The organism is Geodermatophilus saharensis, assembly GCF_900188205.1.
GTDB lineage: Bacteria > Actinomycetota > Actinomycetes > Mycobacteriales > Geodermatophilaceae > Geodermatophilus > Geodermatophilus saharensis.
Genome location: NZ_FZOH01000004.1, coordinates 341451 through 396427, shown reverse-complemented (window position 1 = coordinate 396427; position 54977 = coordinate 341451). Strand labels below are relative to the sequence as shown.

At 75.3% G+C, this 54977-nt stretch carries 61 protein-coding genes and 2 pseudogenes (2 of these 63 cut by a window edge); 34 read left to right on the top strand and 29 right to left on the bottom strand.

Annotation, left to right across the window (positions count from 1 at the left end; translation table 11 throughout):
• From CHC04_RS13220 to CHC04_RS13190, 7 genes are all read left to right on the top strand, one after another.
• Positions 1-585 carry the 3' portion of an acyl-CoA dehydrogenase family protein gene (locus CHC04_RS13220; RefSeq protein ID WP_089404372.1) on the top strand. The gene continues 561 nt to the left of window position 1, outside the view, so 585 of the gene's 1146 nt are visible here — the last part of the coding sequence; its start codon lies off the left edge, out of view; the stop codon is at positions 583-585.
• Positions 586-592: 7 nt separating this feature from the next.
• A complete protein-coding gene (locus CHC04_RS13215; protein WP_089404371.1) occupies positions 593-1840 on the top strand; it encodes an MFS transporter in 1248 nt (415 codons plus the stop codon).
• A 170-nt stretch (positions 1841-2010) separates the two neighbouring features.
• Positions 2011-2478 (top strand): MarR family winged helix-turn-helix transcriptional regulator, encoded by a 468-nt coding sequence (locus tag CHC04_RS13210; protein WP_089404370.1) that lies wholly within the window; start codon positions 2011-2013, stop codon positions 2476-2478.
• Positions 2475-3122 carry a hypothetical protein gene (locus CHC04_RS13205; RefSeq protein WP_089404369.1) on the top strand — a complete coding sequence of 216 codons (648 nt, stop codon included), beginning with the start codon at positions 2475-2477 and terminating at the stop codon, positions 3120-3122. Before CHC04_RS13210 ends, CHC04_RS13205 begins: the two co-directional genes overlap by 4 nt.
• Before the next feature lie 10 nt (positions 3123-3132).
• Positions 3133-3327 carry a DUF3046 domain-containing protein gene (locus CHC04_RS13200; protein WP_089404368.1) on the top strand — a complete coding sequence of 65 codons (195 nt, stop codon included), beginning with the start codon at positions 3133-3135 and terminating at the stop codon, positions 3325-3327.
• A gap of 192 nt (positions 3328-3519) precedes the next feature.
• Positions 3520-4551, top strand: a complete 1032-nt coding sequence (gene recA / locus CHC04_RS13195) for a recombinase RecA (protein WP_089404367.1) — start codon at positions 3520-3522, stop codon at positions 4549-4551.
• Between the two features lie 227 nt (positions 4552-4778).
• On the top strand, positions 4779-5300 hold the full coding sequence (locus CHC04_RS13190; protein WP_245817169.1) for a regulatory protein RecX: 522 nt from the start codon (positions 4779-4781) through the stop codon (positions 5298-5300).
• A 43-nt stretch (positions 5301-5343) separates the two neighbouring features.
• Here the strand turns inward: CHC04_RS13190 and CHC04_RS13185 are convergent, their stop codons facing one another.
• From CHC04_RS13185 to CHC04_RS13165, 5 genes are all read right to left on the bottom strand, one after another.
• Positions 5344-5832, bottom strand: coding sequence for a hypothetical protein (locus CHC04_RS13185; RefSeq protein ID WP_176449990.1), 489 nt, complete (start codon positions 5830-5832; stop codon positions 5344-5346).
• Positions 5833-5867: 35 nt separating this feature from the next.
• Positions 5868-6782: an amino acid ABC transporter permease gene (locus CHC04_RS13180; RefSeq protein ID WP_089404366.1), complete on the bottom strand. Its 915-nt coding sequence runs from the start codon at positions 6780-6782 to the stop codon at positions 5868-5870.
• On the bottom strand, positions 6779-7429 hold the full coding sequence (locus CHC04_RS13175) for an amino acid ABC transporter permease (protein WP_089404365.1): 651 nt from the start codon (positions 7427-7429) through the stop codon (positions 6779-6781). The genes CHC04_RS13180 and CHC04_RS13175 overlap by 4 nt, the downstream gene beginning before the upstream one ends.
• Positions 7430-7514: 85 nt before the next feature.
• A complete protein-coding gene (locus tag CHC04_RS13170) occupies positions 7515-8405 on the bottom strand; it encodes a glutamate ABC transporter substrate-binding protein (protein ID WP_089404364.1) in 891 nt (296 codons plus the stop codon).
• 20 nt (positions 8406-8425) lie between these two features.
• Complete coding sequence (locus CHC04_RS13165; protein ID WP_089404363.1) at positions 8426-9181, bottom strand: amino acid ABC transporter ATP-binding protein; 756 nt, start codon at positions 9179-9181, stop codon at positions 8426-8428.
• A 135-nt stretch (positions 9182-9316) separates the two neighbouring features.
• Here CHC04_RS13165 and miaB point away from each other — a divergent pair, with 135 nt between their 5' ends.
• Complete coding sequence (gene miaB / locus CHC04_RS13160; protein ID WP_089404441.1) at positions 9317-10768, top strand: tRNA (N6-isopentenyl adenosine(37)-C2)-methylthiotransferase MiaB; 1452 nt, start codon at positions 9317-9319, stop codon at positions 10766-10768.
• Positions 10769-10840: 72 nt separating this feature from the next.
• Here miaB and CHC04_RS13155 read toward each other — a convergent pair whose 3' ends face one another.
• Positions 10841-12394 carry a DUF349 domain-containing protein gene (locus CHC04_RS13155; RefSeq protein WP_089404362.1) on the bottom strand — a complete coding sequence of 518 codons (1554 nt, stop codon included), beginning with the start codon at positions 12392-12394 and terminating at the stop codon, positions 10841-10843.
• A 40-nt stretch (positions 12395-12434) separates the two neighbouring features.
• On the opposite strand from CHC04_RS13155, the gene CHC04_RS13150 reads away from it, so the two are divergent.
• Genes CHC04_RS13150 through dapF form a run of 3 tightly spaced genes read left to right on the top strand, consistent with a single transcriptional unit; the run spans position 12435 to position 14943 of the window.
• Positions 12435-13130, top strand: a complete 696-nt coding sequence (locus tag CHC04_RS13150) for a class III extradiol ring-cleavage dioxygenase family protein (protein WP_089404361.1) — start codon at positions 12435-12437, stop codon at positions 13128-13130.
• A complete protein-coding gene (gene miaA, locus CHC04_RS13145) occupies positions 13127-14047 on the top strand; it encodes a tRNA (adenosine(37)-N6)-dimethylallyltransferase MiaA (protein ID WP_089404440.1) in 921 nt (306 codons plus the stop codon). Before CHC04_RS13150 ends, miaA begins: the two co-directional genes overlap by 4 nt.
• Entirely contained in the window at positions 14044-14943 is a 900-nt protein-coding gene (dapF, locus tag CHC04_RS13140) for a diaminopimelate epimerase (RefSeq protein WP_089404360.1), read from the top strand. Before miaA ends, dapF begins: the two co-directional genes overlap by 4 nt.
• Here dapF and CHC04_RS13135 read toward each other — a convergent pair.
• Positions 14940-15143, bottom strand: coding sequence for a hypothetical protein (locus CHC04_RS13135; RefSeq protein ID WP_089404359.1), 204 nt, complete (start codon positions 15141-15143; stop codon positions 14940-14942). The genes dapF and CHC04_RS13135 overlap by 4 nt on opposite strands.
• A gap of 155 nt (positions 15144-15298) precedes the next feature.
• On the opposite strand from CHC04_RS13135, the gene hflX reads away from it, so the two are divergent.
• From hflX to CHC04_RS13120, 3 genes are all read left to right on the top strand, one after another.
• Complete coding sequence (hflX, locus tag CHC04_RS13130) at positions 15299-16762, top strand: GTPase HflX (protein ID WP_089404439.1); 1464 nt, start codon at positions 15299-15301, stop codon at positions 16760-16762.
• A gap of 114 nt (positions 16763-16876) precedes the next feature.
• A complete protein-coding gene (locus CHC04_RS13125) occupies positions 16877-17620 on the top strand; it encodes a phosphatase PAP2 family protein (protein ID WP_245817168.1) in 744 nt (247 codons plus the stop codon).
• Positions 17592-18674, top strand: a complete 1083-nt coding sequence (locus tag CHC04_RS13120; protein WP_089404358.1) for an NHL repeat-containing protein — start codon at positions 17592-17594, stop codon at positions 18672-18674. The genes CHC04_RS13125 and CHC04_RS13120 overlap by 29 nt, the downstream gene beginning before the upstream one ends.
• Before the next feature lie 52 nt (positions 18675-18726).
• On the opposite strand, the gene lexA is transcribed toward CHC04_RS13120, so the two are convergent.
• Positions 18727-19518: a transcriptional repressor LexA gene (gene lexA / locus CHC04_RS13115; RefSeq protein WP_089404357.1), complete on the bottom strand. Its 792-nt coding sequence runs from the start codon at positions 19516-19518 to the stop codon at positions 18727-18729.
• 287 nt (positions 19519-19805) lie between these two features.
• On the opposite strand from lexA, the gene CHC04_RS13110 reads away from it, so the two are divergent.
• From CHC04_RS13110 to CHC04_RS13095, 4 genes are all read left to right on the top strand, one after another.
• Positions 19806-20459 carry a LysM peptidoglycan-binding domain-containing protein gene (locus CHC04_RS13110; RefSeq protein ID WP_089404356.1) on the top strand — a complete coding sequence of 218 codons (654 nt, stop codon included), beginning with the start codon at positions 19806-19808 and terminating at the stop codon, positions 20457-20459.
• Positions 20460-20591: 132 nt separating this feature from the next.
• Entirely contained in the window at positions 20592-21311 is a 720-nt protein-coding gene (locus CHC04_RS13105) for a hypothetical protein (RefSeq protein ID WP_141233796.1), read from the top strand.
• 529 nt (positions 21312-21840) lie between these two features.
• Positions 21841-22389: a transcriptional regulator NrdR gene (gene nrdR, locus CHC04_RS13100; RefSeq protein WP_089404354.1), complete on the top strand. Its 549-nt coding sequence runs from the start codon at positions 21841-21843 to the stop codon at positions 22387-22389.
• 148 nt (positions 22390-22537) lie between these two features.
• A complete protein-coding gene (locus CHC04_RS13095; protein ID WP_089404353.1) occupies positions 22538-25396 on the top strand; it encodes a vitamin B12-dependent ribonucleotide reductase in 2859 nt (952 codons plus the stop codon).
• Between the two features lie 84 nt (positions 25397-25480).
• Here CHC04_RS13095 and CHC04_RS13090 read toward each other — a convergent pair whose 3' ends face one another.
• Both CHC04_RS13090 and CHC04_RS13085 read right to left on the bottom strand, forming a co-directional pair.
• Entirely contained in the window at positions 25481-25957 is a 477-nt protein-coding gene (locus CHC04_RS13090) for a hypothetical protein (protein ID WP_089404352.1), read from the bottom strand.
• A 151-nt stretch (positions 25958-26108) separates the two neighbouring features.
• Entirely contained in the window at positions 26109-27452 is a 1344-nt protein-coding gene (locus CHC04_RS13085; RefSeq protein ID WP_176449989.1) for a cation:proton antiporter, read from the bottom strand.
• Positions 27453-27723: 271 nt separating this feature from the next.
• On the opposite strand from CHC04_RS13085, the gene CHC04_RS13080 reads away from it, so the two are divergent.
• From CHC04_RS13080 to CHC04_RS13070, 3 genes are all read left to right on the top strand, one after another.
• Entirely contained in the window at positions 27724-28698 is a 975-nt protein-coding gene (locus CHC04_RS13080; protein WP_217897346.1) for an alpha/beta hydrolase, read from the top strand.
• Between the two features lie 94 nt (positions 28699-28792).
• A complete protein-coding gene (locus CHC04_RS13075; protein WP_089404350.1) occupies positions 28793-29329 on the top strand; it encodes an NAD(P)H-binding protein in 537 nt (178 codons plus the stop codon).
• On the top strand, positions 29326-30018 hold the full coding sequence (locus tag CHC04_RS13070) for an SDR family NAD(P)-dependent oxidoreductase (protein WP_089404349.1): 693 nt from the start codon (positions 29326-29328) through the stop codon (positions 30016-30018). Before CHC04_RS13075 ends, CHC04_RS13070 begins: the two co-directional genes overlap by 4 nt.
• A gap of 34 nt (positions 30019-30052) precedes the next feature.
• Here the strand turns inward: CHC04_RS13070 and CHC04_RS13065 are convergent, their stop codons facing one another.
• Positions 30053-31003 (bottom strand): LysR family transcriptional regulator, encoded by a 951-nt coding sequence (locus tag CHC04_RS13065; protein WP_089404348.1) that lies wholly within the window; start codon positions 31001-31003, stop codon positions 30053-30055.
• A gap of 102 nt (positions 31004-31105) precedes the next feature.
• Here CHC04_RS13065 and CHC04_RS13060 point away from each other — a divergent pair, with 102 nt between their 5' ends.
• From CHC04_RS13060 to CHC04_RS13050, 3 genes and pseudogenes are all read left to right on the top strand, one after another.
• Entirely contained in the window at positions 31106-31867 is a 762-nt protein-coding gene (locus tag CHC04_RS13060; protein WP_217897345.1) for an SDR family NAD(P)-dependent oxidoreductase, read from the top strand.
• A gap of 126 nt (positions 31868-31993) precedes the next feature.
• A pseudogene (locus tag CHC04_RS25430) lies at positions 31994-32598 on the top strand (ClpP family protease).
• 42 nt (positions 32599-32640) lie between these two features.
• On the top strand, positions 32641-33618 hold the full coding sequence (locus CHC04_RS13050) for an NAD-dependent epimerase/dehydratase family protein (RefSeq protein WP_089404346.1): 978 nt from the start codon (positions 32641-32643) through the stop codon (positions 33616-33618).
• Between the two features lie 24 nt (positions 33619-33642).
• On the opposite strand, the gene CHC04_RS13045 is transcribed toward CHC04_RS13050, so the two are convergent.
• Positions 33643-34368 (bottom strand): zinc metalloprotease, encoded by a 726-nt coding sequence (locus CHC04_RS13045; protein ID WP_141233795.1) that lies wholly within the window; start codon positions 34366-34368, stop codon positions 33643-33645.
• 166 nt (positions 34369-34534) lie between these two features.
• On the opposite strand from CHC04_RS13045, the gene CHC04_RS13040 reads away from it, so the two are divergent.
• The 3 genes from CHC04_RS13040 to CHC04_RS13030 are packed head-to-tail and all read left to right on the top strand — an operon-like array spanning position 34535 to position 37524.
• Positions 34535-35101, top strand: coding sequence for an isochorismatase family protein (locus tag CHC04_RS13040; RefSeq protein WP_089404344.1), 567 nt, complete (start codon positions 34535-34537; stop codon positions 35099-35101).
• On the top strand, positions 35098-35979 hold the full coding sequence (locus CHC04_RS13035; RefSeq protein ID WP_089404343.1) for an alpha/beta hydrolase fold domain-containing protein: 882 nt from the start codon (positions 35098-35100) through the stop codon (positions 35977-35979). The genes CHC04_RS13040 and CHC04_RS13035 overlap by 4 nt, the downstream gene beginning before the upstream one ends.
• Positions 35980-36018: 39 nt before the next feature.
• Positions 36019-37524 carry an HNH endonuclease signature motif containing protein gene (locus CHC04_RS13030; protein WP_089404342.1) on the top strand — a complete coding sequence of 502 codons (1506 nt, stop codon included), beginning with the start codon at positions 36019-36021 and terminating at the stop codon, positions 37522-37524.
• 55 nt (positions 37525-37579) lie between these two features.
• Here the strand turns inward: CHC04_RS13030 and CHC04_RS13025 are convergent, their stop codons facing one another.
• The 4 genes and pseudogenes from CHC04_RS13025 to CHC04_RS13010 form a co-directional block, all read right to left on the bottom strand.
• Complete coding sequence (locus CHC04_RS13025; RefSeq protein WP_425432454.1) at positions 37580-38500, bottom strand: SMP-30/gluconolactonase/LRE family protein; 921 nt, start codon at positions 38498-38500, stop codon at positions 37580-37582.
• Positions 38501-38885: 385 nt separating this feature from the next.
• Positions 38886-39680 (bottom strand): annotated as a pseudogene (locus CHC04_RS13020) (phosphotransferase family protein); the annotation flags it as partial.
• 23 nt (positions 39681-39703) lie between these two features.
• On the bottom strand, positions 39704-40489 hold the full coding sequence (locus CHC04_RS13015; protein ID WP_245817166.1) for an SDR family oxidoreductase: 786 nt from the start codon (positions 40487-40489) through the stop codon (positions 39704-39706).
• 50 nt (positions 40490-40539) lie between these two features.
• Positions 40540-41355: an alpha/beta fold hydrolase gene (locus tag CHC04_RS13010; protein ID WP_176449988.1), complete on the bottom strand. Its 816-nt coding sequence runs from the start codon at positions 41353-41355 to the stop codon at positions 40540-40542.
• Between the two features lie 100 nt (positions 41356-41455).
• Between CHC04_RS13010 and mgrA the strand changes: the two genes are divergently transcribed.
• Positions 41456-42487, top strand: a complete 1032-nt coding sequence (mgrA, locus tag CHC04_RS13005; RefSeq protein WP_089404339.1) for an L-glyceraldehyde 3-phosphate reductase — start codon at positions 41456-41458, stop codon at positions 42485-42487.
• Between the two features lie 52 nt (positions 42488-42539).
• On the opposite strand, the gene CHC04_RS13000 is transcribed toward mgrA, so the two are convergent.
• From CHC04_RS13000 to CHC04_RS24590, 3 genes are read right to left on the bottom strand one after another with little or no spacing between them, the layout of a single operon-like run.
• A complete protein-coding gene (locus CHC04_RS13000; RefSeq protein WP_089404338.1) occupies positions 42540-42968 on the bottom strand; it encodes a hypothetical protein in 429 nt (142 codons plus the stop codon).
• Positions 42965-43222, bottom strand: a complete 258-nt coding sequence (locus CHC04_RS12995; protein WP_217897343.1) for a hypothetical protein — start codon at positions 43220-43222, stop codon at positions 42965-42967. The genes CHC04_RS13000 and CHC04_RS12995 overlap by 4 nt, the downstream gene beginning before the upstream one ends.
• A gap of 43 nt (positions 43223-43265) precedes the next feature.
• A complete protein-coding gene (locus CHC04_RS24590) occupies positions 43266-43481 on the bottom strand; it encodes a hypothetical protein (RefSeq protein WP_217897342.1) in 216 nt (71 codons plus the stop codon).
• A 24-nt stretch (positions 43482-43505) separates the two neighbouring features.
• On the opposite strand from CHC04_RS24590, the gene CHC04_RS24585 reads away from it, so the two are divergent.
• Positions 43506-43706 carry a putative glycolipid-binding domain-containing protein gene (locus CHC04_RS24585; RefSeq protein WP_281252233.1) on the top strand — a complete coding sequence of 67 codons (201 nt, stop codon included), beginning with the start codon at positions 43506-43508 and terminating at the stop codon, positions 43704-43706.
• Positions 43707-43710: 4 nt separating this feature from the next.
• Here CHC04_RS24585 and CHC04_RS12985 read toward each other — a convergent pair whose 3' ends face one another.
• Positions 43711-44208, bottom strand: a complete 498-nt coding sequence (locus tag CHC04_RS12985) for a MarR family winged helix-turn-helix transcriptional regulator (RefSeq protein ID WP_245817165.1) — start codon at positions 44206-44208, stop codon at positions 43711-43713.
• A gap of 86 nt (positions 44209-44294) precedes the next feature.
• Between CHC04_RS12985 and CHC04_RS12980 the strand changes: the two genes are divergently transcribed.
• Positions 44295-44972 carry a GTP cyclohydrolase II gene (locus tag CHC04_RS12980; protein ID WP_089404336.1) on the top strand — a complete coding sequence of 226 codons (678 nt, stop codon included), beginning with the start codon at positions 44295-44297 and terminating at the stop codon, positions 44970-44972.
• Positions 44973-45148: 176 nt separating this feature from the next.
• Positions 45149-45853, top strand: a complete 705-nt coding sequence (locus tag CHC04_RS12975) for a dioxygenase family protein (RefSeq protein WP_217897340.1) — start codon at positions 45149-45151, stop codon at positions 45851-45853.
• 53 nt (positions 45854-45906) lie between these two features.
• Here CHC04_RS12975 and CHC04_RS12970 read toward each other — a convergent pair whose 3' ends face one another.
• From CHC04_RS12970 to CHC04_RS12940, 7 genes are read right to left on the bottom strand one after another with little or no spacing between them, the layout of a single operon-like run.
• Positions 45907-46302: a VOC family protein gene (locus CHC04_RS12970; RefSeq protein WP_245817178.1), complete on the bottom strand. Its 396-nt coding sequence runs from the start codon at positions 46300-46302 to the stop codon at positions 45907-45909.
• A 2-nt stretch (positions 46303-46304) separates the two neighbouring features.
• Positions 46305-47495, bottom strand: coding sequence for an alpha/beta hydrolase family protein (locus tag CHC04_RS12965; protein ID WP_089404334.1), 1191 nt, complete (start codon positions 47493-47495; stop codon positions 46305-46307).
• 11 nt (positions 47496-47506) lie between these two features.
• Complete coding sequence (locus CHC04_RS12960) at positions 47507-48256, bottom strand: SDR family NAD(P)-dependent oxidoreductase (protein ID WP_089404333.1); 750 nt, start codon at positions 48254-48256, stop codon at positions 47507-47509.
• A complete protein-coding gene (locus CHC04_RS12955; RefSeq protein WP_089404332.1) occupies positions 48253-49221 on the bottom strand; it encodes a fumarylacetoacetate hydrolase family protein in 969 nt (322 codons plus the stop codon). The genes CHC04_RS12960 and CHC04_RS12955 overlap by 4 nt, the downstream gene beginning before the upstream one ends.
• Positions 49221-50159, bottom strand: a complete 939-nt coding sequence (locus CHC04_RS12950) for a VOC family protein (RefSeq protein ID WP_089404331.1) — start codon at positions 50157-50159, stop codon at positions 49221-49223. The genes CHC04_RS12955 and CHC04_RS12950 overlap by 1 nt, the downstream gene beginning before the upstream one ends.
• A gap of 40 nt (positions 50160-50199) precedes the next feature.
• Entirely contained in the window at positions 50200-51330 is a 1131-nt protein-coding gene (locus CHC04_RS12945; RefSeq protein ID WP_089404330.1) for an FAD-dependent oxidoreductase, read from the bottom strand.
• 10 nt (positions 51331-51340) lie between these two features.
• Positions 51341-52363 (bottom strand): cyclase family protein, encoded by a 1023-nt coding sequence (locus tag CHC04_RS12940; protein WP_245817164.1) that lies wholly within the window; start codon positions 52361-52363, stop codon positions 51341-51343.
• A 105-nt stretch (positions 52364-52468) separates the two neighbouring features.
• Here CHC04_RS12940 and CHC04_RS12935 point away from each other — a divergent pair, with 105 nt between their 5' ends.
• A complete protein-coding gene (locus tag CHC04_RS12935) occupies positions 52469-53431 on the top strand; it encodes a LysR family transcriptional regulator (protein ID WP_089404328.1) in 963 nt (320 codons plus the stop codon).
• A gap of 40 nt (positions 53432-53471) precedes the next feature.
• On the top strand, positions 53472-53993 hold the full coding sequence (locus CHC04_RS12930) for an MFS transporter (protein ID WP_245817163.1): 522 nt from the start codon (positions 53472-53474) through the stop codon (positions 53991-53993).
• 51 nt (positions 53994-54044) lie between these two features.
• Here the strand turns inward: CHC04_RS12930 and CHC04_RS24180 are convergent, their stop codons facing one another.
• The gene (locus CHC04_RS24180) at positions 54045-54200 is read right to left on the bottom strand and encodes a hypothetical protein (RefSeq protein WP_176449958.1); all 156 of its coding nucleotides are present in this window, start codon (positions 54198-54200) and stop codon (positions 54045-54047) included.
• Between the two features lie 94 nt (positions 54201-54294).
• On the bottom strand, positions 54295-54738 hold the full coding sequence (locus CHC04_RS12925) for an arsenate reductase/protein-tyrosine-phosphatase family protein (RefSeq protein ID WP_245817162.1): 444 nt from the start codon (positions 54736-54738) through the stop codon (positions 54295-54297).
• A 185-nt stretch (positions 54739-54923) separates the two neighbouring features.
• Between CHC04_RS12925 and CHC04_RS23580 the strand changes: the two genes are divergently transcribed.
• Positions 54924-54977 carry the 5' portion of a hypothetical protein gene (locus CHC04_RS23580; RefSeq protein ID WP_141233794.1) on the top strand. 927 nt of this gene lie beyond the right edge of the window, so 54 of the gene's 981 nt are visible here — the first part of the coding sequence; it begins with the start codon at positions 54924-54926; its stop codon lies off the right edge, out of view.

Here is a 54977-nt window from a genome sequence, read left to right as displayed (position 1 = left end):
GTCGAGCGGGGGATGCCCGGCTTCACCCGCGGCCGCAACCTCGAGAAGGTGGGTCTCAAGGCGCAGGACACCGCCGAGCTGTTCTTCGACGAGGTGCGCGTGCCCGCGGAGAACCTGCTCGGCGCCGAGAACCGCGGCTTCGCCCACCTCATGGAGAACCTGCCGCAGGAGCGGCTGTCGATCGCCGTCGGGGCGGTGGCCGCCTGCGAGACGGTGCTCGCGCAGACCCGCGAGTACGTGGGCAGCCGCACCGCGTTCGGCCGGCCGGTGGGCAGCTTCCAGCACAGCCGGTTCGTCCTCGCCGAGCTGCACACCGAGACGACGATCGCCCGCACGTTCGTCGACGAGTGCATCCGGCAGCTGGGCGCCGGCGAGCTGACCGCCGTCGACGCGGCCATGGCCAAGTACTGGACCAGCGAGCTGCAGAACAAGGTCGCCGACCGCTGCCTGCAGCTGCACGGCGGCTACGGCTACATGGACGAGTACCCGGTCTCGAAGGCCTGGCGCGACGCCCGCGTGCAGTCGATCTACGGCGGCACCAACGAGATCATGCGCGAGATCATCGGCCGGTCGCTGGGCCTGTGAGGAGCCGGTGACCACGCAGCAGGCGGGCCCCGACCTCGGACGGGTGCAGCGGCGCACCGTCGGCGTGCTGTCCGGCGCGGTGGCGCTCGCCGGGCTCGGGGTCACCGTCGGCATCACCATCGGCGGCCTGCTCGCGCGCGAGGTCGCCGGCAGCGACGCCGCGGCCGGCCTGGGGCAGACCGCCGGCGTGCTGGGCGCCGCGGTGCTCGCCGTCCCGCTGGCCCGGCTCTCCGACCGCGCCGGCCGGCGCGCGGGGCTGGCCGCCGGCTACGCCGTCGCCGTCGGCGGGGCGCTGCTGACCGTGCTCGCCGCCGTCCTGTCGTCGCTGCCGCTGCTGCTGGCCGGACTGTTCGCCTTCGGTGCCGCGACCGCCTGCGGCCTGCAGGCCCGCTACGCCGCCGCCGACCTCGCCGCGCCCGAGCGACGCGGCCGCGACCTGTCGCTGGTGGTCTGGGCGACGACGGTGGGCTCGGTGCTCGGCCCCAACCTGGCCGCGCCCGGCGCCGACCTCGGCGCCGCCGTCGGCCTGCCGGCGCTCGGCGGCGGGTTCGCCGTCTCGGCGGTGGTGTTCGCGCTGGTGGCCGCGGCCCTCGTCGCCGGGCTGCGGCCCGACCCGCTGCTGTTCTCCCGCCGGCTGCGCGGGCCGGTCGAGGCCGTGCCGGCCCGCGGACGCACGCGCACGGCCCTGGCGGCGGTGTGGAGCTCGCCCGGGGGCCGGCTGGGGCTGGTCGCCGTCGTGGTGTCGCACGCGGTGATGGTCGGCGTCATGGTCATGACGCCGGTGCACATGGGGCACGCCGGCGGCCACGACGACGCGACGACGCTGCGGCTGGTCGGCCTGGTCATCAGCGTGCACGTGGCCGGCATGTACCTGTTCTCGCCGCTGGTCGGCTGGCTGGCCGACCGGGCGGGGCGCCGGGCGACGGTCGCCGTCGGCGGGGGACTGCTGCTGGCCGCCGTCGCGCTGGCCGGGACGGCGCCACCGGAGGCCACCGGCCGGCTGGGGGCGGGCCTGCTGCTGCTCGGCCTGGGCTGGTCCTGCGGGCTGATCGCGGGCTCGACGCTGGTCACCGAGTCGGTGCCCGCCGACGTCCGGCCGACGGCGCAGGGCGGCACCGACCTGGTCATGGGGCTGGGTGCGGCCGTCGCCGGTGCGGTCGGGGGGCCGCTGCTGGCCGCCGGCGGCTACGGGCTGGTCGCCGGTGTGTCGGCGGCGCTGGTGCTGCCGCTGGCCCTCGTGTGGGCGCGCCCCTGAGGGTTCAGCGGCCCCGCAGGTTGCGCCACAGCATCACCAGCGTCACGAGGATGCACAGCGCGATGCCGATCTCCAGGACGGTGTCCCAGGTGGCCGAGCCGGTGGTGGGGAACACACCACCAGGATAGGCCGTGTACCGTGAGGTTACTTCACGGTGCAGGAGGTTCACGATGGCCGGTGACGACGTCCGGATCGACGCCCTCGACCGGCTGCTCGAGGTGTCCCTGCTGCTCGGCCGCGACACGGCGGCGTCGCTGGCCGCCTCCGGGCTCACCGTCGCCCGGACCACGCTGCTGTGGCGGCTGCGCACCGCCGGCCCGAGCACCCAGCGCGCGCTGGCCGACGCGCTCGGCGTCAGCGCCCGCAACGTCACCGGCCTGGTCGACGGGCTGGTCGCGGCCGGGCTGGTCTCCCGCGAACCGCACCCGGCCGACCGGCGCGCCACCCTGGTCACCCCGACCGCGCGCGGGGAGGAGCTGCTCAACGAGCTCGGGCGCGGCCAGGCCGAGCTGGCCGGCCAGCTGTTCGACGGACTCCCGCCCGAGCGGCTCGACGGGCTGGTGGCCGCGCTCGACGACGTCCTGGAACGGCTGCGGGTCCTGGTGCCGGGCGCCGTGGCGGGGGAGGAGGACCGGTGACCGCCGGGGAGCTGCTGCGCCGCGCCGTGGCCTTCGAGATGGGCACCTGGCGCAGCCTGTGGCGCTGGGTGCGACGGCGGCCCGACGTGCCGCCCGGCGCCGAGGCGTTCCCGTACGCGTCGGCGGCCGCGCCGGTGCTGTGGACCTTCGTCGTGCTGTCGGCCGTCGAGATCCCGCTGGTCGACTGGCTGCTGCCGTGGCCCTCGCTGCGCGTGGCGCTCCTCGTCGTCGGGGGCTACGGACTGCTGTGGATGATCGGTCTGCTGGCCTCGATGCGGGTGCACCCGCACGTGGTCGACGGCGCGGGGCTGCGGGTGCGCTCCGGGTCCGCCGTCGACGTCCGGGTGCCCTGGGAGGCGATCACCGCGGTGCGGGTGCGCCGGCGCAGCGTCGAGGGCTCGCGCACCGTCGTCGTCGCCGAGGAGGGCGGCCGGCGCGCGGTGTCGGTGACGGTCGTGTCCTCCACCCAGGTCGACGTCGAGCTGCGGACACCGACGGTGCTGCCGCTGGCCCGCACCGGCGGCCGGCCGGTCGACGAGCTGCGCCTGGCCGCCGACGACCCGGCGGCGCTGGTCCGCCGGCTGCGCGCCGGGATCGTGGAGGAGGCCGCCGGGCGGGCCGCTGCCGACGGGGACGCGCGCTAGCGTCGGAGGCGTGCGCCTGCAGGAGTTCTGGTCCCGGCTCGACGAGCAGTTCGGCTCGATGCGGGCCCAGAGCGTGACGCGCGACCACGTCTTCGCCGCGCTCGGCGGGCGGACCGCCCTCGACGCCATCGAGGCCGGGCTGCCGGTGCGGCGGGTCTGGCTGGCGATCTGCGAGGAATACGACGTGCCGCCCCGGGACCGCTGAGCCGGGCGACGGCGCGCCCGCCGTGTGTCGCTCGACTCGAACACGTGTTCGTCCTACAGTGACGGGTGCGTCCACAGGGACGTCGTCCCTCCACAGGTCGAGTCGGTCACCGGAAAGTGTCAGACCCCCGACCTAGCGTCGCCTCCGACACCGCTCCGACTCCCGACACGCGACTTCCCGAAGGTGAGCACCATGGCAACGCTCGACCGCGACAAGGCCCTCGACATGGCCCTCGCCCAGATCGACAAGCAGTTCGGCAAGGGCTCGGTCATGCGCCTGGGCGACAGCACCGCCCAGGCGATCAAGGTCATCCCGACCGGCTCGATCGCCCTCGACATCGCGCTGGGCATCGGTGGCCTGCCGCGCGGCCGCGTCATCGAGGTCTACGGCCCGGAGGCCTCCGGCAAGACCACGGTCGCCCTGCACGCGGTGGCCAACGCCCAGGCCGCCGGCGGCATCGCGGCCTTCATCGACGCCGAGCACGCCCTCGACCCCGAGTACGCCCGGGCCATCGGTGTCGACACCGACGCGCTGCTGGTCAGCCAGCCCGACACCGGTGAGCAGGCGCTGGAGATCGCCGACATGCTCATCCGCTCCGGCGCGCTCGACATCATCGTCATCGACTCCGTGGCCGCCCTCGTGCCCCGCGCCGAGATCGAGGGCGAGATGGGCGACAGCCACGTCGGTCTGCAGGCCCGCCTCATGAGCCAGGCGCTGCGCAAGATCACCGGTGCGCTGAACAACTCGGGCACCACCGCGATCTTCATCAACCAGCTGCGCGAGAAGGTCGGCATCGTCTACGGCTCGCCCGAGGTCACCACCGGTGGCCGTGCGCTGAAGTTCTACTCGTCGGTCCGCCTCGACGTCCGCCGCATCGAGACCCTCAAGCAGGGCACCGAGGCCGTCGGCAGCCGGGTGCGCGTCAAGGTCGTCAAGAACAAGGTCGCCGCGCCCTTCAAGCAGGCCGAGCTCGACCTGCTGTGGGGCCACGGCTTCAGCCGCGAGGGCGGCCTGATCGACGCGGGCGTCGAGCACGGCTTCATCCGCAAGTCCGGCGCCTGGTACACGTACGAGGGCGACCAGCTCGGCCAGGGCAAGGAGAACGTCCGCACCTTCCTCCGCGACAACCCCGACCTCGCCGACGAGATCGAGAAGAAGGTCAAGGAGAAGCTGGGCGTCGGCGCCACCCTCGACGCGCCCGCCGCCGACGCGGCCGACTTCTGAGCCACCCCGTGACCGGCTGGTCGGGCCCGCTCTCCGAGGAGATCGACCCCCAGCGGCCCGGCCGGCGCGGCCGCCGGACCCGAGCACCGGGTCCCGGGGACCGCGCCGGCCGTCCCCGGCGGCGGTCCGGGTCGTCCCCTGACCCGGACGACCCGGCCGCCGCCGGCACGCTCCCGGACGATCGCGGCTCGGGAGATCCCGCCGACGAGCCGGGTGACCCGGAGTCGGTGGCCCGCGCCATCTGCCTGCGGGCGCTCACCGGTGCGGCGAAGACCCGGCAGCAGCTGGCCGACCTGCTCGCCCGCCGCGGCATCCCGGACGACGCGGCGACCGCGGTCCTCGACCGGTTCGGCGAGGTCGGCCTCATCGACGACGCCGCCTTCGCCCGCGCCTGGGTGACCTCCCGCCAGGCCGGCCGCGGCCTGGCTCGGCGCGCGCTGCGCGCCGAGCTGCGGGCCAAGGGCGTCGACGGCGAGGAGGCCGAGCAGGCCCTCGCCGAGGTCGACGACGACGACGAGCGCGCCGCCGCCCGCCGCCTGGTCGAGCGGCGGCTGTCCTCGCTGCGTCGCGTCGACCGGCCCACCGCCACCCGCCGGCTGATCGGGATGCTGGCCCGCAAGGGCTACAGCGGTGGTCTGGCCGCGGGCGTGGTCCGCGACGTGCTGGACGAGACGGGGTTCGGCACCGACGACCCCGACCCCGACCTGCACGATCCGGACCTGCTCGCCCGGCCCGCCTGGGACACCTGACGCGGACTCCCGGCCCTGACCCCGTCGGGCTGGGTCCGGCCGGTCAGCCCGCGGCGGGCACGGCGGCGGGGACAGCGGCACCGAGGAGCGGCATGGCCGTGGTCGGCAGGTGCGTGACCGTGGCCGACGGCGCCGCCCACGCCGTGAGGTCGACGGCGTACCCGTCGGGGGCCTCGTCGTCGGCCACCAGCCCGGCGGCCTCGCCGTCGGGAGCGGCGGCCAGCCACTGCTGGATCTGCGCCTCGAACGTCCGGTCGGGCAGCACGGCCGGACGGCTCACCGGCCCGAGGAAGGTGACGTCGCGCTCCCCGCCGTCGGGCGAGCGCAGGACGACCCGGCAGCGCGCCCGGCGGTGCCGGGCCGGGGGGACGACCTCCCGGACGACGGCGGACCCCGCGCCGGCCGCGTCGGCGAACCGCGGCGCGGCGGCCCGCAGCCGGTTCACGAACTCCTGCGCGACGTCGACCTGCCCGTCGGGCAGGCGCGCGATCGACGGCAGCGGCGGCACGACGGGGCGGAGAGCGGTGTCCACGGCACTGTCATCGGCAGGTCCGCGGGCCGGTGGTACTAGCGGCCGCCCGCCTCGGTCACCAGCCCGCCACCGCCGCCCATCTGCACGTCGGCCGGCAGCTCGACGTCGTCGGAGCCCGCGGTCCTGCGGTCCCGGCGGGTGCGCTTCTCCACGTACTTGGCCAGCTGCGAGAGCAGCACGTTCACGATGATGTAGATGAGCCCGGCGGCCACGTAGAGCTGGAACGTGTAGATGTTGCCGAACTGGAAGTTGAAGAACTCGACGAGGCTGCGCGCCTGCCGCAGCAGCTCGACGTAGCCGACGATGAAGCCCAGCGAGCTGTCCTTGAGCAGCACCACGAGCTGGGCCACGAGCACCGGCAGCATCCGGCGGACCGCCTGGGGGAGCAGCACCAGCGTCATGACCTGCGTCTTGCGCATGCCCAGCGCGAACGCCGCCTCCCGCTGCCCGCGGTCGACCGACAGGATGCCCGCCCGGAAGATCTCGGCGAGCACGGCCATGTTGTAGAGGGTCAGCCCGAGCGCCAGGGCCCGGAAGGCGGTCATCGGGACGCCGATGGTGGGCAGGAACAGCAGGCAGAACAGGATGAGCACGAGCAGCGGCACGGCGCGGAAGAACTCCACGACCGCCGCCACCGGCCCGCGCACCCACGCGTGGTCGGACAACCGGCCGACCGCCAGCAGCGCGCCGAGCACCGTGGCCGCCACCATGCCGACGGCGGCGACGGCGAGGGTGTTGAGCAGCGCCTCGCCCAGGGCCTGCGGCACGCCCGCGGCCGGGTCGAACAGGATCGCCCAGCGGCCGGGGTCCAGCTGACCGTTGCTCCCGAGCCGCCACAGCACCAGCGCGACCAGGGCGGCGATCAGCAGCGCGCCGATCACCGTGCCGATGCGCTGCCGGCGGCGCGCCCGCGGTCCGGGGAGGTCGAACAGGACGGTCTGCGCGCTCATCGGACGATCGCCACCCTCTTCTCGATGACGCGGATGGCCCACGCGGAGGGCAGCGTGATCACCAGGTAGCCGGCGACGATGGCCGCGAAGACCAGCAGGAGCTGGTCGGCGTTGGCGTTGGACAGCCGCTGCAGCGCCGCGGTGAGGTCGGTGACGGCGAAGCCCGCGGCGATGGAGGTGTTCTTCGCCAGGGCGATCCACACGTTGCCCAGCGGCGGGACGACCGTCCGGAAGGCCTGCGGCAGGACGATGGTGCGCAGGCTCTGCCCGAAGTCCAGGCCCAGGGCGCGGGCGGCCTCGGCCTGCCCCGGCGGGACGGCGTTGATCCCCGAGCGCAGCGCCTCGCAGACGAACGCGGCGGTGTAGAGCGACAGCGCGGCGACGGCGGCGATGAACCGGCTCGGGAAGGACAGGTCGATCTGGACGATGCCGAAGACGAGGAAGAAGAAAACCACCGTGAGCGGGGTGTTGCGGAACACCTCCACGTAGAAGGTGGCCAGCCCGCGCAGCGGCGGCACCGGGCTGACCCGCATGCCCGCGAGCACCGTGCCGAGCACGAGGGCGCACACCCCGCTGGTGACCGCGAGGGACAGCGTCGTCAGGAACGCGCTCCACAGCAGGTCGGCGTTGTCGGTCAGGAAGCCCATGGCGCCTCGCCGTCAGGTCGTCGGTCGTCGGGGACGCAGCCGACGCCGCCGGGCGGGGGAGTCCCGCCCGGCGGCGTCCGCGTGCTCAGTAGCGGTCGACCGTCGGCGGCTCGGGGGCCTCCTCGCCGGTGATCGCACCGGCGGTGCGGTCCCACGCGTCGGCCCAGCGGCCGTCCTCGAAGGACTCCTCGAGCACGTCGTTGATGAAGTCCCGGAACTCGTCGTCGCCCTTGGCCATGCCGATGCCGTAGGGCTCCTCGGTGAACGGGTTGCCGACCAGCTCGAAGCCCTCGGGGTTGCCCGCCACCAGGCCGGTGAGGATGACGTTGTCCGTCGTCACCGCCTGCACGTTGCCGTTGGCCAGGTCGTCGGCGCACTTGGAGTAGACGTCGTAGGTGACCAGGTTGGCCTCCGGGTAGTTGTCCCGGATGTTCTGCGCCGGGGTCGAGCCCTCGACCGAGCAGACCGTCTTGCCGGCGAGGTCGTCGGGGCCCTGGATGCCCTCGGGGTTGCCGGCCGCGACCATGATGTCCTGGCCGGCGATGTAGTACGGCCCGGCGAAGTCGACGACCTGCTTGCGGGTGTCGTTGATGGTGTAGGTCGCCACCACCATGTCCACCTGGCCGTTCTGGATGAACGGCTCGCGGTTGGCCGACACCGTCTCGGTCCACTCGATGTCCTCGGGCGCGATGCCGAGCTCCCCGGCGATGATCTTGGCGATCTCCACGTCGAAGCCCTCGGGCACGCCGTCGGGGTTGAGCAGGCCGAAGCCGGGCTGGTCGTACTTCGTGCCGACGGTGATGCTGCCGGCCCCGGCCAGCTCGGCCATGGTCGAGCCCTCGGGGAAGTCGACCTCCTCGGCGACGGTGGGGGCGCTGGCGGCCTCCTCCTCCGCCTGGTTGCCGGCCTCGCTGGAACAGGCCGCGAGGGTGAGGCCGAGGGCGGCGAAGGCCGCCAGCTTCCGGGTGCTGCGCATGGGTGTCCTCCCGTGGTGGGTCAGTGCTCGAGGATCTTGGACAGGAAGTCGCGGGCGCGCTCGGAGCGCGGGTTGGTGAAGAACGTCTGCGGGTCGGCGGACTCGACGATCCGGCCGCCGTCCATGAACACGACCCGGTTGGCCGCCCGGCGGGCGAAGCCCATCTCGTGGGTGACGACGACCATCGTCATGCCCTCGCGGGCCAGCGACGTCATGACGTCGAGGACCTCGTTGATCATCTCCGGGTCCAGCGCCGACGTCGGCTCGTCGAAGAGGATGACCTTGGGGTCCATGGCCAGGGCGCGGGCGATCGCCACGCGCTGCTGCTGACCGCCCGACAGCTGTGCCGGGTACTTGTCGGCCTGGTGCCCGACCCCGACCCGGTCGAGCAGCTCACGCGCGCGCCGCTCGGCGTCGGCCTTCGACTGCCGGCGCACCCGGGTCGGGGCCAGCGTGACGTTCTGCAGGATCGTCTTGTGGGCGAAGAGGTTGAAGCTCTGGAAGACCATCCCGACGTCGCTGCGCAGCTTGGCCAGCGCCTTGCCCTCCTCGGGCAGCTTCTGGCCGTCGATGCGGATCTCGCCCTGCTGGATGCTCTCCAGGCGGTTGATCGCGCGGCACAGCGTGGACTTGCCCGAGCCCGACGGGCCGATGACGACGACGACCTCGCCGCGGTCGATCGAGAGGTCGATGTCCTGCAGCACGTGCAGGTCGCCGAACCACTTGTTGACCCCGGTCAGCTCGACGAGCGGTGCTCCGGTCTGCTGGCTGGTCACGCACGGCACACTAGGGCCGCCCGGCTGCGGCAGCGTCCCGGGGCCGTCACGAAGCAGTCACAAATGAGGTCACGGCCGGTGACCGGCGGCGGGCACCGCGGCCGCCGGGCCCGGCGCCGTACCCTCGCAGGCGCCATGGGAACCGAGGTCGACAGCCCGCAGCGCACCTACCGGGTGCGCACCTACGGGTGCCAGATGAACGTGCACGACTCCGAGCGGCTCGCCGGCCTGCTCGAGGCCGCCGGGTACGCCGCCGCACCCGAGGGCGCCGACGCCGACGTCGTCGTGCTCAACACCTGCGCGGTGCGGGAGAACGCCGACAACCGCCTCTACGGCAACCTCGGCCACCTCCGGCCGGTGAAGGACGCCCACCCCGGCATGCAGATCGCCGTCGGCGGGTGCCTGGCGCAGAAGGACCGCGGCGAGATCGTGCGGCGCGCGCCGTGGGTCGACGTCGTCTTCGGCACGCACAACGTCGGCTCGCTGCCGGCGCTGCTCGAGCGCGCGCGGCACAACGCCGAGGCGCAGGTGGAGATCGCCGAGGCGCTGGAGGTCTTCCCGTCGACGCTGCCGGCGAAGCGGGACTCCGCCTACGCCGGCTGGGTCTCGATCAGCGTCGGGTGCAACAACACCTGCACGTTCTGCATCGTCCCGGCGCTGCGCGGCAAGGAGAAGGACCGCCGTCCCGGCGAGATCCTCGCCGAGGTGCAGGCGCTGGTCGACCAGGGCGTGCTCGAGGTGACGCTGCTGGGTCAGAACGTCAACGCCTACGGCGTCGAGTTCCGCGACCGGGGCGCGTTCGCCGGCCTGCTGCGCGCCACGGGCGCGATCGAGGGTCTCGAGCGGGTCCGCTTCACCAGCCCCCACCCGCGCGAGTTCACCGACGACGTCATCGAGGCGATGGCCGAGACGCCCGCCGTGTGCCCGCAGCTGCACATGCCGCTGCAGTCGGGGTCGGACGAGGTGCTGCGCCGGATGCGCCGCGGCTACCGGCAGGAGCGCTACCTCGGGATCATCGACCGGGTGCGGGCGGCCATGCCCGACGCCGCGATCACCACCGACGTCATCGTCGGGTTCCCCGGCGAGACCGAGGCCGACTTCGAGCAGACCCTCGAGGTGGTCCGGCAGGCCCGCTTCGCCGGCGCCTTCACCTTCCAGTACTCCAAGCGCCCCGGGACGCCGGCCGCCGCGATGGACGGCCAGCTGCCCAAGGAGGTCGTGCAGGAGCGCTACCTGCGGCTGACCGCGCTGCAGGAGGACATCGGCTGGGCGGAGAACCGCGCGCAGGTCGGCCGGACCGTCGAGCTGCTGGCAGCGGCGGGGGAGGGCAGCAAGGACGCCCGCACCGGCCGGATGAGCGGCCGGGCCCGCGACGGGCGGCTGGTGCACTTCGCGGGTGGCGACGGCGTCCGGCCCGGCGACGTCGTCGAGACCGTCGTCACCGCCGCCGCGCCGCACCACCTCATCGCCGACGGGCCGCTGTTGTCGCACCGGCGCACCCGGGCCGGGGACGCGCACGAGGCCGGCACCCGGCCGACGACGCCCGGCGTGCTGCTCGGCATGCCCCGCGTCGGCGCCCCCGCCTGAGCGAGGCACGGGAAGCCATCCGCTCGTCCCGAGCGCCAGGACGTGCGGATGGCCTCCCGTGCCCGTGAGGACTCAGCGGCGCGAGGCGGAGCGCTCGGCCTCGGACAGCCACTCGCGGCGGGTGGCCAGGTTCGCCCGCGCCTCCTCGATCCGGCGGGTGTCGCCGGCGGCCTCGGCCTTGGCCAGCTGCTCCTCGGCCTTGGTGACCGCCGCGCGCATCGAGGCGACCATCGGGTTCTCCGGCGCGGTGCGCACCCGGCCGGCGTCGACGGCGCCGCGGACGCGCTGCTCGACGGCCTGCATCCGGTCCTCCAGCGAGCGCATCGCGCCGCGCGGCACGTGGCCGATCGCGTCGTAGCGCTCCTGGATGCGCCGCAGCGCCGCCTGGGCGCCGCGCAGGTCGGTGGACGGGTCGAGCTTCTCCGCCTCGGCGAGCAGCTCCTCCTTGGCCTGCTGGTTGGCCAGCTGCTCGGAGTTGCGCGCCTTGTCCGACTCGGCGCGGGCGGTGAAGAAGACGTCCTGGGCGGCGCGGAACTGCTTCCACAGGTCGTCGTCGCCGTCGCGGCCGGTGCGCGGCACCGCCTTCCAGCGGTCCATCAGCGAGCGCATGGCGGCGCTGGTCGGGCCCCACTCGGTCGACGTCGACAGCCGCTGGGCCTCGGCGATCAGCTCCTGCTTGGCCGCGCGGGCCTCGCCGCGCTGCACGTCGAGGGCCGCGAAGTGCGCTCCGCGCCGCCGGCCGAACGCGTCACGGGCGGCGGCGAACCGCGACCACAGCGCCTCGTCGGTCTTGCGGTCGATGCCGCGGATGGTCTTCCACTCCTCGACGATGGCCTTGAGCCGGTCGCCGGCGGCCTTCCACGAAGTCGACTCCGCGGCGATCTGCTCGGCCTCGGCGGCCAGCGCCTCCTTGCGCGCGACCTGCGCGGCGCGGGCGGCGGCCTTCTCCGCGCGTGACTCGGCGGCCGCGGAGTCGGCGGTGTCCACCATCGCGCGGGCACGGGCGGCCAGCCCGTCGAGGTCGCCGACGGCGGTGGCGGTGGGGATGGAGTCGGCCAGCGCCTGGGCCTTGGCCTTGATCTCGGTCGGGTTGCCGGTGTGCGCCCGCAGCCGTGCCTCCAGCAGCGACACCTCGGTGGCGAGGTCGTCGTAGCGGCGGGCGAAGTGGGCCAGCCCCGCGGCGGGGTCGCCGGCCTGCCAGGAGCCGACCGCGCGCTCGCCGTCGGCGGTGCGGACGTAGACGGTGCCGTCCTCGTCGACGCGGCCCCACCGGGCGGGGTCGGAGGAGGCGGCCACGGCCGGCTCCGGCGCCGCCGGCACGGGCGCGGCCTGCTCGGGGACGGCGACCGGCCCGGGGACGGCGGCCTCCTCGGCGGGGGCCTCCTCGGCGGGGGCTCCCTCGGCCAGGGCTCCCTCGGCTGCGACCCCCTCGGCGGCGGCTCCCTCGGGACCCGGGACGTCCGCGGCGCCCGCCGTCGGGTCGGCCAGCCCGGCCGCCTCGGGGGTGGGCGCGGCCGGCGTCCCGGCGTCGGGGGTCACGGCGTCGGGGGTCACCGCGTCGGGACCGGCCGTCTCGGGGGAGGGGACCTGCTGCGACCCGGCTCCGGGGTTCTCCGTGCTCGACACGCACCGCAGTGTCCCACGCCGCATCGGCGACACTGCTGCGGTGAGCAGCCCGCCCGCCGGACCGGTCTCGGTCGCCTTCTGCCCGTGCCCCCCGCTGCTGCTCCCGCAGGTGGCCGGACGGGCCGCCACCGACACCGCGGCGTTGCGCGCGGCCTGCGCCGACGCCGTCGAGGCGGTGCTCGCCGCCCGGCCGGAGGTGGTGGTGCTCGTCGCCCCGGACGCCGAGGGCCGCTACGGCCCCGGCGACGGCGGGGACCTGCGCGGTTTCGGCGTCGACGTCGAGATGCCGCTGTCGGGCGGGACGCGCCCGGGCGGCCGCCGCACGCCGCTGGGCCTGACGGTCGGCGCCTGGCTGCTCGACGCGGCCGGGCACGCCGGCCCCCGGATCGGGACCGGCCCGCGGGACCTGGCCGCGGTGCTGGCGGGCCGGACGGGGCCGGTGGCGGTGCTGGCCATGGGCGACGGGTCGGCCCGCCGCAGCGTCAAGGCGCCCGGACACCTCGACGACGCGGCCGCGCCGTTCGACGCCGCGGTCGCCGCGGCGCTCGCTGCCGGGGACGCCGCCGCGCTGGCCGCACTGGACGCCGCGGAGGGGGAGCGGCTGCTGGCCGCCGGTGTCCCGGTGTGGCAGGCGGTCGGGGCGCTGCTGGCCGGCCGCGAGGTGGACGCGCGGCTGCTCGCCGACGAGGCGCCCTTCGGCGTCGGCTACCTGGTGGCGGCGTGGACGGCCCGGTGACTCTCCCGCCGGTGGTCGCCGTCGTCGGGCCCACCGCCACCGGCAAGACGGCGCTGGCCGTGCAGCTGGCGCTCGAGCTCGGCGGCGAGGTGGTCAACGCCGACTCGATGCAGCTCTACCGCGGCATGGACATCGGCACCGCCAAGCCCGACGCGGCCGAGCGGCGCGGCGTCCCGCACCACCTGCTCGACCTCTGGCCGGTGCGGCAGGCGGCATCGGTAGCCGCGTACGCTCGCGCGGCCCGCGCCGAGATCGACCGGCTGCGCGCGGCCGGGGTGCTGCCGCTGCTGGTGGGCGGGTCGGGCCTCTACGTGCGCGCCGTCCTCGACGACCTCGACATCCCCGGCACCGACCCGGCCGTGCGCGCGCGGCTGCAGGCCGAGCTCGACGACGTCGGGCCGGCCGCGCTGCACGCCCGGCTGGCCGCCGTCGACCCGGCCGCGGCCGCGGCCGTGCTGCCGGGCAACGGGCGGCGGATCGTGCGGGCCCTGGAGGTGGTGGAGCTGACCGGCGGCCCGTTCCGGGCCACCCTGCCCGAGCCGCGGCCGCACTACCCGGCGGTCGTGGTGGGTCTGGACCGGGAGCCCGCCGAGCTCGACGCCCGGGTGGCCGACCGCGTGGACCGGATGTGGGCCGCCGGGTTCGTCGCCGAGGTCGAGGCGCTGGCGGCCGAGGGGCTGCGGGAGGGCCCGACGGCCTCCCGCGCGCTGGGCTACGCCCAGGTGCTGGCGCAGCTCGACGGCGACCTCACCCCCGGCGAGGCCCGCGAGCGGACGGTCACGGCCACCCGCCGCTTCGTCCGCCGGCAGCGCTCGTGGTTCCGCCGCGACGCCAGCACGACCTGGTTCGACGCCGCAAGGCCGGACCTCCCCGACGCCGTCGGGGCGCTGCTGCCCGGCCGTACGATCGGACGGTGAGCGACCGGTTCCTCCTCGGGCACGGCACCGAGAACGACTTCGTCGTCCTGCTCGACCCCGACGGGGACCGCTGGCCCGAGGACCGCCTCGGCGCCGCGCTGGTGCGCCGGCTGTGCGAGCGCCGCTCCGGCCTCGGCGGCGACGGCGTGCTGCGGGTGGTCCGCAGCGTGCACGTGCCCGACGCCCCCGCCGTCCTGGGCGAGCGGCTCGGTGAGTGCGAGTGGTTCATGGACCACCGCAACGCCGACGGCTCGCACGCGGAGATGTGCGGCAACGGAATCCGGTTCTTCCTGCACGTGCTGGTGAGCGAGGGCCTGCTCGACCGCGCGGCCTGCGCCGACGGCGTCCTGGTCGGCACCCGCGGCGGCCCCCGCCGGGTGGGTGCCGGCGCCGACGGCACCTACTGGGTCGACATGGGCCCGGCCCGGCCGTTCGGGCGCGGCGAGGCCACCGTGGCGGGGCGGACGTTCGCCGGGCAGGCGGTGTCGATGGGCAACCCGCACCTGGTCTGCCTCACCGACGCCGACGGCGGCATCGACCTCGACGCCCTCGACCTCACCGCGCAGCCCGGGTTCGACCCGGGGCTGTTCCCCGAGGGCGTCAACGTCGAGTTCGTGCAGGTGCTCGCCCGCCCCGCCGAGGGCGCCGACGCGCACGTGCGGCTGCGGGTGCACGAGCGCGGCGTGGGGGAGACCCGCTCCTGCGGGACCGGCGCCTGCGCCACCGCCTACGCCGCGCTGGCTGCCGGGTCCGACGGCCCGCAGCGCGGCACGGTCGTCGTCGACGTCCCCGGCGGCCGGCTGACCGTCGACGTCACCCCGGAGACGACCGTGCTGCGCGGGCCCGCCGTCGTCGTCGCGACCGGCGGGCTCACCCGGGAGTGGCTGGACTCCTAGGGGTTGTCCGGGGTGTCGGCGCGGGTCTCCGGCTCGTCGGTGGGCGCCTCGGGCTTGTCGCCCGGGCCGACGTTGCCGGTGCCGCGCGGCCGGCCGGCTCCGGTGTCCTGGTCGGCTCCGCCGAAGGGGTTGCGCGGGACCTCGAGGCCCACGGGGTCGCGGCCCGGGTCGTCGATGCCCTCGCTGCTGCTGGTGCTCACGGGGTGCCCCTCTCGTCGTCCGTGCGGTCCGTCCCGACCTACCCGCCTCCCGGCGGGATGCACCTGACCGGTTCCGGTGTTGCACCCGGTGTATGACGACTGCAGAGACGACAACCCAGGTGACCGCTGACGACGCGCGTGTCACGCTGGACGCGATGACCACCGCCCCCCAGAGCACCCACCTCGACGACGAGACGACCGTCGAGACCCGTCCCGCCCCGGCCGGCCGGTGGGACGAGGACGACGACACGACCGGCTCCTACGACCTCGAGGCCCGTGGCGCGCTGCGGCGCGTGGCCGGGCTCTCCACCGAGCTCGCCGACATCAGCGAGGTCGAGTACCGCCAGCTGCGCCTCGAGCGCGTCGTGCTGGTCGGGGTGTGGACCGAGGGCACCCAGGCCGACGCCGACCGCTCGCTGGCCGAGCTGGCCGCGCTCGCCGAGACGGCGGGCTCGGAGGTGCTCGAGGCGGTGAGCCAGCGGCGGGACAAGCCCGACGCCGGCACCTACGTGGGCTCGGGCAAGGCGTCCGAGATCCGCGACATGGTCGCCTCCACCGGCGCCGACACCGTGATCTGCGACGGCGAGCTGACGCCCGGTCAGCTCAACGCGCTCGAGAAGATCCTCAAGGTCAAGGTGGTCGACCGGACCGCGCTGATCCTCGACATCTTCGCCCAGCACGCGACGAGCCGGGAGGGCAAGGCCCAGGTCGAGCTCGCGCAGATGCAGTACATGCTGCCGCGGCTGCGCGGGTGGGGTGAGTCGCTGTCCCGGCAGGCCGGTGGCCGCGTCGCCGGCGGTGGCGGCATCGGTACCCGCGGTCCCGGTGAGACGAAGATCGAGACCGACCGCCGCCGCATCCGGTCGCGGGTGAGCAGGCTGCGCCGCGAGATCGCCGGCATGGCGACGGCGCGGGCCACCCAGCGCTCGGCGCGCGACCGCAACGCCGTTCCGAGCGTGGCGATCGCCGGCTACACCAACGCCGGCAAGTCCAGCCTGCTCAACCGGCTGACCGGCGCGGGCGTGCTGGTGGAGAACGCGCTGTTCGCCACCCTGGACCCCACGGTGCGCCGCGCCCAGTCGCCCGACGGCCGCGAGTACACGCTCACCGACACCGTCGGCTTCGTGCGGCACCTGCCGCACCAGCTGGTCGACGCGTTCCGCTCGACGCTGGAGGAGGTGGCCGGCGCCGACCTGCTGCTGCACGTCGTCGACGGCTCCGACCCCGACCCGCTGGGCCAGATCGACGCGGTGCACGTGGTGCTGCGCGAGATCGACGCCGCCGCGGTGCCCGAGCTGATCGTCGTCAACAAGGTCGACGCCATGACCGAGGAGGACGTGCTCACCCTGCGCCGGGCGCTGCCCGGTGCCGTGTGGGTCTCGGCGCGGACGGGCGAGGGCATCGAGCAGCTGCGCGAGGTCGTCGCCGCCCGCCTGCCGCACCCCGACGTCGAGGTCGAGGTGCTGGTGCCCTACGACCGCGGCGACCTGGTGGCCCGCGTCCACCGCGACGGCGAGGTCCTCACCGAGCAGCACGAGGCGGACGGCACCCGGCTCACCGCGCGCGTCGACGGCGGCCTGGCCGCCGCGCTCGAGCGGTTCGCGGCCCCGGTCGGCTGACCGGCGCTCACCCGTCCCCCGCCCGGGGGACCGGCTCCCCGCCGGTCCCCCGGGCGGCTCGCCGTCCACCTGCGGCGAGGTCACGGGCGGGTCACGGCCCGGTACCGTGACCGCGTGACCAGCGGCGTGGTACGACGCGGGAGGGGGGCACCGGCCGACGGCGCCCCGTCGGCTCCCGTCCCCGCCGTCGTCACCCCCGGGCGGCCGTCCTGGTGGCTGCTGCTCGTGGCGTTCGTCGTCACCACGGCGGTCACCGTCGACCTGCTCAACCGCGGCGTGCTCGAACGGCTCGACCTGGAGGTCTCCGAGGTCGTCAGCGCATGGGACCTGCGCGACTCGCCGGGCTACTGGCCGGTCTGGGCGGTCACGCAGATCGGTGGGCGCGGCACCATCCTCATCGTCCTGGCCGGCCTGGTCGGCTGGCTGTGCATCCGCCGGCGGACCCTGCTGCCGCTGGTGCGGGTGCTCACCGCGCTCGCGCTGCTGACCGTCGTGGTCTACGCGTTCAAGTACGGCACCGGCCGCACCGCGCCGGCCTATCCCGGCTCCTTCTTCCACCGCGACGGGGCCAGCTACCCCTCCGGGCACGTGGCCAACGCCGTGCTGATGTGGGGGGTGGCCCGCTGGCTGGCGGTCGAGTACCGGCTCACCCCGGCGGTGCAGCGTGCGCTGTGGTGGCTCAGCGTCGTGGGCCCGGTGCTCACCGGGATCGCCATGGTGTCGCTGGACTTCCACTGGGTCACCGACGCGGTGGTCGGGGCCTCGGTGGGGGTGCTGCTGCTGGGCGTGGTTCACGCACTCGACGCAGTCGTTCTGTCACGCTGGGGCAGTGCCCGAGCCGGCCGTCCCCCCGCGTAGCGCCGGGGCGCACCCCGGGTGGGCCGTCGCCGTACTCGCCGGTCTGGCCATCGCGCTGGGCCCCGCGCTGGGTCCCGCGCACCCCGCTGCCGCCGAGGAGCCGGCCGGCCCGTCGCTGCGCTGCCAGGTGACCGATCCCCGGCTCGCCGAGCTCTCCGGCCTCGTCGACGTCGGGGACCGCCTGCTGGCCATCGCCGACGGCGGCGAGCAGGTGGCCGTCTCCGTGCTCGACCAGACCTGCCGCGTGGTGGACGAGACCGTCGCGCCGCTGGACCCCTACGACCCCGAGGACCTCGGCGTCGGACCCGACGGCACCGTGTGGCTGGCCGACACCGGCGACAACAACGCCACCCGGGACACCGTCGCCCTCATCGCCCTGCGGCCCGACGGCGGCACCGCGCTGTTCCGGCTCACCTATCCCGACGGCCCGCACGACGCCGAGGCGCTGCTGGTGGCCCCCGACGGCACCCCGTACGTGGTGACCAAGGAGGTGCTCGGCGCCAGCCGTGTCTACCGTCCCTCGGCGCCGCTGGTCGACGGCGGCACGGTGGCGCTGGCCGACGTCAGCCGCGTGACGTTCACGCTGACCGGGACACCGGGCGGCCCGGTGGGCCGGGCCGGTCAGCTCCTGGTGACCGGCGGCGCGGTGGCCCGCGACGGCAGCCGGATCGCGCTGCGCACCTACACCGACGCCTACGTCTGGCCGCTGACCGGCTCCGACGTGCCGGCCGCCCTGGCCGGCGAGCCGGTGCGCATCGCGCTGCCCGAGGCGCCGCAGGGGGAGGCGGTGTCGTTCACCGCGGACGGTGCCGCGCTCCTCGTGGCCGGCGAGGGGCTGCCCGGCGACGTCACGCTCGTGCCTGTCCCGGCCGGGACGGCGGCTCCGGCGCCGTCCTCGGCGGCCGACCCGTCGCCGGCGGTCGCGCTCGACGACGGCGGCACGGTCGTGCCCCCGGTCGCCGCGGGACTGGTCGCCGCCGGGGTTGCCACGGTGCTGGTGTGGCTGGCCGGCCGGCTGCGCCGGGGCCGCGCGGCGGGACCGCCGGCCGGCTGAGGCCGCGTGCCGTGCCCCCCGCCGGCCCGGGTGAGGCCGGCGGGGGCGAGGGTCAGACGCGGCGCAGGACGGTGACCACCCGGCCGAGGATGGTCGCCTCGTCGCCCGGGATGGGCTCGTAGGCCGGGTTGTGCGGCAGCAGCCACACGTGGCCGTCGCGGCGCTTGTAGGTCTTGACGGTGGCCTCGCCGTCGAGCATCGCGGCCACGATCTCGCCGTTCTCCGCGGTGGGCTGCTGGCGCACGACCACCCAGTCGCCGTCGCAGATGGCCGCGTCGACCATCGAGTCACCGGCCACCCGGAGCATGAACAGGGTGCCGTCGCCGACGAGCTCGCGGGGGAGCGGGAAGACGTCCTCGACCGCCTGCTCGGCGAGGACCGGGCCACCGGCGGCGATCCGGCCGACCAGCGGCACGTACGTGGGGGCGGTGGCGTCGCCGGCCGCCGCGGCGGCCGGCGACGCGGCCTCGGCCGCGGTGTCGCCGGGCAGCCGCACGTCGAGCGCGCGGGGGCGGTTGGGGTCGCGCCGCAGCCAGCCCTTCTTCTGCAGCACGGAGAGCTGGTGGGCGACCGACGACGCCGACGACAGGCCCACCGCCTCGCCGATCTCCCGCACCGAGGGCGGGTAGCCGCGCCGCTCGATCGAGTCGCGGATGACCTCGAGCACCCGGCGCTGGCGCTGCGTGAGCCCGTCGCCGGCCTCGCCCCGGTCGGGGAAGGTGCGCACCGCGCCGGTCTGCGTGCCGGTCCCCTCGGCGGCGGCGTCGGTGCCCCGCCGGCCGGCACCCCGCCGGGTGGTCGTGCTCCCGCGTGTGCCCTGGCCGGTCCCGCTGGTGCCCGCCACGTCTCCTCCTCGCCGGCCGTGTCCCCACGGCCCTCGTGTCCCGTCCCGCCCCGGCCCGGGACCTCCCGGTCGGTGACCGACGGTGCCGGTGCTGCCGGTGTCGACCGCCGGGTGCGGGGCGGACGGCTGCTGATCGGACCGTAGCGCCTCCGGACCGGTACTTCAAACGTGTGTTCGAAACCAGTGGGAGGTGTCGGCTGGCTCCTGTCGGTGTCGTGCGGTAGACATCGCACACACGTTCGATCGAACGCCTGTTCGATGCGATGGGGTCGACGAGGAGAGTGGTCATGGGCAGCGTGCGCCAGGCGGTGCTGGAGTTCGACGCGACGGTCCGGGTGCCCTGGCGGCCCCTGCTCGCCGACGGTCCCGCGGGCGGCCCCGCTCCCGCCCGCCGGCCGGTGCGCCCCGACGCCTCCGCCCGCCCCGCCCGTCAGGACCCGCCGGCACCCCCGGCCCCGCTGCCCGGGGCCGGGCCGCGCGTGGCCGGCCACCTGCGTCCGGTGCCCGACCTCCCGGCGGAGCCGGCCGCCCGCGCCGCCGGTCCCGCCGCCGGGGCGCGCCGCACCCGCCGCGACCCGGCCCGGCCCGGAGGGCGGCCGGTGTCCGCGCAGCCGGTCCGGCGCGCGCCCGGCCGCACGGCCGTCCCGGCGCCGGCGCCCGTCCGGCTGACCCGCCGCGGGCGGCGCCTGGTGGTCGTCCTGGTCCTGGCCGCGGGCCTCGGGGGCGCGCTCCTGGGCCGGGAGGTCCTCGCTCCCCGCCAGGGCCTGCAGCTGGCCGGGGAGAGCAGCGTCGTCGTCGAGCCGGGTGACACGGTGTGGTCCATCGCCGACGACGTCGCCGGCGACGGCCAGGACGTGCGCGCCGTGGTGCACGCGATCGAGGCGCTCAACGACCTCGAGGGGTCCGCGGTGGTCGCCGGGCAGGTCCTCCGGCTGCCCTGACCCGCCGCGCCAACCGTGACGGCCACCGGGAGGCCGCTCGGAGAAGTGACGAGAGCGTCCTCGCCGGTTCGTCAACCATCGGACCCCGGTCGCTCACGCGCCGACCTCGGATCAACACATACGGTGAGGAGCGTGTCAGCAGCCGTGAACAGCCGGGCGGCAGTGTCCTTCGGGTCGCCGCAGGACGTCGAGGTGCTCGTGGACGGCGCCTGGGTGCCGGGGGCGATGCTCGGCTGGCGGCACGACGACACCGGTGCCTGCGAGGTCTGGGTGCGGCTGCGGGCCGACGTCCCCGGGGTCGTCGAGGGCGCCGGGACCTGGGTGGAGCTGACCGCGGTCCGGCTGCCCGAGCGCCGTCTGGCACTCGCGCCGGTGGCCGGCGCCGCACCCACCACCGCCACCCCCGCGCCGGCGGACGCGCCCGCCACCGCCGCGATGCCTGCGCTCGCGGCCGTACCCGGTGTCGCCGCGGTACCCGCTGTCGCGGCGGTGCCCGCCACCGCCGCGGTGCCCGTCGCGGGGGGCCCGGTCCCGCGCCCCCGCCGGTTCCGGCGGCACGGCGCTGACGTGACCGCCGAGCAGCCCGCCGTCGGGATGGCCGGGTCCGGCCGGCACCGCGCACCCGCCGGCGCCGGATCGGGCCGCCACCGCGCGGTCACGACGGAGATGCCGGCCGTCGTCGCAGGCTCGGGGGTCGAGGCGGTCGCCGGGTCGGCCGTCGTCCCCGGCTCCGGCCCGGGCCTCGCGGTCGTGCCGGCGGAGGAGCCCGACCTGCTGACCCGACCCATCCGGCTCGGCGACCTCGTGCCGAATGCCCGGAGTGGTCGTCCGGCGGTCCGCCCGACGGTCTGAGCTCCGCCGGCCCGGGCGTTCCGCGCCTCGCCGGCATCCGTCTCCACCGCGTCCCGCCCGCCCGGGACCTGCCCGGAGCGGGGTCCCACCGGGGTCACCGGCTCTGCCCTCGTGGGCCGCCCCGGCGGGATCCGGCGACCTCCGCAGGCGACCGGTACACCCGCCTCCGATCCCACGCGCGCCGACACGCGGGCGCCCGCGGCGTGTCGTGTGGCCGGTGGGAGACCTGCTCGCGCGTGGTCACCAGGAGGTCACGAGCGGGTCTCGGCGGACGAGACACGCCCGGTGTCGACTTGCAGATGTTGTGGAGCCAGGCCTACGGTCCCCCTACATCTAGTAGTTGTACCGATGGAGGTCCTCCACAGGTCCGTCCTCAGGTTCTCCCCGGGGCGTCCACCGGATGTCCCCAGAGAGGTCCACAGCAGAGGTCGGCGGACCGGGTGCCGGGTGCACCCGGCGGCCCGCCGACCCGCCCCACCCGGCGCCGGGACACCGGTACCGAGCCCGTCCGCGGAGGAGGTGAACCGCAGTGCGGTGCCCGTTCTGCCACAACCCCGACAGCCGGGTGATCGACTCGCGCGAGGCCGACGAGGGGGCGACCACCCGGCGCCGCCGCTCGTGCCCCGCCTGTGGCCGCCGCTTCACCACCGTGGAGGAGGCCGTCCTCGCCGTCGTCAAGCGCAGCGGGGTCAGCGAGCCGTTCAACCGCTCCAAGGTCGTCGCCGGCGTGCGCCGGGCCTGCCAGGGCCGGCCGGTCGACGAGGACCAGCTCCAGCAGCTTGCCCAGCAGGTGGAGGACGCCATCCGCGCCAGCGGGGTGGCCGAGGTGCCCAGCCACGAGGTCGGCCTGGCGATCCTGCGCCCGCTGCGCGAGCTCGACGAGGTCGCCTACCTGCGCTTCGCCAGCGTCTACCGGGCCTTCAGCTCGGTGGAGGACTTCGAGAAGGAGATCACCGAGCTGCGGGCGCGGCACCACACCGGTGGCACGCCGCCGCTGCCGGGCATGCAGCTCGACCCGCCGCTGCGCCGTCGCGGCGGGCGCGGCCCGGCGAGCACCGCCGGCACGTCCGGCACCTGACCACCGGCCGGCAGCGTCGCCGGCCCGATCGGCACCACCCACTCAGCACCAACCGCTCAGCACCACCCCAGAAACCGTCAGCACCAACCGCTAGGAACAGGGTGGCTCTCTTCCCCAGCCGCCCGGACCACTCACCGAGGGAGAGCTCGTGACCGAGATCGAGGACCGCCCGGCAGGCCGTACGCGTCGGGCCGTCAAGGCGCCGACCCGGGGGAAGGGCCTGAAGATCAAGCGGGTCTACACGACCGCCGGGGTGCACCCCTACGACGAGGTGGTCTGGGAGCGGCGCGACGTCGTCATGACCAACTGGCGTGACGGCTCGATCAACTTCGAGCAGCGCGGCGTCGAGTTCCCCGCCGAGTGGAGCATCAACGCCACCAACATCGTCACCACGAAGTACTTCCGCGGCGCCGTCGGCACCCCGCAGCGCGAGACCAGCCTGCGCCAGCTCATCGACCGGGTGGTGCTCACCTACGGCGCCGCCGGCCGCGAGCACGGCTACTTCGCCAGCGAGGGCGACGCGGAGGTCTTCGAGCACGAGCTGACCTGGATGCTCCTGCACCAGGTGTTCAGCTTCAACAGCCCCGTGTGGTTCAACGTCGGCACGCCCGCCCCGCAGCAGGTCAGCGCCTGCTTCATCCTCGCCGTCGACGACACGATGGACTCGATCCTCAACTGGTACCGGGAGGAGGGGCTGATCTTCAAGGGCGGCTCCGGCGCCGGCCTGAACCTCTCCCGCATCCGCTCGTCCAAGGAGCTGCTGTCCTCCGGCGGCACCGCCTCGGGCCCGGTCAGCTTCATGCGCGGCGCCGACGCCTCCGCCGGGACGATCAAGTCCGGCGGCGCCACCCGGCGCGCGGCGAAGATGGTCGTCCTCGACATCGACCACCCCGACATCGAGGAGTTCATCGAGACCAAGGCGCGCGAGGAGGACAAGATCCGCGCGCTGCGCGACGCCGGGTACGACATGGACCTCGGCGGCAAGGACATCACCAGCGTCCAGTACCAGAACGCCAACAACTCCGTCCGCGTCTCCGACGAGTTCATGCGCGCGGTGGAGGACGGCACGCCGTTCGGCCTGCGCGGCCGCCTCGACGGCTCGGTGATCGAGACCGTCGACGCCAAGGAGCTCTTCCGCAAGGTCACCCAGGCCGCGTGGGAGTGCGCCGACCCCGGCATCCAGTACGACGACACGATCAACGACTGGCACACCAACCCCGAGACGGGCCGGATCAACGCGTCCAACCCCTGCTCGGAGTACATGAGCCTGGACAACAGCTCGTGCAACCTGGCGTCCCTGAACCTCATGAAGTTCCTCAAGGACGACGGGACGTTCGACGCCCGGACCTTCGTCAAGGCCGTCGAGCTGGTCATCACGGCGATGGACATCTCCATCTGCTTCGCCGACTTCCCGACCGAGCCGATCGGTGAGACCACCCGCGCCTACCGGCAGCTGGGCATCGGCTACGCCAACCTCGGCGCGCTGCTGATGGCCACCGGCCACGCCTACGACTCGCGCGGCGGGCAGACCCTCGCCGCGGCGATCACCTCGCTGATGACCGGCACCGCCTACCGCCGCTCGGCCGAGTTGGCCGGCATCGTCGGCGCCTACGACGGGTTCGCCCGCAACGCCGACGCGCACGCCCGCGTCATGCGCAAGCACGCCGCGGCCAACGACGCCATCCGCCCGGTCGGCGCCGACGACGCCGACGTGCTGCGGGCCGCCACCGCCCAGTGGCAGGAGTGCCTGGAGATCGGCGCGGACAACGGCTGGCGCAACGCGCAGGCCTCGGTGCTCGCCCCCACCGGCACCATCGGTTTCATGATGGACTGCGACACGACCGGCATCGAGCCGGACTTCTCGCTGGTCAAGTACAAGAAGCTGGTCGGCGGCGGGTCCATGCAGATCGTCAACCAGACGGTCCCGCGGGCGCTCAAGAGCCTCGGCTACCAGGACGAGCAGGTCGAGGCGATCGTCGAGTACATCGCCGAGCACGGCCACGTCGTCGACGCCCCGAGCCTGCGCCCGGAGCACTACGAGGTCTTCGACTGCGCCATGGGCGAGCGGGCCATCTCCCCGATGGGCCACGTCCGCATGATGGCCGCGGTGCAGCCGTTCATCTCCGGCGCCATCAGCAAGACGGTCAACATGCCGGAGACGGCGACCGTCGAGGACGTCGAGAACATCTACTTCCAGGGCTGGAAGCTCGGCCTCAAGGCGCTGGCGATCTACCGCGACAACTGCAAGGTCGGTCAGCCGCTGTCCGACGCCAAGGCCAAGAAGTCCGAGGCCACGGTCGAGGCCGAGGCGGCTCCGGTCACCACGACCTCGCACCCGGTGCGCCGCCGGCTGCCCAAGAAGCGGCAGAGCATGACGACGTCGTTCAGCGTCGCCGGCGCCGAGGGCTACATGACCGCCGGCATGTACGAGGACGGCAGCCTGGGCGAGGTGTTCCTCAAGCTGGGTAAGCAGGGCTCGACCCTGGCCGGTGTCATGGACGCCTTCTCGATCGGCATCTCGATCGCGCTGCAGCACGGTGTGCCGCTGGAGACCTACATCCAGAAGTTCACCAACATGCGCTTCGAGCCGGCCGGCATGACCGACGACCCGGACATCCGGATCGCCCAGTCGGTGATGGACTACATCTTCCGTCGCCTGGCGCTCGACCACCTGCCGGTCGACACCCGCGCCACCCTGGGCATCTTCACCGCCGAGGAGCGGGCGGCGCAGGTGGCCGGCTACGACACCTCCGCGTCGACGGCCACCGTCGTCGAGGAGGAGGTCGACGTCGAGGCGCTGCGCGGCTCGGTGCCGACCGAGGCGCCGGCCAAGCCGGAGCCGAAGGCCGAGCCGGTCAAGGAGGCCCACTCCTCGGCCGAGCTGTTCGAGATGGTCACCGGCAACGTCACCGACGCGCCGCTGTGCATGACCTGCGGCACGAAGATGCGCCCGGCCGGCAGCTGCTACGTCTGCGAGGGCTGCGGCTCGACCAGCGGCTGCAGCTGACCCGGCCGGCGGGGCCTCCCCGCCGCTGACCGGTCGTCCACCTGCCCGGTCCCTCCCCGAGGGGCCGGGCCGGTGGCGTCCGGGTCAGCCGATGCCGCACTCGTCGCGCAGGTAGGTCTCGACGTGGTCGCTCGCGTCCTCCAGCCCGCTGCCGGCGTCCTCCAGGGCGGCCACGGAGTCGGCGTCGCCGAGGTCGAGGTCGGCCACCGCGTCGGCCATCCGCTCCAGTCCGGACCGCATGGTGTCCCAGTCGGCGGCGATGGCGTCCGGCGCGGTGATGCCCTGCATCTCCTCGGCGAGCTGACGGAAGACGTCGGGGATCGACTCGTCACGGTCCGACTGCTCCAGCGCCGTCTCGACCCGCTGGTCGAGGTCCTCGGCCTGGGTGCAGAAGTCGTCCCCGGCTGTCGTCTCCTCCGCGGGGGAGCTGGTCGCCGGGGTGTCGGCGGCGGACCCACCGCCGTCGCCGGAGCCCTCCTCGTCGCCGGAGCACGAGGTGAGCAGGACGACGCCGAGGACCGTGACCACCCCGGCTCGGACCGAACGCAGCTGCTGGCGCATGGACCGACCCTCCCGCCGGCCCGGACGCACGGGCAGAGGCGAAGGGCCGTCGCCCGACGACGGGGCCCGGACGTGCCACCGGCCCGGTCCCTCGTCGAGGGGCCGGGCCGGTGCGGTGCGGGCGGGATCGCGCCGGGGCGGCGCGGCCGGGTCAGCCGACCTCGACCGCCCGGGCGGCCGGCTGCTGGTCCGGGCGGCCCAGGAACCGGTCGACCAGCGGGCCGGTCATCCCGGTGGTGATCAGCGCCATGACCACCGCGCCGACCTGCAGCTGGGGGCTGATGACCCCGGCGTTGAGCGCCACCAGGGCGGCGACGAGCACCATCAGGCCGCGGCAGTTCATCAGGATGCCCAGCGCGTTGCTCTCGCTCCAGGACAGCCCGCCGAGGCGCCCGCTGACCAGGGCCCCGCCCCACTTGCCGACGACGGCCACGACCACGAACAGCGCGATGCCGGGCAGCGCGGCCCAGGTCAGCGTGGTGAAGTCGGTGCGCAGTCCGCTGTAGGCCAGGAAGATCGGCAGCAGGAACACGATCGCCACGTCGGAGAGCCGGGAGGTCAGCGCCGTGGTGAGGACCGCGTGGCGCGGCACGACCAGGCCGGCCACAAAGCCGCCGACGAGCGCGTGGATGCCGATCCGGTCGGCGGCGTAGGCGGCCAGCACGACCACGCCCAGGACGACGGCGAACTGGGTGCCGGTCAGCGGGTCGGCCACCTTGTCACCGCTGAACACCCGTGCCAGTGCCGGCCGGACGACCAGCCACATCACCGCGAGGAAGGCCAGCGTCCCCGTCAGCCGCCACAGGTGCGACGACGACGGCTCCCCGGTCGCCACGCCCCGGGCGACGCCCACCGTGAGGAACATGAGGATGGTGACCAGCGCCGCCGCCGCGATGCCGACGATGCCGAGCGGGGAGGTCGCCAGCCCCTTCTCCTGGAGGATGCGCGCGGCCACCGGGAAGGCGGTCACCGCCAGCATCGCGCCCACCATGAGCGTGAAGCCGATCCGGGACGGATCGCCGACGCCGGTGAACCGGTCGGTGAAGAGGACCGGCGCGATGAGGAACCCCAGCGCGACCGGGATGGCCACGACCCCCACGGCGACGGTGACGATGCCGGCGGCCCGGCCACGCAGGCGGTCGGTGTCGAGCTCCAGCCCCACCAGGAACATGAACAGGACCAGGGCGATCGTGCCCAGCAGGCTCAACCCGCTCTGCGCCTGAGCGGGGAACAGGCACGAGCTGATGCTCGGGGCCACTCCCTCGGGGAGGGACCGGTCGCAGGCCAGGAAGGCGGGGGCGTCGTCCCAGACGAACGTCGTGGCCCCGAGCAGGGAGGGGCCGAGCAGGACCCCGGCGACGATCTCCCCGACGACGCGGGGCTGGCCGATCCGCAGGGCGAGGCTGCCGACGACGCGGGCGGCGATCAGGATGATCGCGATGTCCAGCAGGACGAAGGCGATCACCTGGTCCCCGGGCAGGGATGGTGCGGGCATGGGGGTCTCCGGCGAGGTGGGGGGCTGAGCGGCGGCACATCCTGGCGCAGACCCCCGGTTCCCGTCACCGGTTCCGCGCGCGGTACCTGCTCGCGCACGTGGGCGCTGCCGCGGACGCCGACAGCCGTGCCGTGCCGTGCCGTGCCGTGTGGCATAGCGGGAGCCGATCGGGTTCGGTATTGGTCCGCCGCGCGGCCGCGCGCGACCGTGGACGGCGCCCCCCTCGGTGGTCCGCCACCGCACCGTCCTCCCCCTCGCCGTGGAGAGTGGCATGACCAGTGCGCCCCCGATGCCCGTGCGCGAGGACGTCGCGCCGGCCCGAGTCCGCGACGAGCTGCGCCGCCGCGCGGACGGCGTGACCGCCGAGGCCGTCGTCTTCCCCGCCCACGGCGTCCCGCTCGCCGGGGTGCTGTACCGGCCGGAGGACGCGGACGGGCCCCTGCCCGGCGTGGTGGTCACCGGCACCTGGACCAGCGTCCGGGAGCAGATGGCCGACCGGTACGCCGCACGGCTGGCCGCCCGGGGCCACACCACCCTCGCCTTCGACCACACGGGGTACGGGGCCAGCGGGGGAGCGCTGCGCGACTACGAGTCGCCGGCGCTCAAGGCCCGCGACATCGGCGACGCGGTCGGCTACCTGGCCGGCCGCACCGACGTCGTCGACCCGCAGCGGATCGGCGCGCTCGGCGTCTGCGCGTCGGCCGGATACACGGTGAGCAACGCCGTCGCCGACCCGCGGGTGCGCGCGCTGGCGCTGGTCGCGCCCTGGCTGCACGACGCGCGGATCGTCGCGGACACCTATGGCGGCGCGGAGGGCGTGGCGATGCGGATGGCCGCCGGCGCCCGCGCCCGCAGCCACTTCGAGGCGACCGGGGAGGTGACCTACGTACCGGCGGTGGGCGCCGGGGACCCGCTGACCGCGATGCCCTTCGACGTCGACTTCTACCAGAACCCCCGGCGCGGCGCGGTGCGTGCGTGGCCCAACCGCTTCGCCGTCATGGCCTGGCCGGGGTGGCTCACCTACGACCCGATCGCCCTGGCGCCGCAGGTGCGGCAGCCGGTGCTGCTGGTGCACAGCGAGAGCGCCGCCATCCCCCAGGGGGCGCACCGGTTCGCCGTCTCGGTGGACGGGACGATCGACCAGTACTGGGGCGAGGGCAGCCAGTTCGACTTCTACGACAGCAGCGCGCACGTCGACCGCGCGGTGTCCCTGGCCGGCGCCCACCTCGCCGAGCACCTGACGTGACCGCACCGACCGCCGCCGACGTCGCGCACCGCGTCCTCGCCGGCCCCGGCGACCGGGTCGCGGACACCTCCTCCCCGTCCGGGACCCGGCCGTCGTGAGCACCTCGCTCGTCGTCGGCGGTTCGGGCCGCACCGGCCGGCGGGTGGTCGAGCGGCTGCTCGCCGCCGGCCGGCCGGTCGCGGTCCTCAGCCGCCGGCCCCGGCCGGCCGCCGGTGTCCGGACGATCGTCGGGGACCTCGACGACCCCGCCACCTGGCCGGCGGCCCTCGCGGACGTCGACGGCGTCGTGGTCTGCGTCGGGCCGCCCCACGACGCGGCCGGGGCCGAGACGGTGGTGCACCGCGGGGTCGCCGCCCTGGCCGCCGCCGCGGCCGAGCGGGACCTGCGGGTGGTGCTGGTGAGCCAGATCTACGTCACCCGGCCGCAGGCCCACCCGGCCATGGCGCACGTGACGGAGGCCCGGGCCCGGGGCGAGCAGGCGCTGCGGGCCAGCGGCGCCGACCCCGCCGTCGTCCGGCCCGGCTGGCTGACCGACGAGCCGGCCACCGGCGTCCGGCTCGAGCAGGGCGACACCGGCTGGCCGACGGCGCTGGCGGCCCTGACCCCCGACGCCGTCGCGGGGTCGCTGTGAGGACCAGCGGCGTCGCGGTCGTCACCGGGGCCAACCGCGGGATCGGCCGGGAGGTGGCCGCCCGGCTCGCCGCCCGCGGGGTGACCACCGTGCTCGCGGTCCGCGACGAGGCCCGCGGGCAGGAGGCCGCCCGGGGGATGACCGGCCCGGTCGTCGTCCGGCGGCTCGACGTCGCCGACCCCGCCAGCGTCGGGGCGCTGGCCTCCTGGCTGGCGGCCGAGCACGGCGGCGTCGACGTGCTCGTCAACAACGCCGCCGTCCACTACGACACCTGGCAGAGCGCGGCCGACGCCGACCTGCGCGTCGTCGAGGAGGCGCTGGCGGTCAACGTGGTGGGCGCCTGGCGGATGGCGGTGGCGCTGGCCCCGCTGCTGCGGCCCGGCGGCCGCCTGGTCAACGTCTCCAGCGGCGCGGGGTCCTTCGGCGAGACCGGGAGCGCGGGGGGAGCGCCGGCCTACTCGGTGTCCAAGGCCGCGCTGGACATGCTCACCGTCAAGCTCGCCGCGGACCTGCGCCGCCGCCGGGTGCTGGTCAACGCCGTCTGCCCGGGGTGGGTGGCCACCGACATGGGCGGCGCGGGCGGGCGCCCGGTGGCCGACGGCGCGGCCAGCATCCTGTTCGCCGTCGACGTCCCCGACGACGGGCCCAGCGGCGGCTTCTTCCGCGACGGGCGGCGCATCCCGTGGTGACCGCGGGCCGGCGTCCCGGCCGGCACCGTGCCGATCACCCGGCCGCGGCGGTGGGGGTACCGGCCTCCCGGGCGGACGTGTCGGCCGCGGGGTGCACCTGCCGGGCGGCCTCGACGCAGGCGAGCACGAAGTCGTGCACCGCCGGGCGGGGGTCGCCGGACCGCCAGGCGATGGCGAGCTCACCGGGCGGCAGCCCCCGGACGGGACGGACGACGTACTCCGGACGGCGGTAGATCTCGGCGTTGCCGGCGCTGATCAGCGCGACCCCGAGACCCCGGCCGAGCGCCTCCACCGCCTCCTCGGGCCCGTGCACCACGGCGCCGATCCGCACGGGGTGCCCGTGGCGGGCGTCGACGGCGAGCCAGTAGTCGCGCAGGCTGCCGTTGGACTCGGGCAGGGCGAGGAACGGCTCGTCGTACAGGTCGGCCATCGTCAGCTCGGACCGCGCCGTGAGCGGGTGGGAGACGGGCAGGGCCAGGTGCCGCTCCTCGCTCAGCAGCACCCGGTGGCGCAGGCCGCTGTCCTCGGGCAGCGGCAGCCAGCAGAACGCCAGGTCGGTGGCGCCCGACGTCAGCCCGGCGGTGCGGTCGTCGAACGACGTCTGCTGGAACTCGACGGTGAAGCCCGGGTGGCGCTGCTCGAACACCTCGACCGCTGCCGGGATCAGCCCCCGGCCGACGCCGATGCTCATCCCGACCCGGATCGTCCGGCTGTCGGTGGCGACCGCCTCGGCGACGGCGGACTGCGCCTCGTCCCACGTCGCGACCGTCGACCGCGCGTAGGGGACCAGGGCGCGGCCGGCGGCGGTGAGGCTGACCCCGCGGGGCCCGCGGGCGAACAGCGGTGCGCGGACGTGCTGCTCGAGCACCTGGATCTGCCGGCTGAGCGCCGGCTGCGAGACGAACAACCGCTGCGCGGCCCGCGTGAAGTGCAGCTCGTCGGCCACCGCGAGGAAGTACCGGAGATCGCGCAGGTGCACGTCCATGCCCAGGTGCTATCACGCCGGGCATTGGACCGACAGGTCCACAGGTCCTGGACTGGCAGCGTCCGACGGTGACCGGCCGGGCGCGGGGCAGGAGGGGCCGTGGTGCAGGGACGACCCACCGTGGCCCCGGGATCCGCCACGGCGCGGCCCGGGCACCCGCCGGACCGGCCCGCGGTGGTCGTGGTGACCGGGGCCAACCGCGGGATCGGCCGCGAGCTGGTCCGGCGGCTCGCGCTGCGCGGCGACACCCCGGTCATGGCGGTGCGCGACCTCGCCCTCGGCCGGGCCGCGGCCCGGGAGCTCCGGGTGCACGACGGCGTCCGCGTCGACGTCGTGCGGCTCGACGTGACCGACGCGGCGAGCTGCAGCCGGGCCGCGGACGAGGTGCACCGCTGCCACGGCCGCGTCGACGCCCTGGTCAACAACGCCGGCGCCCCCCGCGACGTGCGGGGCACCGCCGCCGCGGCGGACCTGGACGTGGTCCGGCACGCGTGGGAGGTCGACGTGCTGGGCGCCTGGCGCGCCACGCAGGCCTTCCTGCCGCTGCTGCGGCGCAGCGCCGCCGGCCGGGTCGTCAACGTGTCGGCCGAGGCGGGGTCGCTGGCCAACATGGGCGGGGGAGCGCCCGGGTTCCGGGTCTCCAAGGCGGCGCTCAACGCGCTGACCCGCATGCTGGCCGCCGAGCTCGGCCGCGAGGGGATAGCGGTCAACTCGGTCTGCCCCGGCTGGGTGGCGACCGACGCGCGGGGCGCCGGCGGCCGCTCGGCGGAGGACGCGGCCGCCGGCGTCCTGCGCGCCGTCGACCTGCCGCCCGGCGGGACCACCGGCGACTTCCTGCGGGACGGCCGCCGGCTGCCCTGGTGACACCGTTCCGCCGTCGGCACGACAATTGCGCGAATGGCGAAACCGTGCCATTCCGGAGCGCATTCCCGGGGATCTCCCGATTGACTGCGGGACGTCCGGTCCCGACGGTCCCAGGAGGTCACGACCATGACGACGAACGGCTCCCCCGTCCTGCAGGACGCCGTCCTCGACCGCCTGCTGCAGGAGCGCATCGTGGTCCTCGGCACCGCGGTCGACGACGACGTCGCCAACCAGTTGTGCGCCCAGATGCTGCTCCTGGCGGCCGACGACCCGCGCCGGGACGTGCACCTCTACGTCAACTCACCCGGTGGCTCGGTCACCGCCGGGCTGGCCGTCTACGACACCATGCGGTCCCTCGGCTGCGACGTCGCCACCTACGCCTTCGGGATGGCGGCCTCGATGGGGCAGTCCTCCTCACCGCCGGCACGCCGGGCAAGCGGTTCACCCTGCCGCACACGCGGATCCTCGTGCACCAGCCCTCCGGCGGGATCGGCGGCGTGCAGTCCGACGTCGCCGTCCAGGCCGACCTGCTGCGGCGCCTCAAGCGCGAGGTCGACGAGCTGCAGGCCCGGCACACCGGGCGCAGCGTCGAGGAGATCGAGCGCGACTCCGACCGCGACCGCTGGTTCACCGCGCAGGAGGCCGTCGAGTACGGCCTCGTCGACCACGTCGTCGGCTCGGCCGCCGCCCTGCCGGGCCCGCTCCCCGCCGGCGCCGGACGAGGGGCCTGACGGGCCGGCGGTGCTCCGCCGCGACCGTGCCAGGGTGGGGCCGTGCGCGTCCTGGTCACCGGCAGCTCGGGCCACCTCGGCGAGGCGCTGGTCCGCGTGCTGCGCGCCGCCGGTGACGACGTCGTCGGCCTGGACCTGCTGCCCTCGCCGTGGACCGATGTCGTCGCCTCGGTGGGGGACCGGCCCGCCGTCCGCGCGGCGCTGGCCGGCGCGCAGGCCGTGGTGCACACCGCCACGCTGCACAAGCCGCACGTCGGCACCCACGACCGACAGGCGTTCGTCGACACCAACGTCACCGGCACGCTGACGGTGCTCGAGGAGGCGGTGGCCGCCGGCGTGGGGCGGGTGGTGGTCACCAGCACCACCTCCGCGTTCGGCCGCGCGCTGACCCCGGCGCCGGGGGAGCCCGCCGCGTGGATCACCGAGGCGGTGGCCCCGCGGGTGAGGAACGTCTACGGCGCCACCAAGGTCGCCGCCGAGGACCTCTGCGAGCTCCTCGCCCGCGACACCGGCCTGCCCGTCGTCGTGCTGCGCACCTCCCGGTTCTTCCCCGAGGGCGACGACGCCGACGCCGTCCGCGCCGCCTACGACGACGACAACGTCAAGGTCAACGAGCTGCTGTTCCGGCGCGTGGACCTCGCCGACGTGGTCTCGGCGCACCGGGCCGCCCTCGACCGGGCGCCCGCGCTCGGGTTCGGCCGCTACGTCGTCAGCGCGACCACGCCGTTCCGCCGCGAGGACCTCGCCGGGCTGCGCACCGACGCGCCCGCCGTCGTCGCCCGGCTCGTCCCCGACGCCCCCGAGCTGTACGCGCGGCTGGGCTGGCGGCTGTTCCCCTCGATCGACCGGGTCTACGTCAACGACGCCGCCCGTGCCGACCTCGGCTGGACGCCCGCGTACGACTTCCGCGCCGCCCTCGACCTGCTCGCCGCGGGCCGCCCGCCGCGCAGCGAGCTGGCGCTCACCGTCGGCGCCAAGGGCTACCACGCGGAGTCGACCGGGCCGTACACGACCCGGTGACCCCGCGCGGCTGCTCCTGTCGGGTCAGGCGAGGGAGCAGTCGAAGGTCGGCTCCAGGGCGCTCGGTCCTGGACCCGGGGGCGTCCCGCCGGTCAGCGCCCACGACCAGATGTAGGCCAGCGCGTCGAGGTCGCACTGCGAGAAGACGGGGTCCGGGGCGTTGCGGATCCACTCGTAGCCCATGAGGTCCATGCTCTCGCGCAGGTTGGTGGCGTGCCCGAGCCCGAGGGCGTGGCCGAGCTCGTGCAGCGCGACGTAGTACACGTAGCCGGGCGTGTAGTCCTCGACCGGGATCCCGGGGGCGAACTCGGAGCGCACGATGACGTTCGGGCACGAGCTGACACCGCAGACGGCCATGCCGCCGAAGACGTTGCCGCCGGCGTAGGGCACGTAGTGCACGGTGATGTCGGCGTCGCGCTGGGCGGCAGCACCGAGGTCGGTCACGTCGGTGAGCGTGATCGCGCCGTCGAAACAGTCGGCCAGAACGGCACCCCAGTCGGTGATCGCCCGCTGGATGGCGTCGACGTAGGCCGGGTCGACGTTGGGCGCCGCCTGCACCGCCGCGGTCAGGGAGGCGTCGGTCCAGGTGTACCGGTTCGGGTAGTAGGCGTTGAGGACCACCAGGGCCTCGGCGTCGGACTCCGGCAGGTCGCAGCTCACCCCCGGGGTCTGGGCCGAGGCGGGAGACGCGACGAGGAACAGGCTGCTGAGCGCGACGGCGAGCACCACCGCGACACGACGAGGACTCATCGATCCCCCCAGGTGTGACCGGGGCCCCGGGCCGGAGCCCCTCGGGTGCGGCGCACGCTACGCCGGGGGGACCGTGATCAGTAGCGGCCGTGGAGCCTGCGCTGAGCCGGGGATCGTCGGTGGTCCGTGCCAGGGTGAGGGCGACCGCGGACACCCGGGAGGACGCATGACCACGCTGCACGACAGGCCCCACAGCGCACTGCTCGTCATCGACGTGCAGAACGGCGTGGTCGGTGGGGCGCACGCCCGCGACGAGGTGGTGGCCACCATCGCCGGCCTGGTGGAGCGCGCCCGCGGTGAACGCGTCCCCGTGGTCTGGGTGCAGCACGACGACGAGGAGCTGGCCCACGGCAGCGACGGGTGGCAGATCGTCCCCGAGCTGGCACCGGCCGACGGCGAAGCGCGGGTGGAGAAGCAGTTCGGCGACTCGTTCGAGGCCACCGACCTCGAACAGGTGCTGGCCGGCCTCGGGGTCGGCCGCCTCGTGGTCACCGGCGCGGAGACCGACGCCTGCATCCGCTCCACGCTGCACGGCGCCCTGGTCCGCGGCTACGACACGGTCCTGGTCGGCGACGCGCACACCTGCGGCGACAAGTCGCAGTGGGGCGCACCGCCGCCCGAGCAGGTCGTCGCGCACACCAACCTGTACTGGAGCTTCTCCGGCGCGCCGGGCCGCAGCACCGGCACGGTCACCTCGGCCGACGTCGACCTGGTCGGGGCACCTCCCGCGTGAGCAGTGTCCGGATGCGGGCCGTCGCGGCGTACCTGCGGCTGACGGCCAAGCCGCGCATGGCCACGGCCGGGGCCGCCCGCCGGAGGCTGGCCGAGCCCAAGCGCCCGGCGCCGCCGCCGGCCCGCCTGCGTCGCCGGCACGAGGTGGCCGCCCGCCGGGTCGAGGGCTTCGAGGTCACCACGGTCGCGCCCCGCGGCGGCGCCTCACGAGCAGTGCTGTACCTGCACGGCGGCGCCTACGTGGCGGGCGTGGCGCCTCAGCACTGGACGCTGGTGGGGCGGCTGGCCGACGCCGGTGTCCGTGTGGTGGTGCCCGACTACGGTCTGGCGCCGCAGTGCACGTACCGCGACGCGTACCGCCTCCTCACCGCGGTCTACGGCGACCTGCACCGCGAGGTCGGCGACGTCGTCCTGGCGGGGGACTCCGCCGGCGGTGGGCTGGCACTGGGGCTGGCGCAGACGCTGCTGGACACCGACCTGCCGCAGCCGCGGCTGATCGCCCTCGTCGCGCCGTGGCTGGACCTCACCCTGACCGACCCCGGCGTCCCGGCGGCCGAGGCGCGGGACCCCTGGCTCTCGCGTGCCGGGCTGGTCGAGGCGGGGCGCGCCTGGGCGGGCGGGGACGACCCGACCGACATGCGGCTGAGCCCGGTCAACGGGCCGCTGGCCGGTCTGGCCCCGGTGCACGTCTGGGTCGGCACCCGCGACCTGTTGCTGCCCGACGCCCTGCGCCTGCGCAACCGCGCTGCCGCCGAGGACGCACACGTGGAGGTGACCGTCGTCGAGGGGGCGGTGCACGTGTACCCGCTGACGCCCACGCCCGAGGGCCGCACCGGCGCCCGCGAGGTCGTTGCCGCGATCGCCGGATCCGACCGCTGACCTGCGAGAGCTGTCGTACCCGGTCCGTAGGTTCGGGTCGTGCAGGAGATCGAGGACGTCGAGTCGCCGGTGGTCGGCGACCTCCTCGACCTGCTCGCTGCCCGGCCGCCGGAGATCCGCCGGCTGCCGGTCGACCTGTTGTCTCGCGAGCAGAAGGCCGCCGAACTGCAGCGGGTGGCCGCGGTCAAGGCGATGACCGCCGCCTACGAGGCCGAGCTGGTGCTGGGCCTGGCCGACGACAGTCCCGATGACGACGACCCCGCGCCGGGCACGCCTGGTGCCCGCCGCGGGTCCTGGAAGCCCGATGGCGAGTTGCCGGGGGTGTCGGAGTTCTTCACCGCCGAGCTGGCGCTGGTGCTCAACTGCGGCCGGGGTACGGCCGACCACCTGGCCACCCGGGCCTGGACCTACCGCGAGCGCCTGCCCGCCACCTGGGCCGCGCTGGCCGCCGGGGAGCTGGACGAGGCCCGCGCGAAGGCGCTGGCCGAGGTACTGCAGCACACCACCCCGGACACCGCCCGCCGCATCGAGGCCGCCGTCCTACCCGACGCGGCACAGCTGACCGTCGGCAAGCTGAAGAAGCGCGCCCTCGAACTCCTGCTGGAGGCCGACGCCGACGCGGTCGACCGGCGGCGCGAGACCGCCGAACGGCATGCCGATGTGCGGGTCTACCCCTCCCCGTCGGACGGGATGAGCACGCTGGCCGCCGAGCTGCCCACCGACGTGGCCGCGGCCTGCCACGCGGTGGTCGACGAGTTGGCGCGGATGGTGAAGGCCGACGGTGATCCGCGCCCGATCGGGCAGCTGCGCACCGCCGTGTTCGCCGATCTGCTGCAGCGGCCGTGGCAGCCGGGGGTGGCGGTGACCGCGCACCTGCAGATCGTCGCCACCCTGGCGTCGCTGGCCGGGCGGTCGGCGCAGGCCGGTGAGGTCAACGGGCTGCCGATCACCGCCGCCCACCTGCGCGCGCTGCTGCGCGAGTTGGACGCCCTGGGGGTGCAGGCACCCGAGGGCGGGACGGTCACCGTCGCACTCACCGAGGAGGACGGCACGCTGCGCGCGACCGCGACGCTGGACCGGCTGCGCCGGCTGGCCGCCCGCGGCTGCCGGGAGCATGCCGACGGGGATGGGGACGGCGACTGCGGCTGCGCGCTGCTCGACCGACCCGACGAGGTCGACCGCTACACACCGTCGGCGGCGCAGCGGGCGTTCGTGCGCACCCGCGACCGCACCTGCCGGATGCCCACCTGCGGGCAGCGGGTCGGCTGGGCCGACGCCGACCACGTCATCCCGCACGCGCACGGCGGGGTCACCGACTGCGCCAACCTGTGCTGCCTGTGCCGCTCCCACCACCGGCTCAAGACCCTCGCCCGCGGCTGGCGGTTCGAGATGACCGAGGACGGCACGCTCACCGTCACCAGCCCGTCAGGGATCACGAGGACGACCCGACCACCGGGCCTGCGACCACCGCCACCGAAGGCACCCGACCCACCGCCGGAGGCCGATGGACCGCCTGACTCGGACGACGACCCACCGCCGTTCTGACGGCCACGGCGCTCGGTGAGCAGCCGGGCGGGCGGCACCTCGGGCTGGGCCTGCGTCAGTTCCGGTCGAGCGGCTCCAGCACCGCGAGGTCGTCCTCGTGCAGCCCGGCGACCACCACCGTGCCGTCGCGCTCGGCCACCGCGGTGACGAAGCCGTACCCGGCCTCGGTCGACCGCAGGTCGTGCACCCGGCGGCCGTCGGCGGGGTCGAACGCCATGACCCAGGCGATCGGCGTCGCCCTCGGCCGTACCCGCTCGGGCACGTTCCACAGCGCCAGACGCAGGACGCCGGGCAGCGGCAGCAGCCGGTCGAGCAGCGCGTTGCGCGGCGCGGCGATCGCCACCCACAGCAGGCCGTCGCTGCCCAGGCTGACGTTGTCGGGGAACCCCGGCAGGCCCTCGACCAGCGGCTCGGTGCTGCCCGCCCGCGGCCCGGTCAGCCAGTGCCGCAGCACCCGGTAGCGGCTGGTCTCGGCCACCAGCAGGTGCGACCCGTCGGGTGCCAGCACCAGCCCGTTGGCGAAGCCGAGCCCCGACAGCACCGTCGTCACCGTGCCGTCGGGGTCGCGGCGCACCAGCCGCCCCGTCGCCGAGTGCTCGAAGAGGTCCCCGACGTGGTGCTCGAGGTCCCACCGGCTCGTCGACGTCGTGAACCACACGGTGCCGTCAGGCGCCGACGTCACGTTGCTCGCGAACGTCACCGGCTCGCCGTCGACCTCGGCCACGAGCACCTCGACCCCACCGCCGGGGGACAGGCGCAGCAGGCCGCGGTCGTGGTCGCACACGAGGACGCCGCCGTCCGCGCACGGCTCCACCCCCAGCGGCCGCCCGCCGGTCCGCCCGACGAGAGTGCGCGCGCCCGTCGCCGGGTCCACCCGTACGACGCTGCCGTCGCGCAGCCCGGTCACCACCAGGCCGGCGGCGTCGACGACGACGTCCTCGGGTCCGGAGCCGCCCGGGTCGAGCCGGCGGGCAATCCGCAGCGGTGCGGTGGGGCCGGGGTCGTCCAGCGGCGGCGGGGTCCACCGGCGGGGCCGGATCCGCCGCCGGGGTGAGCAGCGGGCTGCCCACCTGCGCGGCGGCGCGGTCGGGGGTCAGCCGGCCGGCCCGCCGGATCCCCGACCGGCACCGCCGCTCCAGCAGCCGCACCGCGATCCCGAACGAGCGGAACGCCGGGTTCGTCGTCTGCCCCGACCGGTAGCGCGCGTAGACCTGCTGCGCGATGACGGCGACCCGGAACAGGCCGAACACCTCGTACCAGGCCCACTCCGCGTTCGTGACGCGCTGCCCGGTCCGCGCGCAGTAGTACGCGACGACCTCCTCGCGGGTCATCATCCCGGGCAGCGTCGTGGGCTGGCGGCTGAACCGGCGGAACAGCGGCCCGTCGTCGGCCTGCACCCAGTAGCCCAGCGCGCTCGCGAGGTCCATGAGCGGGTCCCCCACCGTGGCCAGCTCCCAGTCGAGCAGGCCGGCCGGGCGGGTGGGGTCGGCGGGGTCGAGCACGACGTTGTCGAACCGGAAGTCGTTGTGCACCACCGCGTGCGGCCGGTCGGCCGGCTGGTGCGCGGCCAGCCACGCCGTCACCCGCCCGAACCGCGGCACGTCCCGGGTGCGCGCCCGCGCGTAACGCCGCGTCCAGTTCTCCACCTGGCGGCGCACGTACCCGGGCCCGCGGTCGAGGTCGGTCAGCCCCGCGGCGGCGACGTCGACCCGGTGCAGGTCGACCAGCAGGTCGACGACGGTCCGGCACAGCCGGGCCACCTGCTCCCGGGAGAGCTCGACCCCCGGCGGCAGCTCCCGGCGGGGGATCGGCCCCTCGACCCGCCGCACGACGGAGAACGGCGTGCCGATGACCGCGGGGTCCTCGCAGAGCGCGACGGTGCGCGGCACGGCCGGCAGTACCCGGCCCAGCGCGTCCTGGATCCGGTACTCGCGGGCGACGTCGTGCGCGGTGCCGGTGTGCTGCCCGCGCGGCGGGCGCCGCAGCACCAGGTCGCCGTCGGGGTAGCGCAGCAGGTAGGTCAGGTTGGAGACGCCGCCGGCGACCTGCCGGACCTCCGGGACGGCGGAGGGATCGACGCCGGCCCGCGCGGGGTCGGCGTGCGCGGCCGGCCACGCGGCGACGGCGGCGACGTCGAAGGCGTCCTCGGCGCGCACCGGGCGGGCGTCGGGCGGGACGCTCACGTCAGCCGCCGCACCACCGACAGCGGCAGCACGCGCAGCGCCGCGCCGATCGGCACCCACGGCCAGGCCGGCACGTACGCCTTCGCCTTCCGCGCCTCGACCGCGGCGACCACGGCGCGCACCCCGGGCTCGGTGTCGGTCATGAGCCGGGTGCCGGCGACGCCCTCGTTCATCTCCGAGCGGATGTAGCCGGGATAGACCACCGTCACGTCCACGCCCGGGACGCGCTCGGACCGCAGCCCCTCGCCGAGCGCGGCGACGCCGGCCTTCGTCGCCGCGTAGACCGTCATCGACCGCCGCATCCCGCGCAGCGCCGAGATCGAGCTGATCAGCACCAGGTGGCCGCGGCCCTGCCGGCGGAACACCTCCATCGCCGCCTCGCACTGCGCCAGCGCGCCGACGAAGTTGGTCACCGCCGTCTCGCGGTTGACCCCGGCCTGCCCGGTGCCCAGCGGGGCACCGCCGCCGACGCCCGCGTTGACCACCACCCGGTCCAGGCCGCCGAAGGCCTCCTCGAAGCGACCGAAGACCGCGGGGACGGCGTCGGGGTCGGTGACGTCGAGGGCCGCCGTCTCCACCCGCCGGCCGGTGCCGGCGCGGATCTCGCCGGCCAGGGCGTCGAGCCGGTCGGTGCGCCGCGCGCACAGCGCGAGGTCCCAGCCGAGGGCGGCGAACTGCCGAGCCATCTCCGCGCCGAGCCCGGAGCTCGCCCCGGTGACCAGGACGACGCCCCTGCCGCTGCGGGCCTCGGGCGGGGACGGGACGGCGGGGGTGGTGGGCACCCGCGCACGCTAGATCCGTCCGGTCGCCCACCCGTGCCCGGGGTCGGCGCTCAGGCCCGGACGGCGGGGCGCACCTGGGCCAGGACGAACTCCGCCACGACGTCGTGCACGGCGTCGCGGTCGTGCTCGTTGAGGACGTCGTGCAGGTCGCCGGGGAAGACGCGCAGCGTCGCCCGCGGCAGCCGCGCGGCCAGCGTCCGTGAGTGCTCGACCGGGACCATCGGGTCGAGCTCGCCGTGCAGGAGGAGCGTCGGCGCGCCCGGCCGTCCCGCGGCCACCCCGGCCTCGATCTCCGGCCAGGTCCGCACGAGGGCCCGGACGGTCTGCGGCGGGAGGGGGCCGCGGTACACCAGCGGGTCGGTGCGCAGTGCGTGCAGGTACTCCGGGTGGGTGCTGAACACCTCCGCCGGGTCGGGCGGCTCGGCGTACCCGTCGCCGGCCGCGGCCAGGTCCTCCATCCACGGCAGCGGCGCGGCCGGCGGTGCGGAGAGCAGCAGGGCGTCCGCGGTCCCCGGGGAACGCTGGGCGAGCAGCAGGGCGGCCAGGCTGCCGCCGGAGTGGCCCGCGAGCACCAGCGGGCGGCCGGGGTGCTGCGCCCGCGCGATCCCGGCCAGGGTGCTCGCGTCGTCGACGAAGACGTCCCAGGTCGGCATCAGGTCGCGCTCGCCGTCGCTGCGCCCGTGGCCGAGGGCGTCCAGCGCGTGCACGGCGATGCCGTCGGCGGCCAGCCGCTCCCCGAGCGCCCCGTAGAGGCCCACGTGCTCGCCGAGACCGCCGTGGCAGAGGACGACGACGGCGCGGACCTCGCCGGGCGGGAGCCAGGCGGTGTGGTGGATGCGGCCGCGGGAACCGTCGAAGAAGGGCACGGCGCGCCTCCCTCCAGGTCGGCCGACAGGGCCCCCGCGCCGGGCATCCTCCTCGCGGCCGGCGCGCTTCGGAAGCGGGGGACCCGGGCAGGATCGGGGCATGACCCACGCTGCCGCCGACGACCGCTACGACGCGATGACCTACCGCCGGACCGGCCGCAGCGGCCTGGACCTGCCGGCGATCAGCCTCGGGCTGTGGCACAACTTCGGCGACGACGTCCCGCTGGAGCGGCAGCGCGACGTGCTGCGGCGCGCCTTCGACCTGGGCATCACCCACTTCGACCTGGCCAACAACTACGGCCCGCCCTACGGCAGCGCAGAGACCAACTTCGGCCGCCACCTGCGCGACGACTTCCGCCCGTACCGCGACGAGCTGGTGCTCTCCACCAAGGCCGGCTACGACATGTGGGCGGGCCCCTACGGGCAGGGCGGCGGCGGGCGCAAGTACGTGCTGGCCAGCCTCGACCAGTCGCTGCGGCGCATGGGCGTCGACTACGTCGACGTCTTCTACTCCCACCGGCCGGACCCGACGACGCCGCTCGAGGAGACGATGGGCGCGCTCGACACCGCCGTCCGGTCGGGACGCGCGCTCTACGCCGGCATCTCGTCGTACTCGCCGCAGGACACCGCGCGGGCCGCGGCGATCCTCGCCGATCTCGGCACGCCGCTGCTGATCCACCAGCCCAGCTACTCGATGCTCAACCGCTGGATCGAGACCGAGGGCCTGCTCGACACCCTCGCCGACGTCGGAGCCGGGTGCATCGCCTTCTCGCCGCTGGCGCAGGGGATGCTCACCGACAAGTACCTGTCCGGGATCCCCGAGGGGTCGCGGGCCAGCCAGGGCAAGTCGCTGTCGACCGACCTGCTCACCGAGCAGACCCTCGCGCACGTGCGGGCGCTGCACGGGCTGGCGCAGGAGCGCGGGCAGTCACTGGCGCAGATGGCGCTGGCCTGGGCGCTGCGCGACCCGCGGGTGACCAGTGTCCTCATCGGCGCCAGCAGCGTCGCGCAGCTCGAGCAGAACGTGGCCGCCCTCGACCGGCTCGACTTCTCCGACGACGAGCTCGCCCGCATCGACCAGCACGCCGTCGACGCCGGCATCGACCTGTGGCAGGAGGCCCGCACGGCCTGAGACGCGCACCGGCCGCCGTCGCGGGGAGCGGGACGGCGGCCGGCGCGGGCGGCTACCGCCGGCGCCGGCGGGCCAGCAGCACCACCGCCACGAGCACCAGCGCCGCGACCGGGGCGGCCGGCCCGGCCCCGAGCAGCGTGCCGGCCGGGTGCACCCGCGCGTGCCGGGTGCCGACCAGCGCCGAGCCGGCCGGCGAGTCGACGTCGGCTCCCAGGCTGAGCACCCGGCCGCCGGGGCCGTCGAGCCGCGCCGTGAGGCCCCGGTCGGCGAGCGTGTCGGCCACCCGGGCGAGCTCGGCGCGGCCCGGGGAGCCCTGCGTGGCCGCTCCGCCGGCCACGCGGACCGCGGAGAACAGCCGGCGCACGTCGGGGGAGGAGGCCGTGATCTCCGAACCCGACGCGCGCACCCGCAGCGGGACGCCGTCGACCTCGATCGACAGGTCGGCGATGACCTCGAGCCGCGGGTCGCCCTCCGGCGTCATCCCCGGCTGGCGTTCTCGGCGGTGGTGATGCGCAGCGTGCCGTTGAGCTTCCAGGTGGCGCGCGGGGAGTCCGGGCCGGTCTCGCGCGGCACCTCGACGGTCATGTCGACGAACTCGTAGTTGATCGCGGCGCCCTTGCCGGTGAGGTAGGACCACATCTCCTTGCCGAGGTCGGCGAAGCTGGTCGACTCGTGCGACTTGATGTCGCGGGTGCCGGTGGCGGCGTCGCGGGTCGTCGTGTCGGGGACGGTCATCGCAGCTCTCCCTGGTCTCGGTGGTGTGCCACTCGGCGGCGCACTACCCGGAGCCCTCCGGCCACACACGACCCGCGGCGGACGGCTCCGTTCCCCCGGTCCCGGCGGCGACCCCCACCGCGACGGCGCGCAGCGCGGCGGCGAGGGCGGCCGCGGCGGGGGGCGCGCCCGGTCGCGTCTCCAGCAGCACCCGGCGGGCGAGCAGCGGCGCCCCGACGTCCCGCAGCACCACGTCGGCGCGCGCGGCCGGCGCGGCCACGGCCGGCGGCTCGCCGCGCTGGAGGTGGGCCGGCAGGTGACCTCGCCGGTGGCGTGGGTCGACGTCCCGGAGCTCGGCGTGACCCGGGTCGAGCAGACCTACCGGCGGCTGGGCCCGCTGCGGTGGGCGTACGCCGACCCCGCGCACGGCGCCTTCGAGCTGACCGTCGACGACGACGGCCTCGTCGTCGACTACACCGGCTTCGCCACCCGCGTCGCCGGCTGAGCGGTCACCGGCCGGGAGCGGCGGTGCCGTAGACGGCGGCCAGCCGCCCGTCGGGGTCGAGCCGCCCGAGCAGCGCCCCGGCGATCTCGGCGAGCTGGCCGACCTGCTCGGGGGTGAGCGCGTCGAGGACGTGCTCGCGCACCGTGGCGACGTGGCCGGGCGCGGTGGCGCGCACCGTGGCCCAGCCGTCGTCGGTGAGCCGCGCGTTGGTGGCCCGGCCGTCGGAGGGGCACGGCCTCCGCTCGACCAGCCCGCGCTCCTCCAGCCGGCGCACGACGTGGGACAGGCGGGGGAGGGTGGCGTTGGTGCGGGTGGCCAGCTCGGTCATGCGCAGCGTCCGGCGCGGCGCCTCCGACAGCATCGCCAGCACGAAGTAGTCGAAGTGGGTCAGCCCGGCGTCGCGGCGCAGCTGACCGTCCAGGACGCCGGGCAGCAGCTCCACGACGGCGACCAGCCGCACCCACGCCGTCATCTCGTCGGCACTGAGCCACCGGGGTTCCACGCCGCCATCGTCCCACCCGGTACTTGTAGCTTCAACTTGTCCGCGCTAGGGTGTCACTTGTAGGTACAAGTGACTCGGAGGTCGCGATGACCCTCTCCCTCGGCACGGACGTGCTGTCCCCGGCTCCCGCCGCCACCGTGCGCACCCGCGTGACGGTGCCGCTGGAGTTCGCCGACGGGTACGCCACGACGGCGGAGGTGCTGACCTTCGACGGGCTCGCCGACGGCCGCGAGCACCTGCTGCTCGGGCTGGGCGACTGGCGGGCCGCGCTCGCCCGGTCGGCGGCCGGGGGCGAGGCGCCGCTGGTCCGCCCGCACAGCGAGTGCCTCACCGGCGACGTCTTCGGGTCCCAGCGGTGCGACTGCGGTCCGCAGCTGCGCGAGGCGGCCGAGCGGATCACCGACGCCGGCGGGTTCCTGCTCTACCTGCGCCAGGAGGGCCGCGGCATCGGCCTCTACGCCAAGCTCGACGCCTACGCCCTGCAGGACGCCGGCCTCGACACCTACGAGGCCAACCGGGCGCTGGGCCGGGGCGAGGACGAGCGCGACTACACCGCCGCCGTCCAGATGCTCGCCGCGGTCGGCGCCGACCGGGTCCGGTTGCTGAGCAACAACCCCGACAAGGCCGCGCAGCTCGAGCTGCTCGGCGTCGCGGTGACCGAGCGCGTGCCCACCGGCGTGCACCTGTCGGCGGCCAACGCCCGCTACCTCGCCGTCAAGCGCGACCACACCCAGCACACCCTCGACCTGCCGCTGGCGGGCTGACCGGTGCACCCCACCGCCGCAGCCGACGCGCTGATCGACCCCCGCCACCCCTTCGCCGCGCACCTGCGGCACGTCGCCGGCCTGGGGAGCACCGGCCCTGGACGCCCGACGACGGCCCGCTGCCGGCGCTGTACCTCAGCCACGGCGCCCCGCCGCTGTTCGAGGACACCGCCTGGATGCGCGAGCTCGCCGGGTGGGCCCGCGGCCTGCCGCGGCCGCGCGCGGTCCTGATCGTCAGCGCGCACTGGGAGTCGGACTCCCTCGGCGTCACCAGCACCGTGCCGACCGGGCTGGTCTACGACTTCGGCGGGTTCGACCCCATGTACTCCCGGATGCGCTACGACACCCCGGAGTCGGGCGACCTGGCGCGGCAGCTGCTCGCGGTGCTGGCGGAGACCGCGCACGTGCACGAGCACCGCGGCCGGGGTCTCGACCACGGCGCCTGGGTGCCGCTCAAGGTGATGTACCCGGAGGCCGACGTCCCGGTCCTGCAGCTGAGCCTGCCCACCCACGACACGGCGACGCTGCTCGCGCTGGGGGAGCGGCTGCGCCCGCTGCGCGAGCAGGGCGTGCTCGTCGTCGGGTCGGGGTTCATGACCCACGGCCTGCCCTACGTGGACTGGCACCGGCCGGACCTCGTCCCGGGCTGGTCGGCGGACTTCGACGCCTGGGCCGCCGACGCCCTCGACCGCGGCGACGTCGAGGAGCTGGCGCGGTTCCGGCTGCGGGCGCCCGGGCTGCGCTACGCCCACCCGACCGTGGAGCACTTCACGCCGCTGTTCGTCACCCTCGGCGCCGCCACCGACCCGACCGCCGGCGTCACCACCGCGATCGACGGCTTCTTCCTGGGCCTGGCCCGGCGCTCGTTCCAGGTCGCCTGAGCGCCCGACACCCGGCACCTCCGGCCCTCCGCCGACGTCGGGACGCGCCGCCCTCAGTTGACGACGTGCAGCTGGTCGATCCAGACGACCTCCCAGACGTTGCCGTCCGGGTCGGCGAAGCTGCCGGTGTAGCGGGCGTCCTCCTCGCGTGCGGGCCGGCCCGGCCGGCCACCGGCGGCCGCCGCGCGGGCCAGCAGCTCGTCGACCTGCGCCCGGCCGTCGGCGGTCAGGGCGTGCACCGCGGTCGGTGCCTGCGCGGGGTCGCCCGCCTCTCCGGGCAGCAGCGCGGCGAACCGCTCGCGCGTGTGCAGCGACAGCACCTGCTCGTCGCCGAGGACCACCGCGGCCTCGCCCTCGTCGGAGGAGGTCTCCTCGACGCGGAAGCCCAGCGCCTCGTAGAACGCCCGCGCCGCCGCCAGGTCCCGCACGGGCAGCTTGACGAACAGCATGCTCACGACGCCGCCCCCCGGCGGCCCAGCTCGGCGAAGGTGTCGGCGACCCAGTCGGCGATGAAGGTGCTCACGTACGGCAGGTGGTCCAGGCCGATGTGCTCGGTGGCGCCCTCCTCGGGGGTGAACACCCGCAGCTCGCGCTTGGGGGAGTTCACCGCCTGCTCGTAGGAGCGGTGCGCCATCTCCAGCGGGATCTGCCGGTCGTTGGCGCCGTGGGCGACGAGGAACGGCACGGTGATCTGCTCGACGACGCCCTCGAGGGTGACCTGGTCGGCGAAGTCGAGGAAGCCGTCGAGGTCGTTCTCGTCGCCGTCCTGCCCCCACACCCACAGCACGTGCTCCCAGTAGTGGGGGACCGGGCGCTCGCCCTCGCGCTGCCGGCGGCGGCGCTGCACCGCACCCCAGTCGTGGTTGGCGCCCCAGGCCACGCAGAGGGCGAACCGCTTCTCGAACGCCGCGGCGCGCGGCGCGTAGTAGCCGCCCAGCGACCACCCGACGATGCCGATGCGGTCGGCGTCGACGTCGGCGCGGGTCTCGAGCCAGTCGACGCACGAGCTCGCCCAGGCCTCGGTGTCCACCCGGGCGGTCAGCCCCTGCAGCCGCAGCGACTCACCGGTGCCGGGCTGGTCGAGCATCAGGCAGGAGATGCCGCGGGCGGCCAGCTCCTCCCAGTGGTCGGAGGCGTACATGTGCTCCTTGGTGGAGTCCAGCCCGTTGACCAGCACGACCACCGGCACCGGGCCGTCGTCGGCGGCCGGCGCCTGCGAGAAGTAGGCCGGCAGCGTCGTCCCCTCGTAGGGGACCGCCACCCGGGACACCCGCGGGCTGTGCGTGTCGAAGGCCTTCTGCGCGATCTCCAGCATCCGCCGGTAGGTGGGCACCCGGTCCGGGTCCGAGTGGGCCAGCATCCGCTCTGCCTGGGCGAGGTAGTTCGACGCGCGGAACCACAGCTGCCCGGCGGTGCGCACGTGCCCCGCCTTCTCGGCGGCCTCCGCCTGCGCGACGAGCTGGTCGGTCAGCGCGGTCCAGGCGCGCAGGAAGTCCGGCGTGCCGGCGTCCTCACCGGCGTTCGCGGCGTCCTTGATCGGCCGGCAGGCGCGGTCGACCTCGTCGATCAGCCCGCCGGAGTTCAGCGTGGCGACCACGCTGAGGTTCCAGGTGTAGGGGCCGGTGGGGAAGTACTCGAACACGGGAGTTCCTCTCAGGCAGTGCGGACGGCGTCGCTGATGGACTTCACGCCGCCGTGGGCGGTCATCCCGCCGTCGACGGGGATCTCGGCGCCGGTGATGAACGAGGCGCCGTCGCCGAGGAGGAAGGCGACCAGGGGCGCGACCTCGTCGACGGTGCCGGTGCGGCCGAGGGGGGTCTCGGCGACGTTGGCGGCGCGGAACGCCGGTGCGGCCGAGGCGGTCATCGGCGTCTCGACGTAGCCGGGGTGGATCGTGTTGACGCGGATGCCGCGCGGGCCGAGCTCCAGGCAGGCGGCCTTGGCCAGCCCGCGCAGCGCCCACTTCGACGCCGTGTAGGCCACCGGGAAGTGCCCGGTCAGGGCGGCCACCGAGCCGACGACCACGACCGACCCGCCGTCGGTCATCAGCGGGGTGAGCGCCTGGATGCCGAGCAGGGTGCCGGTCACGTTGACCTCGGTGACCCGGGCGAGGTCGGCGGGGTCGAGGTCGGCCAGCCGTGCCCGCCAGGTGATCCCGGCGTTGGCCACCAGCCCGTGCACCCGGCCGTGCTCGCGCGCCAGGTCCTCGGCGAGTGCGGCCCAGCCGGCGGCGTCGGTGACGTCGAGCCGCCGGTAGCCGGCGCCGCCGAGGTCCTCGGCGGGGTGCTCCAGCACGTCGGTGGCGACGACGACGGCGCCCTGTGCGGCCAGCAACCGGGCCTCCGCGGCGCCCTGGCCCTGGGCCGCGCCGGTGACCACGACGACCGCTCCCGCGAGGCTCACGTCGGGCGCGTGCGGGTGCGCGGGCGCGGCCGGGCGGCGCGCACCGGCGGCAGGTCGACGCCGGCGACGACGCGGTTGCGGACGGTGCCGATGCCCTCGACGGTCATCTCCACGACGTCGCCCGGCTGCAGCGGAGGCGGGGCCGCCTCGCCGCGGCGGCCCCACAGCTCGGCCAGGCAGCCGCCGTTGCCGCAGGTGCCCGAACCGAGCACGTCGCCGGCGCGGACCTGCGTGCCGCGGGAGGCGTAGCTGATGAGCTCCTCGAACGGCCAGCCCATGTTGGACAGCAGGTCCTGGCCGACCTCGGTGCCGTTGACGCTCACCCGCATGTCCAGGGCCAGGAAGCCCTCGTCGTCGCGGTGGGGCTCGAGCTCGTCGGCGGTGACCAGCCACGGCCCGAGCGTGGTGGCAGAGTCCTTGCCCTTGGCCGGGCCGAGGTTGACCCGCATCTCGCGGGCCTGCAGGTCGCGGGCGGACCAGTCGTTGAGGACCGTGTACCCGAACACGTGCTCGCGCGCCTGCTCGGGGGTGAGCGAGGCGCCGTCGCGACCGACCACGACGGCGACCTCGAGCTCGAAGTCGAACCGCTGCGAGCCCGGGGGCACCGCGACGTCGTCGTGCGCGCCGACGAGCGCATAGGGGTTGGTGAAGTAGAACGTCGGCGCCTGGTACCACTCGGCGACCACGCCGGCGACCCCGTCGATGGCCTTGCGGACGCCCTCGACGTGCTCCTCGAAGGCGACGAAGTCGCGCACCGTGGGGGCCTCGAGCGGCGGCAGCAGCCGGACGGCGTCCAGCGGCACGGCCGGCCCCCGCAGCGCCTCCTCGCCGGCCGCGAGCGCCGCCGGCAGCCCGGCCCGGACCAGGTCGAGGACCGTCGTCCCCTCCGGCAGGGGGTGCAGGCCGGCGTCGCTCACGACGCCGGCGGAGACGGCCCCGCCGGCCTCCCAGGTGGCGAACCGCATCAGACCGGAGGAGCGACGAACAGACCCTTGTCGGGGTCGTTGAACGACTTCTTGGCGACGAACTCGTTCATGGCGTTCGCCGTGCCCCACTGGTCGGACACCTCCGGGTTGGAGAAGTCGTAGACGTGCGGGTGCCAGGTGTCCTCGTCGATCGTCTCGAGCTCGGTCGTGTACTCGACGGTGTTGCCGTGCGGGTCGAGGAAGTAGCTGAAGGTGTTGTTGCCGGCCAGGTGGCGGCCGGGGCCCCAGATCTTCTCGACGCCCTGGCGCAGCAGCCGGCCGGTGCCGCGCATGTACTCGTCGATGCCGCGCAGCTCGAAGGAGGCGTGGTGCAGGGCGGCGTGCGGGCCCCGGGCGATGGCCATCGAGTGGTGCCACTCGTTGGTCCGCAGGAACCACATCATGTTCCCCATCCGGGGGTGCATGAGCGTGTCCGACAGCGAGAACGCCAGGTACCGCTCGTAGAAGGCCAGCGTGCCCTCGGGGTCGGCGGAGTTGATCACCACGTGGGACAGCCGCACGGGGATCGACTCGCCCTCCTCGACCCGGCGGTGCTGCCGCACGGCGACGTCGGAGCTGATCTCGATGGTGCGGCCCTCGTTGTCGAAGAACCGGAAGCCGTAGCCGCCGCCGGGGGTCTGCAGGTCGCGCGGCTCGTGCACCAGCTGCACGCCGTCCCGGGCCAGGGTGCCGGCGAGGGTGTCGACGTCGGCCCGGTCCTTCGCGCCGAAGCTGATGAGGTCGATGCGCTTGTCTGCGGACTCCCGGAGCCGGACGACGTACTGCTCCGGGCTGCCCTCGGCGGCGAGGAAGGTCAGGCCCGAGTCGGTGTGCTCGGCGGTGAGGCCCCAGGTGTGGGTGAAGAAGTCCTGCTGGGTGCGCAGGTCGGGCACGGCGAGGTCGACGTGCCGCAGGTGGGTGATCAGGCGCTGGGTCATGAGGTGCTCCAGGAGGTGCCTTTATCGCGACAAAGGCTGTTCAGGCGGGCTGGGAGACGAGCTGGGCGATCGAGCGCATGAGGCCCGGGATGTCGCCCTGCACGTGGTCGAGCTGCCACCGGGCGAGCTGGTTGGACGCGTCGACGACGGTCCTGGCCCGGTCGAAGCGGCGGGCGGTGAAGGCGTCCCACAGGTCCTGGTCGAGCGCGGACCGGGTGAGCAGCAGGTCGGTGAGCGCGTAGGCGTCCTCGAGTGCCTGCGCGCCGCCCTGGGCGATGGTGGGCGGGCAGGTGTGCGCCGCGTCGCCGACGAGCACCACGCGGCCGCGGTTCCACGGGGCGGGCAGCACGTGGGTCTCGAACCAGGTGTAGTTCACCCGGGACGGGTCGGTGAGCGTCTCGCGGACGTCGTCCCAGGGACCGTGGTAGGCCGCGGCGAGCTCGCGCATGGTGGCCAGCTGCTCCTCGGGCGTGAGCGTGGAGCGGTCCTGCGCCGGCTCGACGACGTAGGCGTAGAGCGAGTCCTCGCCGGTGGGGCAGTAGCCGGCGATGAACGACGGGCCGCCGTAGTAGAGGTCGGTGCGGGTCACGCTCGCCGGCCGCGGGCCGAACGCGCGCCAGATGCCCATGCCGACCGGCGTCGTCTCCAGCTCGATGCCCAGTGCCCGGCGGGTCCAGGAGCGCAGCCCGTCCGCGCCGACGACGAGGTCGTAGCGGCCGGCCGAGCCGTCGGCGAAGGTGACGTCGACGCCGGTCGCGTCCTGCCGCAGGTCGGTGTGCGTCGTCCCGAACCGGACCTTGACGCCGACCTCGGCGGCGCGGTCGGTGAGGATGCGCGCCAGCTCCGGGCGGGACATCCCCATCACGGCGGGCAGGTCCGGGCCGCCCGTCTTCGCGTCGGGGATCTCCGCGATCACGGTGCCGGCGGGGTCGGGCGCCCGGATGCCGGTGACGTCGAAGGCGTACCCGGCCGCCGACACCCGCTCCCACACGCCGAGGGTGCGCAGCTCGCGCAGGGCGTTGCCCTGCAGCGTGATGCCGGAGCCGAGGGCGCCGACCTCGGGCTTGATCTCGACGAGGTCGACGGCGACGCCGGCCTCGGCCAGCCGGATGGCGGTGGCGGCGCCGGCGAGGCCGGCACCGACGACCAGGACGTTGCTGACGGCGGGCATCTCTCGGCTCCTACTTGACGGCGAGCGGGTTGACCGGGGCGCCGACGGCGCCGGTCACGGGCAGGGGTGCGGCGGTGAGGAAGAACTCCCACACGCCGTCGGCGGCGCAGTCGGCCGCCAGCGCGTCGAGGTCCCACAGCTCGCCGAGGAACAGGCCGATGTGCGGGATGGCGACCTGGTGCAGCGGCTGGAAGGCGACGTCGAACTCGTTGGGCCGCACCTCGAAGCCCCAGGTGTCGGTGGCGACGCCGGCGATCTCGGTGGCGTGCAGCCAGTCGGCGGCGGTGAAGCTCAGGCCCGGCGCGGGGCCTCCGGCGTAGTCGCCCCAGCCGGTGCCGGCGGCGACCGAGCGGCGGGCGCGGGTGAGCTGCCCGGTGCGCACGAGCAGCAGGTCGCCGCGGCCGACCCGGGCGCCGGCGCCCTGGGCGGCGATGGTCGCCTCCAGGTGCGCGGGGGTGATGGCGAACCCGTCGGGGAGCTCGCCGGGCGTGCCGAACTGCTCGCCGACCGCGCGGCCGACGTCGAGGAGCACGCCGCGGCCGGCGATGCGGTCGGCGACGGTCTCGATGCCGGTGACGGCGTCGCCGAGGCTGGTGACGACGTCGCCGGCGCGGCGGCCGTTCCAGGCGTCGCCGTGGTCGAAGATGTGCCCGAGGCCGTCCCACTGGGTGCTCGCCTGCAGCGGCATGGCGATCACGTCGTCGGCGCCGCCGATGCCGTGCGGGAAGCCCTGCACGCCGCGCTCGGCGTCGGTGCCGGTGTCGAGCATCGTGTGCACCGGGTTGGTCCGGCGCCGCCAGCCCTTCTGCGGGCCGTCGGCGTCGAACCGCTGCGACAGCGAGAAGGCCGCGCCCCGGCGCACCAGCCGCGCACCCTCGGCGCGCTTGGCGTCGTCGAGGAAGTTCAGCGTGCCGAGCACGTCGTCGGCGCCCCAGCGGCCCCAGTTGGAGCACCGCTTCGCCGCCGCGGCGATCGCGCTCTCGGGGTCGGCGCGGTCGAGGTCGGCGGGGTCCAGGTACGGGCGGTCGGGCACTCGGGTCCTCCTCGTGGGAACGCCCACCACGGTCGGGGAGGCGGGGCCGCCCGGGAAGACGAGATGTCTGATGGGGGTCATAGACGGCGCCGATACCGTCGGCTGGTGAACCTCGCGAGTCTGGACCTCAACCTGCTCGTGTCCCTCGACGCGCTGCTGACCCAGCGCAGCGTCACCCGCGCCGCCGCGCAGATGGGGCTGTCGCAGCCGGCGCTGTCGGCGTCGCTGGCCCGGCTGCGCCGCCACTTCGGCGACGAGCTGCTCACCCGCGTGGGCAACGACTACCGGCTCACACCGCTGGCCGTGCAGCTGCGCGAGCTGGTGCGGGTGGCGCTGGCCGGCGTCGAGCGGGTGTTCACCGCCCAGCCGGGCTTCGACCCGGCGTCGTCGTCGCGCGAGTTCTCCGTGCTGGTCAGCGACTACGTGGTCGTCGTCCTCGGCGACACCCTCGCCGCCCTGCTCGCCGAGGAGGCGCCGCGCACCCGGCTGCGGCTGACCCCGCACTCCCCGGCGGTCGTCGACAGCGCCCACCAGGTGCTGCTGACCACCGACCTGCTGCTGCTGCCGCACGGGTTCGTCTCCGACCTGTCCCACCGCGACCTCTACCGCGACGAGTGGGTCTGCGTGGTGGCCACCGACAACCCCGTCGCCGAGCGCGGGCTGACCGTCGAGGACCTCGAGACGCTGCCGTGGGTGGCCACCTACCACGGGCAGACGGCGTCCACCCCGGCCGCGCGGCAGATGCGCCAGCTCGGCATCGAGCCGCGCGTGCAGGTGGTCAACGAGGACTTCCTCACCGTGCCCGCGCTGGTCGCCGGCAGCGACCGCATCGCGCTGCTGCAGCGCCGGCTGGTCGACCTGCTGCCGCTGGGGTCGGGCGTCCGCGCGCTGCCACCGCCGTTCGAGGCCGGCCCGCTGGTGGAGGCCATGTGGTGGCACCCGGTCTACGACGACGACCCCGAGCACCGCTACCTGCGCGACGTCGTCTCACGGGCCGCCGAGCTCGCCGTCTCGGCCCGCGCGCGGGAGGGCATCGACCTGACTGATACCGCACCTCCGGGGAAGTGATCTCCGCTCCGGGGCCGGCGTCCTGACACTTCCCGGCCTGGTGTTCTACGTCCTCGTCGTCGAGCTGTCGTTCACGCTGGACGCGATCGGCGTGGAGTCCACCGGCGCCATCGGGGCGATCAGCGCCATCGGCTCGCTGGGCACCGCCGTCGGGGCGTTCTCCTTCGGCCGGCTGGCGCGGCTCGGCCCGGCGGTGACCGTGCCTGCCGCCTTCGCCCTCTCCGGCGCCGGCCTGCTCGGCCTCGGGTTCGCCGACGCCGTCCCCGCCGTCGTCGTCGCCGCGGTGGTGACCGGCCTGGGCAACGGCCTGCTGCTGCCCTCGATGCTCTCCTGGGCGCTGGGCTCGCTGACCTTCGAGCAGCGCGGCCGGGCCACCGGGGTGTGGACCTCGGCGCTGTTCGTCGGCCAGTTCGTCTGCCCGCTGGCCGTCCTCGCGGTCAGCGGCGCCCTCGGCGGCCCCGGCGCCGCGCTGGCCCTGCTGGGTGCGGTCAGCGTCGTCGCCGCCGTCGGCGTCCGGCTCGGCCGGCCGGCACCCATGACCGCGGTGGCCGCGGCGGCCTGACCCCGCGTCCGACTGCCCCGGCCCGTCGCCACGGGCCGGGGCACCGGCTGCTCAGCGACGCAGGCGCTCCCGCACCCCGAGCGCCGCGGTGATCGCGACCGCGAGCAGGCCGACGACGGCCAGCCAGAACAGCCCCTCCACCACCCAGCCGACCACGGTCACGACGAGCCAGACCACCACGAGCAGTCCGAGCAGGCGCAGCAGCACGGGGACCTCCGGACGCCGACGGGGCAGGGGAGACCAAGACTAGGCAGGAGGACCCCCGTGGACGACCGCCCCGTCCCTGCGGCGGTGACCGCGCTCAGCCGGTGAGCTCGGCGAGCAGCCCGCGCACCCGGCGGTCGAGGTCGTCGCGCACCGGCCGGACCCCGGCGACGTCGCTGCCCGCGCGGTCGGCCACCGGCCAGTCGAGGTAGCGGGTGCGGGGCAGGAGCGGGCAGCGCCGCGCCCCGCCCAGGCTGACGACGACGTCGGAGACGTGCACCGCGTCGGCCGTCAGCGGCTTGGGGAACCGCGCCGAGAGGTCGACCCCGACCTCGGCCATCGCGGCCACGACGGCCGGGTCGACCCGTGCGGCCGGGGCCGACCCTGCCGACAGGGCGCGGACCCGGCCCTGCGCGCGGCGGGTGAGCAGGGCGGCGGCCATCTGCGAGGTCGCCGCGTCGGAGGCGCAGACGAACAGGACGGTCGGGGGACCGACGGGGTGCGGAGCCGCGCTGGGCTGGGCGGCGGGGCAGGGGACCACGGGGACTCCGGGGATCGGGCGCCGGCCGTGGGGTGCCGGCGTGTCGGGGCGTCCGGGCGGGGGACGGCGCCGTCCTCCGGCGCACACCGTGCCAGGGACGCCGCGCGGGCGCACCCCTCCCGCTCGCGGCGGCTCCGCCGGTCGTGGCAGGGTCGCGCCGTCGTCCGCCGGGTGCGAGGAGGGGCGTGGACCTCGACGGGGTCGCCGACGAGCTCTACGGGCTGCTCCCCGGCGACTTC

Bases quoted from the DNA above. Each gene is read 5' to 3' on its own strand.
- CHC04_RS13210 (WP_089404370.1), top strand. From the start codon at position 2,011: ATGGCCGGTGACGACGTCCGGATCGACGCCCTCGACCGGCTGCTCGAG.
- recA (WP_089404367.1), top strand. From the start codon at position 3,520: ATGGCAACGCTCGACCGCGACAAGGCCCTCGACATGGCCCTCGCCCAG.
- CHC04_RS13180 (WP_089404366.1), bottom strand. From the start codon at position 6,782: ATGAGCGCGCAGACCGTCCTGTTCGACCTCCCCGGACCGCGGGCGCGC.
- CHC04_RS13175 (WP_089404365.1), bottom strand. From the start codon at position 7,429: ATGGGCTTCCTGACCGACAACGCCGACCTGCTGTGGAGCGCGTTCCTG.
- CHC04_RS13170 (WP_089404364.1), bottom strand. From the start codon at position 8,405: ATGCGCAGCACCCGGAAGCTGGCGGCCTTCGCCGCCCTCGGCCTCACC.
- miaB (WP_089404441.1), top strand. From the start codon at position 9,317: ATGGGAACCGAGGTCGACAGCCCGCAGCGCACCTACCGGGTGCGCACC.
- hflX (WP_089404439.1), top strand. From the start codon at position 15,299: ATGACCACCGCCCCCCAGAGCACCCACCTCGACGACGAGACGACCGTC.
- CHC04_RS13110 (WP_089404356.1), top strand. From the start codon at position 19,806: ATGGGCAGCGTGCGCCAGGCGGTGCTGGAGTTCGACGCGACGGTCCGG.
- CHC04_RS13090 (WP_089404352.1), bottom strand. From the start codon at position 25,957: ATGCGCCAGCAGCTGCGTTCGGTCCGAGCCGGGGTGGTCACGGTCCTC.
- CHC04_RS13085 (WP_176449989.1), bottom strand. From the start codon at position 27,452: ATGCCCGCACCATCCCTGCCCGGGGACCAGGTGATCGCCTTCGTCCTG.
- CHC04_RS13080 (WP_217897346.1), top strand. From the start codon at position 27,724: ATGACCAGTGCGCCCCCGATGCCCGTGCGCGAGGACGTCGCGCCGGCC.
- CHC04_RS13065 (WP_089404348.1), bottom strand. From the start codon at position 31,003: ATGGACGTGCACCTGCGCGATCTCCGGTACTTCCTCGCGGTGGCCGAC.
- CHC04_RS13045 (WP_141233795.1), bottom strand. From the start codon at position 34,368: ATGAGTCCTCGTCGTGTCGCGGTGGTGCTCGCCGTCGCGCTCAGCAGC.
- CHC04_RS13040 (WP_089404344.1), top strand. From the start codon at position 34,535: ATGACCACGCTGCACGACAGGCCCCACAGCGCACTGCTCGTCATCGAC.
- mgrA (WP_089404339.1), top strand. From the start codon at position 41,456: ATGACCCACGCTGCCGCCGACGACCGCTACGACGCGATGACCTACCGC.
- CHC04_RS13000 (WP_089404338.1), bottom strand. From the start codon at position 42,968: ATGACGCCGGAGGGCGACCCGCGGCTCGAGGTCATCGCCGACCTGTCG.
- CHC04_RS12995 (WP_217897343.1), bottom strand. From the start codon at position 43,222: ATGACCGTCCCCGACACGACGACCCGCGACGCCGCCACCGGCACCCGC.
- CHC04_RS12980 (WP_089404336.1), top strand. From the start codon at position 44,295: ATGACCCTCTCCCTCGGCACGGACGTGCTGTCCCCGGCTCCCGCCGCC.
- CHC04_RS12975 (WP_217897340.1), top strand. From the start codon at position 45,149: ATGCGCGAGCTCGCCGGGTGGGCCCGCGGCCTGCCGCGGCCGCGCGCG.
- CHC04_RS12970 (WP_245817178.1), bottom strand. From the start codon at position 46,302: ATGCTGTTCGTCAAGCTGCCCGTGCGGGACCTGGCGGCGGCGCGGGCG.
- CHC04_RS12955 (WP_089404332.1), bottom strand. From the start codon at position 49,221: ATGCGGTTCGCCACCTGGGAGGCCGGCGGGGCCGTCTCCGCCGGCGTC.
- CHC04_RS12950 (WP_089404331.1), bottom strand. From the start codon at position 50,159: ATGACCCAGCGCCTGATCACCCACCTGCGGCACGTCGACCTCGCCGTG.
- CHC04_RS12945 (WP_089404330.1), bottom strand. From the start codon at position 51,330: ATGCCCGCCGTCAGCAACGTCCTGGTCGTCGGTGCCGGCCTCGCCGGC.